We start from the raw sequence: 57,671 nt of genomic DNA on the forward strand, positions 1-57,671 counted from the left end.
ATGGCGCTTGTCGTTGTACTTACTGCCATTGGATTCCCACTCCTACATGGAAGCGGCGGTATAGGCTTAGTTCTCGGACCAACTGGCGGATTTATTATGATTTGGCCGTTTTCCGCTATGCTCATTGGTCTCATTTTACCTCGTATTCGTTTAAAAGGCATCATGGGCTATGTCGCGGCTTTCCTTGTTCTTGAAATTTTCGGCTCTCTGTTTCTATATCTGGCCGGCGTCCCTTGGTTAATGTATAAAGTTCCTTCTTACACGTTTGCCAAAGCAATGACGCTCGGCTGCTATCCGTTTCTTCCTGGGGATGCCATTAAGGCTGCCGTTGCTGCGCTTATCATTGCGCCAGTTCGTCAAGTCTTTCCTCCGCAACGTCTTACGGGCTCATCTTCACACAGTATCGTTCAAAATGAGAATAAACAGGATGCACTCGCCAACTAGTTGACATTGTGTCCTACATTAAAGAAGAGCTGTCCTCCTAGTAGCTTCGACTACTGGTGGAGGGCTCTTTTTTATATGTATTGGGCCAGATTCCTGCAAAAGTGCAGGCTTTTTCTCATCATAGTCCTGTTGAAACTGAATGCCTGCGAATATGTAGTTTTTTTGCCAACAAACAGGCTAATAAGGCTAAATTGCTGATAATTCCTGCATTTTTGCAGGTATTTCACTATAAACGTCTGAACATGCGTAAAAAGATGTAGATTCGCATTTATTTTAGATTGAACTAGTCAGAGGGCCATACTGGATTTTGCCTTCCCCACCCTCATCCATTTTTACGAAATTGTAATGTCTCCCCCCTCATTTTTATGCGATTGTTATGCGCGAAGGAGTAAGCTTAGTCCTGTAGACAACAGCGCAACAAACAAATCTAATCCACTTGAGGAGTGTTTCTCGATGAAAAATAATAAAAAAGTTCTAGCCGCTCTTACGATTTCAGCAACTGTCGGATTATCCGCTATCCTTCCTTATCATGCTCTAGCAGCCAATCCTTTCACAGATTCCACAAGTGTTACACAGATCCAGACTGCGATTGAGCAATTAGCTCAGCAGCAAGTACTTTCTGGTTATGAGAACAACACATTCAAACCTAATCAAGCCGTCACACGTAGTGAAATTGCCAAAATGGTAGCCCTCTCTTTCCACGTAAACACTGCTGTGGATGCAACGACCGTTAGTCCTTTTCAAGATGTGACTTCAAAAGATTGGTTCTATAACTACGCGGTTTCCCTACAATCATTAGGTGCTATGAATAGTGTCTCCGGCCAACAATTCGCTGGGGCACAAACCATCACTGCCGAGCAGTTGAGCAGCATCATCGCAACAGTGCTTAAAGTAGACGCTGCAACGATTCGCCAATTGCCAAGCTACGCTTCACTCAGCAGCCAAGTAACACGCGGCCAAGCTGCCTTGCTCTTGGTTGAAGCTCAACAAGTGGCTCCCGTTCGTGTGACGAAGCTGGAAGTGTTGAATGCCATTTCCCTACAGGTGACCTTCTCAGCACCGATCCCTACTGCGGAGTTAGAGTTGGATCCTGCGTCCAAAAACTTTGTTTTTGACAATGGCCTTGCCATCAACAACGTGCCGCGCCTCAAAACAGGCTCTGTGTCCACGTATATTGTTCCGGTTCCAACACAAAAAGCAGGCACAACCTACTCACTGAGGTATAAAGGTCAACCTGCCGTTACTTTCACAGCTAGCACAGTGCAAATCCGTTTGGATTCCACAGCTCAGGTTGCCAATGATCTATTTGAAGTTGAATCCCATCTAAAGGATGGCGTAGCGGATTATGGTTATGTTATCGCGGCTTACAGCAAGGGTCGTCCAGGTGCATTTATTGTTGACGATAAAAATAGCTACAACGGCATGACCTACCAAATCCTTTCTTCCATGCGGAATCGCCAAGTTCAAATCACCCCTGAGGATGGTGCAACGATGACAGCGAATTACTTGCCATTTACGCAAGCAACTGATGGTCGCCAAGCGCCGAAGTTCATTTTGCCAAACGGTGAGACCTTCCACCCTGGTGTGACATATACGGTTTCCGCTGACTGGGCGACTTTGAAGAACCCTACATTTACGGCAAAAGAAATCGCTCCGCTTCAGCTTCAATCCGCAGCAGCCGTAGATGCGAAGACGATTGCAGTTACACTAACACAAGATCCGAAGGATGAAATTTTCGTTTCACGCCGTGTAACCCTTACTCCTGCTGATGGCACAGTTCTGACGGCTGAATACAGCTTGACGACACGCAAAGGCGCCGTTGGTACATTCACGCTTCTCAATAACGCTCAGTTAGTTCCAGATAATACGTACACCGTTGCGCCAGTGGGTGCATGGGCTACGGCAACAGGCGTCACTTTAAACTTGAAAAAGTAAGCAGCGATTATAAAATCAAATAACAAAAAGATAAGGAAGACGACCTGGGATCAGGTTCTCTTCCTTACCTTTGTTTGCTAAACTTATCCACAGGTACTGTTTCCCTAACTTATTTCACTCTAAATCCAGAGGTGACCATCGATATGATATTCACAAATAAAACGCTATTCGCACGCTTAACACCGCTCACGCTATTTCTTGTCTTGGTTGGCTGTAGCAGCCCTCAGCCGAGTGCAGTGGGCAGCATCACTCCGACAAAAACATCAATGCCATCTCCAACTGCTGCTGCTGCCGCTGCCGCACAAACACCTGCGCCAAGTTCCTTGCCTGTGACACCAAACCCTTCGCCTTCGGCGACTACCGCTACAACCCTCATGGTGACACACTCGAAAAGTGACTACATGTCGTTCCTCGATCCCGCTTCTGGCAAGATGGAGAAGCTTGTCGTAGGTAAAGCCCCTTTTGCTATCGCAGAGGGGCGCAATCATCGCGCATATGTGTCGACAGCTGAAGGTGTAGCCGTTATCGATACGAAGCTTCGTACACGGCTTGCCCTTGTCCCTTATCAGGCTAATGTGGGAAAACCAAACTTTGGCGAATATCGCTCTGGCGGCATGGGCATTGCCGTATCGCCAGATGGTAAATTCGCTTATATCGGTGTCTATCTCAGTGGCGGCAAGAGTCAGCTTGAGATTTTGGATACCGAAAAGCTCACGATGACAGGCCGAGTGCCTGTTGGCGTTCGACCTTTTGATGTCGTAACCAGCCTCGACGGCCGCGAAGTATACAGTATCGACCATGACGGCTATACGGTGACGGCTGTCGATCCTTTTGCCCTCAAAGGCCGCACGCTAGAGGCTGCTCCTTTCGGTAAAGGCGGCTTCGAGAAGCCGCACTACGCCGCTGTCCGCTCAGATGGCCGCCTACTTCTCCCTTACCAAGGCCGCGGCCTAGTGGTGCTTGATCCGAAGAGCGGCAATTACACAACCGAACCCCTGACGGGGAACACACACCAAGAGGGTGTTACGCTTACCCCGGACGGCACACAGTTGCTGATCGTTGGCATCGGATCGGCTGGCAGCGCAACGGGTAAGCCTAATTTGACTGTGCTTGATGTGAACACCTATGCAGAAAAGATCCTTCCGTTAAGCCGCATGCATCAAATGGTCGCCAGCAGCGCTGATGGACGCTATGCCTACCTCACAGGGGGCGTCACTTATGCCGATACGGGCTGGAATGGGATGACAGTGGTAGACCTGTCAGCAGGCACGACGCGTGAGTTCGAGTTGCCTGATTACCCGCTGGATGTGCAGCTATTGACGAAATAACTAGTTTCAACTAGACGACGAGGTTGCAAAGTTTCTGACTTGGAGTCAACCTGTTATTTGAATTAACTGGAAAATATACAGTTATTTAGGCCAGGTTCACTAGAATAATTGATTTAACTGGAAAATATGTAGTTAAATCCACCTTTTTAGTAACAAATAGCTAAATCAGAGGAAATTAACTACATTTTTTCCATTTAATTTCCGGTTTTCCGTAAAATATTAATATTTAACTGTATAAAATCCATCTATTTGCCTGGAAGACAGTAATTTTCACGAATTATCGTCCGTATCACTAGAAAATCAATCCCCCTTCGCCATATAACCAACACCAGGGTAGGTCACAATCTGGTCCTGCCCTTCGGTGTGGCTCTTCAGCTTCTGCCGAATCCGCGCGATGGTAACGCGCAAATACTCGACCTCATCGCGGTACTCGCTTCCCCAAATTTCGCTCAACAACTGCTCATGTGTCATCACTTTTCCTACATGCTGCAACAACAGAACAAACAGATTGTACTCCGTCTCCGTAAACTTCACTTCGGTGTCTCCTGCCCAAATGCGTCGCTGAGCCAAATTGACATTCACAGGTCCAACGGTCAATTCGCTTACTGTAGAGGTGGCAGGCATGCGCCCATCCAAACGACGAAGCACCGCATTGACTCTGGCAAACAGCTCGTCCAACGAGAAGGGCTTGGTCAAATAATCATCCGCACCGAGATTCAAGCCCTGCACCTTATCCGCACCATTGCTCCTTGCGGTTAGCATAATGACCGGCACACTTGAATAGGTGCGCAGTCTGCTTAAAACCTCGAAGCCATCCATCCCTGGCATCATTAGATCGAGTAAAATCAGGTCCGGATCAGCTGCTTCTGCCTTTTCCAACGCTTCGCTCCCGCTCTGACAGGCGACTGTCTCGAATCCTAACGATTTCAGATTCGCCGAAATGAAACGGATGATTTTGGGCTCATCGTCAACGATCATGATTTTCTTTGCGCTCATGCTAGCTCATCTCCCCCATTAAATCGCGGTATCATCAATGTGAAACGACTCCCTTCACCCAGCTGGCTTTCAACCCCAATGGTTCCACCATGGGCATCCATAATCCCTTTGCAAATGGCCAGACCCAGACCTGTTCCCCCCGTTTGGCGGCTTGATGAGACATCTACGCGATAGAAGCGATCAAACAATTTGCTTTGATGCTCCTCTGCAATACCGATGCCATTATCTTGCACGTGAACGTAGACATACTGATCATCCGCATGGGAGGTTACGCTTATGATCGGTTGCCGCTCATTGTAACGAACCGCGTTGATAAACAAGTTCAAGAAAACTTGCTCCATACGGAGCTTATCTGCAAATACCAACGGTGTTTCTGCGGGCAACCCCACTTCGAATCGAGGCCTCGCTGCGCTGATTTCTTCAGGCATTCTGTTTCTAGCACTTTCGATCACAGCAGTTAATTTCAACGATTGTGGATGAATGCCCATCGCGCCCGATTCGATTTTGGAAATATCCAGCCACTCATCAATAAGATCTTGGATACGGCCTATGTCTTCATGGATACCCTCTAGAAGTTCCAGCTTAAAGTCCTCATCCCAGTGCGCGTCCCTGCGCAGCAATGTTTCCACACCACCGCGGATACTCGTAATCGGGGTCTTGAATTCATGCGATGCGAGTGAAATGAGATCGTTCTTCAGCGCGTCAATTTCATGCTCTTTCGTTCTGTCCCGCCATACATAACCACGGCCAAAAACCCGCCCCTCCCGCGCAACTTGAAATGCAGATACCATCATAAATCGAGGCTTGCCTTGCACGGTATTCACGGTTAAAGCGCTCTGAATCCTAGGCTCCGCCGTCAGTTTGCTCAGCTGAACTTTTTCCTGGTCGTCCGTCAAAAGCTCGGCGATCCGCTCGAATAAATCAGCCTCAGGCATATGGGCTAATTCGCCCATCGGAATTGCGAAGCTTTCTGCCATCTGATGATTGGCATACAGCACGTTATGCTGCACATCAATCAAGACGATCGCATCGGACATGCTTTCTAGGACAGCATTCAATGTCGCATGCTCGTCCTGTAATCGCTGTGTTCGCTCCTCTACGCGATGCTCAAGCTCGCTATTCAGCTGCAGCAAGGCGCGTTGGTTCTCCTTAATCTGTGCCGCCATGCGGAAGAAATGCTCCGCTAACTGATGCAGCTCCGATGGGGCTCCCCGCGGCACGACCTTCGTATCAGGCTGGGCGAACGATCCTCCAGCTAGTCGCTGTGTATAGCCGACTAAAGCATGGATCGTCCCGTTTAGCCTCTGGGCCAACAGACTGCCTAGCAGCACGGTTAAGATGAGTGTGAAAACTAGCAAAAGCAACGTGATCCGTAATGATTCGGTGAAAGCTGCGTTGACAGCTGCTGTTGATCGGCTTACCCAAACGATGAGATTCAAGTCTGGTATCAGCTTATAGGTAATGAGTTCTTTATGTGATGAAGTGCTTAGCGTGTAGGTGCCTTCTCCTTGTTTTAACGTTTTGGCATCTGCCACAACTGGCTCTTTCGATAAATCCGCCATGGACGCCGTTAACGCAGCATTCGGGTGATAAATAGGCTTGCCTGCATGATCCAGCACAACAGGATACGTCTCTGTCCCGTAATCGTATTTCGTTACAAGCGTCTTAATAGGAGCTAGCTCCAACACAGCCAGAACAAAACCATCCACTTGTTTATTCCCTTTGTAAATCGGTACGGAAATAGCTAAAGCTGGTTGATTCAAGCTCTCTGGACCTGTAAATAACGAAGAAATAATAGCTTTCTGTCCGGCCCTCACCCGACTGGTGTAGTCCCGATCATTAACATCTACACCAATTAAGTCCATGGACATTTGATGTGTCGCTTTGATGCTCCCCTTATCATCCACCACATAAATGCCTGTAAATCCCTCCAAGTTCTCTTGCAGCGATTGCAGCTTCAGCGTCAGGCTTTCTCGGGTCCTGAATGCAGCATCCGAGGCCGAAATCGTAGCAGCCAAAGTTTCAACCGCATTGCGATGATAAGACATGTACGCTTCGACCGCATCTCCGAGGCGATATGTCGTCTGACGCTGATTTTGATTCGTTTCCTGTGTAATATGTTTAATTTGAGAAACCTGGAAACCGCCTAGAATCAGGATCGGAATCAAAGCCATAAGGGCAAAAGTTATCGTTAAATGTGATCTCATCGAAAAATGCTTCACTTCAAATACCCCGCTCTCCAACCCAAGCTTATGCTTGGCTTTCCCACTTATTTTACCACTGTCAAAATTGTAATGAAAATGAAATCTAACTTTCATGTTGTTTTAATGTAACTTGCCTATAATAAAGACCAACCCCCCTTTAAAATATAAACTTAGACTCACAGCCCGTTGCTGTGGGTCATTTTTTTTGGCATACTGGTTTAAGACTATAATCATAAAGGGCGGCTTTGTATGACACCTATGACACCTGAACATGAATGGATGACGACCAAATTTCGCGAGATCAAGAATGTCATTTCCTCCTACTTAACGCAGGTGCTGCCTCAATTTCAAATATCACCGATCATGATGTACGTCCTAGAGTACCTGCGTAAGCACCCCGATTGCATCGCCGTCGATATTGCCAACGAATTTGGATTAACCCGAGGAGCGATTACACAGTTGTTGGATAAAATGGAGGAACAGGGCCTGCTCGCCCGCAAACCCCATCCGACAAGTCGCCGCAGTCACCTCCTGCAGATGACGGATAAAGGCAACGAGCTCATAGTTAACATACTCGCTGCGTATAATACCAAAATCGAACAACTCTTTACTTCCTATACAGAGGAAGAGCTCGCGACATTGCAACAGCTGCTAGCTAAAATGCCTGTCTAAAATCCCGACAATCGTTGGGGTTTTTCATTTTCCAGTTGACGAATTCGATAAGCAGTTGTATTGTTTAGTTTCTAAACAGTTAAATAAATAAACACGTAAGGAGTTCATCATATGCATAAAATTATGGCTATTACGGGGGCATCTTCAGGTATTGGACTTGCTACCGCCCTGAAGTTTGCCGAGCTTGGCTGGACGGTCTATGCAGGTACGCGCAATGTCACTCGGGACCAAGATCAGTATGCTGACGTCGCGAATCTTCATTTTATGGAAATGGAAGTAACGGATCCGGCTTCGATGGAAAAAGCCTTCGGCGTCATTGAGCAGAAGCATGGGCATCTGGATGTGCTCCTCTGTAATGCAGGCTTCGGTTTCCTGCGGGCGCTGGGTCAAGCTAGCTTCGAAGAGATTCAATCCGTATTTGATACGAATGTATACGGGGTCATGCATACGATTCGAGCTGGACTTCCCTTGCTTCGCAAATCGGATTCTGCTCATCTTATCGCGACAACGAGTATTGGCGGCTTGGTCGGTCAACCTTTCAATGAAATTTACTGCGCAGCGAAATTTGCTGTTGAAGGCTTGCTTGAAAGCTTAGCTACCTACTATAAGCCTGCTTTCGGTATCGACGTCACGCTGCTTGAGCCTGGTGCGATTGCGACGAATTTTAACGCTACGGTCATGGACCACGTTCAAAAAACCGGCGGCATCCTAGAAGACGACTACAAGCCGATTTTGACCCAATACATGGCCGCATTCGCCAGCCGCAATTCCATACCGCAAACCTCTGAGTCTGTCGCTGATGTTGTCGTCAAGCTCGTGACGGAGATGGAACCTAAACCGCTGCGTCTTCGCACCTCGGAGAAAGCTGAAGCTTTCGTTCAGTACAAAGTGAGCCAAGACCCTACGGGCCTTGAGGGGATGCTGAATACACGGAAGCTGCATTTGAATATGTAAAGGTTGCGTGAAAGCACCACCTCGAGGTCTTCTCTGGGGTGGTTTTTTGCGTAAACACATAATTTCCCACAATCTTACGATAGGATGTCCATAATCTTTCGGTACAGTAAGGGTGTAAGGGAAATCAACCATCCCTGCATGCTACATAAATCGAAAGGAGTTTTCACATTATGAAAACAACATGGAAAAAACGCGCCGTTCAAACGAGCCTTCTAGCTATTATGACTACCATCGCATTCGGTGCAGTAAGTGCATCTGCGGCGGATACAACAAGTGAAGTACATCCCACTGCCAAAGCCATTCAAATGGTAAAGTCTGTTGGAGCAGTGCCAGCCCTTCAATTCCGCTCTTCGAGTGTAGGCTTGCTTAACCAACCTGCTCATGAGCGCAACTATTTGAAAATGCTGGCTACAACGTACGCACCAGATACCCTTGCTGACTGGAAGAAAGCACTCGATGATCGGAAACAAGCAGAGGCGGATCTGCCTAAGCCTTCCTTCGCTCAAACACTAACGATCAGTAAAGATGCTTTGACGGATGGTACGTTACAAGCAATCCCTGCTGAAGGTGCTACTTTTGTTACTTCCTTCACAGACGGAAAAGCGATTGAAGCTTTGCCTCCATTAGCGACTCTCACAGCTACCGAGATCAAAGATCTGCCAGAGGGAGTAACTCATCCTACAAAAGGCTTCCTTACAAGCATAACGAAGTCGTCCGACGGAACAACTCCAGAGCAGATTACCCGTCTTCTTCCAGTTGAGGCTGGAGTCACGAGTGATATAATGATAGCTAAGCCAGTAGAGTCTGAGAGCATGAAGCTTCAACAAAAATTAACGGATGCGGTAGAAGCAGATGATGCAGAAGCTATCCGTGCGATCTTGCCAGATTTATTGAAAGACTTTGTTAAGGGAACAGAAGACTTGCGTGAAATGACCAAAAATATCAAAGCAAATCAACCTACTGAAACTGAAAACAAATAAATGATAAGCAAGGTGGATCCGGTCGCATATGGTGCGATTCGGCTCCACTTTTCCTCATGTTATAGAAGGCATGGAAGGCGTGATACATGATGTATAGGATCTATTTAGTAGAAGATGAAGAACATTTACGAGGCGTATTAGCGGCCTATTTGGAGAAAGAGGGGTGGCAGGTGCGTTCGTTCCCCGATGGAACCTCAGCTAGAGAAGCCATCTCGGAGCGGCCGGACTTGTGGGTCCTCGATATTATGCTGCCTGGCGTAGATGGATTCCAGCTCATGCGTGAAATTAAAGCTGATCAACCGACGCAGCCGGTCATTTTTATTTCCGCGCGCGATGCCGATATCGATCGCATTATTGGTCTTGAGCTTGGGAGCGATGACTATTTGGCCAAGCCATTCTTGCCTCGTGAGCTTGTGATTCGTTCACGCAAGCTACTCGAACGTGTCTATGCAGGTCATAGCCACCAAGGAAACGGGATTCTGACTGCTTCTTCCGAGCGACGTGTGAAGCCAGCTACAACATTCGCCACCTACACCATCGACGAACCCGGCCGATTAGTAACCGATCTGGCTGGCAACACGCTCGATCTGACTTCGAAAGAATTTGAACTGCTGCTCTATTTCGTCCAAAATCAAGGACAAGTCCTCGAACGCGAACAAGTTTTACGCTCGGTATGGGGCATCGACTACTTTGGCACCGATCGTGTTGTCGATGATTTAGTGCGTAGAATCCGCCGCAAGTTACCTGAACTTCGCTTAGAAACCGTATACGGATACGGGTATAGGATGGTGAAAGCATGAGTCTTCGACTAGGACAGTGGCCGCTTGCTCTGAAATTATGGAGTGCCTTCGCTGCATTAACCCTGCTGATTTTCACATTGCTCGCAATATTATTGCCTTGGACACTAAAAGGCTTTTTCACCGAGCAGCTTTATAGTATCCTGCTGGATACACAAAGCGGTCTCCAAGTGGAAGCAACCCTAGCAGAGCCACGCCCTGCTTTTGCAATTCCTATTGCACCTATTGCTCAAAAGCCTATAGATCTTACAAAGTCACAGGAACAACCAACACTCGGTAACCGTGTCATTGTTGTGCCTAGTGGCGAAGCCAGCGGCACGGTCAATATGGGGGCACAGCCGGGCATAAGCACTTCTGTCGGCACATTGACGGCAGTCTCTACGTTATCTGCTCAGATCACGGCTCCTCTGGAAAGTACATTGACTGGCCCTTCCATCCGTCATTTCACCATTAGCGGCACACAAGCAGCTGAGGCCATCGCAGCTACAACGGCTACTACGACAACACTCCATTCAGCAGAGCCATTCATGGCTGCTATGGAGAAAGATGCCTTAGCCCAACTGCTCCCCGTGGAGAAGTACTCACGCAATATTGACAACAAAAGCATCTTCTATGTGATTCGAAAAGAAGTCACCCAAGGAACGCCTAACTTTATCGTTTCCTACGCTTGGGGCAACTATCGCAACGATCTGATTATGTCGATGTTCGGCAGATTGATGCTGCTGATGGTAGGCCTAATCGTAGCCAGCTGGCTGCCCTGCTTATTGTTGGCCCGCTATTTCACACGCCCGCTCGTTCAGATGGAGCAACATGTGGGCCGAATGGCCAAGCGCGATTGGCACGAGCCGATCGATACAGGCCGCCGCAAAGATGAGATTGGCCGCCTTGGCAAAGCCATCGAAGGGATGCGCCAGCGGCTTGTGAAGCAAGATCATGCGCAGCAATTCTTCTTGCAGCACACCTCACATGAACTAAAAACACCGGTTATGGTGATCCGCAGTTATGCGCAGTCCATCCAAGACGGTGTTTTTCCGAAAGGTACGCTGAGCGCGAGTATTGGCGTCATTATGAAAGAAGGCGAACGCCTAGAGAAGCGCATTCGCGATCTGTTACTGTTGAACAAGTTGAATTATTTCACGGCCAAGGAGAAGCCCTTCCATCCGTTCGATATCAAAGCTGTCATCGAAGATGTCGTTGAACGTCTCCGCTATCGGCGTCCCGAGATGGACTGGGAGCTGCAGCTCGCTCCGCACACATTGATCGGTGATCAAGAGCAGTGGAAAATCGCGTTAGAAAACATGCTCGACAATCAACTCCGTTACGCCGAGACTTGCATTCGTATCTGCGTTAAGCCCGCTCCTCATTTTGAAATGAGGATGAGCAATGATGGACCGCTGCTGGATCAAGACATCGCAGATAACCTGTTCGAACCTTTCCGCACTGGCGGTAAAGGGCAATTCGGTCTCGGTCTGGCTATCGTGAAACAAATCATGGATCATCACGCGATGAGCGTTCGTGCTGCGAATGAAAACAATGCTGTCACGTTTACCATTTTACCTGCTGACAATACGGTTAGAGGCACCGAGACATAGCACAAAGTAGCAAAAATAAATAGCCGCGTAAATGCTCGTCGTAATTAGAATCGGGATGAGAAGATTTCCACCAATCAATTGAATCGTCGCTAGTGCCTTGAGAACCATGATGCTGTGCACAACACCTATCAGTAAAGGCAGCATGAACACGAATAGTGTCTGCTTGGCGATAGTCGTCCGGATTTCCTTGCGGCTAACACCGATTTTGCGCAAAATTGCATAGCGTTCTTTATCTTCATTGGCGTCCGTGAGCTGTTTGAAGTAAATCATACACCCTGTCGCGGCTAGAAAAACAAGTCCAAGGAAGCCTAACGTGAAGATATCCATCCCTGCGGATTCCATGTTTTGACGATACTGGAAATAGTACGAGGACATCCCGTTCTGGTCGCTTTTCAGCTTCATCAGGGTATCGCTGGTTACTTTCGTCGAGGATTGATCTTTCACCACATACCCTTTGTACACGACCTCATCCGAACCTGGCGCCAGCTGTGCATACAGGCTATCGCTCACAATGAAGCAAGCATCCGGGAAGCTCCACGGGAGTACTCTGCCTACGATGCGCTGTTTCACCGTCAGGGTCTGACTACCCGCCTGAGAATTGAACGAAATCGTATTTCCGACCACCTCATTATCGGTAAACGTGGCGTATCTCGGCTGAATGACGGCGATATCGTTGTCTTTCAGTTCAATCAGGCCTTGTCGGTTCAACACATCGGAAGTCTTATTGTATGTGGAGGCCGAAATCAACTTAATCGGAACAGCTTTCGCATCATAGCTCGATGGATGATAGTAGAAATTTGTTACGTCCGCCTTCACTCGGATGATGGGAACATCCAGCTTGACTGTAATTGGGTGCTCTTTATCCTGCTCCAAAATAGTGCTGACTTGCGTATCAAAGTTAGTTCCTTGCGAAATGTGCATGTAGCTGAAAGGCGCTTCATCTGCAGCGTCATTCGTAATTGTAAAAAACGCGCTTGAACCTACCGTAACCGCACAGAGTGTCAACGCACTGAGCAGTGCAATCATGGTGAACATCCGTGTATTCCCGCGAATGCGATAAATCAATTGGGCCGTAGAGATCATGTTCATGCCCTTATAGTAGCGAGATTTCGTCTTCTGGGCGATTTTCAAGATGTAAATAAGCGCATACCGAAACAGCAGGTAAGTACCCGCGATCAAGCTGCCGAAAATAAGGAGGAAATTCCGCCCCATCTGCGCAGAGGTCGTCATGGGTTGGAATACGGTCCAATAACCGAGAATTATGAGTCCGATGGCAAGAATGGCCGAGAAAATGGAAGGCTTCGGTACCTGCTCCCCTTCCTGCTCCGCTTTGAACAATTCCACGAGCTGAAAGCGATAGATTAAGCGATAGCTATGGATTGAAGTCACCACGATGATAATTGCAAACACGATAAGCGTGTTCACGATCGCCTCGGACGAAATGCTGAAGCTGACTTCAACCGTTGAATCCAATAGCTTGAGGAACATCATCGCGAACAGTTTGGACAGCAATGTACCAAGTACAATCCCCACGCCAACTGCGCCAATCCCCATCATCATATTTTCATAAAATAGCATCGTACCAATTTTACGCTTCCTAACACCAAGTAAGGCGTATAGGCCTACTTCTTTCTTTCGCTTTTTGGTGAAAAAAGAGTTGGAATACCAGATAAATACCGCTACAAACAAGATGAGAATAATGGAGGCTTGGGTAAAGACGGACTTCATGCCCTCCCATTTTTGCATATTCGCTGCAATCTCCTCGCTATACCGCAAGGATACAAACGTATAATAGATCACCACACTGAAAATCATTGAGATAAAATAAATCAAATAGTTCTTCAGATTACCGAGGACATTCCTTCTGGCCAGGCTAAATAAGGTCACTAGCCCCACCCCCTAGTACCGAGAGCACATCCATGACTTTATTGAAAAATTCCTTACGTGAAGACGTCCCTCTATTTAACTCTGTAAATAATTTACCATCTTTAATAAAAACAACACGTGTACAATAACTTGCTGCAAAAGCATCATGTGTCACGATGAGAATCGTTGACTGATCCTGCACGTTCAAGTTCTGCAAGCTTTCTAATAGTTCTGTCGCCGACTTGGAATCTAGTGCCCCTGTTGGCTCATCCGCAAGCACAAGGCTAGGGTTCGAGACGATGGCTCTGCATGCAGCTGTACGCTGCTTTTGCCCGCCGGAAATTTGGTACGGATACTTATCTAGCAGCGGATCGATTCCGAACTTCTTACTAATCACCTCTACGCGGCGTTCTAATTCAGCTACATTCATCTTCGCTAGAGCGAGGGGAAGCAAGATATTTTCTTTTACAGTCAAGGTATCCAGCAAATTGTAATCCTGAAAAATGAATCCCAACTTCTCGCGGCGAAACGTCGCCAGCTCAGCCTCACTCATCTTCATCAGACTTACTCCGTCCACCATAATTTCCCCCGAGGTAGGTTGATCGATCGTAGCTAGCATATTCAGCAGGGTCGTTTTGCCTGATCCGGATGGCCCCATAATACCTACAAATTCCCCTTGCGTAATCGTTAAATCAATATCCTGCAACGCGGTAAATACATTTCCTTTGGACCCATACACCTTCTTCAGTTGCTTTGCTTGGGCAATCGTTTTCATATCGGTTACTCCTCCAATACGCATGGTTTGAATCTTATAGCTCTATCTTACAGCCTTCTCATTGCCTCAACCATCGAAGTAACTTACAAGTCCTCGTGCAACCTTACAATTTTGTCATGATTGTGCTACCATTTCTGGTATCGCACTATTTGTCAGTACTTAGGAGGTTCCCTCTGTGAAAATCATGATTGTGGAAGATGATAAAACGATACGGGATACGGTAGCTGAAGCATTAGGCCGCTGGGGTTTTGAGACAGTGATCACGGATCAATTCGACACCGTACTCACGCTTTACGTCAACGAGAATCCACATCTCGTGTTGATGGACATCAATTTACCTGCGTTCGATGGTTTCTACTGGTGTCGCCAAATCAGAGAACTATCAAATGTCCCGATTATTTTCCTCTCTTCGCGCAACACACCTATGGATATGGTCATGTCGATGAATATGGGGGGCGATGACTTTATCCAGAAACCTTTCTTCACAGATGTCCTAGTGGCCAAAATCAATGCCCTCCTGCGGAGAACCTACTCGTATATGGAGACTTCAGCTAATGTAATGACGCATAATGGCATCGTTCTGAATTTGAAGGATGGCGATATTGCTTGTGGAGATCAGAAGACGGAGCTGACTCGAAATGAGTTCAAGATTCTCACCATTCTCATGCAGCATCAAGGCGCAATCGTTAGTCGTGAGCAGATGATGCGAGGGCTCTGGGAAGATGAAAGCTTTGTCGACGACAATACGTTAACCGTTAATATTACCCGCCTTCGCAAAAAGCTTGCAGAACTTGGACGTGATGATTTCATCGCAACCAAGAAAGGACAAGGGTACATCATTCCATGAACTTTCTTACTTATCTGAAGGATAAACGATACTTCATGGGCATGTATGCGTTGACGATGTTATTCGTTTCACTCATTATGCTTGTCAGTGTAAAAGGTCAAGCTGCCCTTAATAATATCACCTACACGAATGCAGGTTGTTTTTTATTTGCAGCCTTGTATATAACTATCGGTTACTTCTACCGAAAGTCTTTCTACAAAGAGCTTCAGGAGTTTCTGAGCAAAAGCGATCAACAAGATTGGGTCGCCGCGGCGATGCCTGAACCCCAAACCAACGAACAAGAGATCTATCTCCAGCTGCTGATTCAGCTTTCAAAGGATCAGAGAAACGAGACCAAACTCCTACACACGGAGATCCGAAATCATCAGGACTTCATCCTCTCATGGATTCATGAAGTGAAACTGCCCATCGCCGCAAGCCGCCTTATTATGGAGAACCGTGCAGGCAAAACAGCTGAATATCTCGTAGATAAGCTCGAAGATGAGCTGAGCAAGATCGATAGCTATGTTGAGCAAGCACTCTACTACTCACGTATTGACTCCTTTTCACGGGATTATTTCATCTCTGAATTGTCGCTTAACACACTTGTTAAAGAGAGTGTCAAGAAAGTCGCGAAGCTGTTTATTACCAAACGTATTCGTCCGGATATTGAAGAGCTTACTCACTACGTGAACAGTGACAGCAAGTGGCTTAGCTATATCTTAAATCAGATTGTGGCGAATGCCGTGACTTACACGGACAATGGCGGCATCATTCGCTTCCGTTCGGAGGAAACTGATTCCGAGAAGCGACTAATCATACAAGATACAGGGATAGGCATTGATGCTGCTGACCTGAGTCGGGTTTTTGATAAAGGTTTCACAGGGAAAAATGGCCGAACACACAGCCGCTCTACGGGGATGGGGCTTTACTTAGCGAAGCAAATGGCGATCAAGCTGGGTCATGATCTATCCATTCGTAGTACTGAAGGGGAAGGGACTGCGGTTACCATTCACTTTATGAAGATACAATCTTATAATGATTTGCGTTGATATCTCAAATAGACAAGCCTCCAAACCTGGATGTCAGGTTGGAGGCTTGTTTTACTACCCGTATTACATAGAAGGTGAAGTCTCAACCTTAGCTGCAGGTTGCTCGTGCTTTTTCAACAGAGATAAGAAAATAACCACAACGGCTACGACACTTATCGTGACTAATGTCCACATTGGACTGCTCAAATTCAAGTTTTGACGGAAGTAGAACAAATCACGAAGTCCTTCCGCAGAGAAGCGAAGCGGCAGCCATGAGTACAACCAATCATGACTAAATGATGGCAATAGCTCAGCCGGTAGAGAAAGCACCGGGGCGCCGAAGAAGAACACGAGTACGAATAACGGCACTCCTTTTAAACCAAGCCAGCTGACGACAGCTGTTTGCAACAAGAAGAAGGCAAAACCGACAAAGGTAAGGAATAAACCAATCTCCCAATAATTTGGAATGGATAAGCCCAGCCATTTCCCCGCAACAAGTAGAATACTGGCAGCAGAAGCCGCGGTGATTACGACACCACTAAGCAATTGGGAAGCTTGAATGCCAAAGCGATGCGAGCGTGAGCCTGTTTGTGTTGCTTTTCCAGCTGCCATGAACAGGAGTAAAGTTGTTACCATGGCTCCAAACCAAGCCAGTTGAGTCAATACAACAGGTGCATTACCATTCGCACTACTTGTGCCCACAGCATTCACATTCTTACTCGTAATAACGATTGGTGATGCGAGTGCTTTGGTTTGGTCAACCGTAAGCGTGCCGCCTCTTTGGCTGACTTGCGTTAACAGTTGCTCCCTCACTTGACCGTTAACGCCATTAAGAATCTGGCTCAGAACACCGTTCGCCATCGTAGCCGCTGTGTTATTCATCCCCTGATTCACATAAACAGTTAGGGATGACGCCTGCGGTTGTGGAGATAATAAGCTAGCTAGTTTCTTACTGAAATCAGCTGGAATGACAATCGCCGCATAGGCTTGCTCGCGGTCCATCGCATCGATGGCCTCTTGCTCACTGGCCAACGTTGTCCATTTAAGTGGAGACACGGTGTCAGCTTGAGCTGGAGCAGCGGTTATTTTCTCCTGAATCAGTTTACCAAAATTCATTTCTTGGCCTGTCGGAAGCTTCTCACCCGCATCCATTTGAACGAGAACGACAGGTAAGTTCTTAGGCACCGGGTTAACGGTTGAGCCGAGTTGAGCAATACCCAACAGAAGAATGACGAAGAACACGGCAATAATGGCGATATACGGGTGTTTTTGCTTAAAAAAATGATTCATTGTAATGCCTCCTTAGATTGGTATTTGGTAAAACTAATGCAATTCCTTATTTCATTCAACGTTGTGTGAACGAAATTACTAAAAAAGAAATCACTTTCTCCAAAGTGATACGGTGAAAGCGACCATTCTTTTTAAATAACTATCGATATCTGTCTCCAACACATTCACGGCTGTGAATTGCCCTAGAACAGCCATCATACCTACGGAAATCACTTGCTTAGCCGCAGCTCTGAAGTCCATTTCCCGAATTTCGCCGGCTTCCGCTCGTTTCGCTAGCGCATCCGTTAATGCCAAATGGCGCTGCATAATCAGCTGAGACATAAAATTCTTATCCTCGGAAACAATATTATCCGAATCGCGCAGCATAATCTTCATAAAATCCGGATCTCCGATCATAGTTTCCACCAATCTAGAGATGAACAGATACAGCGCTTCTTCTAACGGCTGACCGGGATGAATCCCTTTAATCAACTGATCCATGAGCTCCATACGCGTGTGTTGAGCCTCGCGGAAAATCGTGTCCAGTATCTCCTGTTTCCCCCCAGGAAAATAGTGATACAACAAGCCATCGGTAATCCCGATATGCTTATTCATAGCGCGAATCGACGTCCCGTGATACCCATGCTGGGCAAATAATTGCTTAGCGCCAAGTAGAATTTGCTCTCTGCGTTCAGCCGCTTGATGATCTCGGCTTGTTTTCGGAATTCTTTTCATAAGCTACAAATCTCGCTTTCGTCATTTCGTTCAACGACCGTGTAATGAATTATAGACCACTATTTTTGTAAAAGCAAGTGACAACCATTATTAATAAGTAGTACTACTACTACCACGAAAGCAGCAAAACGGTACTAAACACCGTGGAACATATCGTTGTGAAACATTTCAGGATCCCTTTTTTAAAAAGAGGGAGTAGTAGGCAATCCTCAACATCCCCAAACAAACTATGGGCATTTCTTCACCATACCTTCAATTGCGTACAGTTTCTAATGTCTAACTTTTCAGCTATTCTTATAATTGGCTGATCCCTTCATGTATTCCTGAACAGTAGCTAACTTCAATTCCTCCGTATATTGATTAAATGTTTGTCCATCTTTAGCCATAGAAAAATCCCCTTCAAGTTGTGCTCAGTTCTCCTTAAGATACCATAAGGTTTTTTCTGAGTGTCTACCAAAGGGGATATTACCAGCGCACCGGTTTTTCACCATTTACCAATACATGCACCAATCGTGCCGTAATCGAACTAATGCTTCAAAGTAGTAATAATCGCCCCATAGATTACACTCATCCACACCCATATTCTGCGGAACGCTATAAACGGCGTGAAGAAGTACTCCAGTGCAGGAAGGCTCTTGAGCGGCTGTGTAGCTGTCAGTTAATGATCGGACGATTGCAATCGCCGCTCCTTCGTAAGCTCGCTTATCGGGATCGCTAAGCGGGAGATGACGAGACATTTCTAAGATTCCGGTTGCGGCAATAGCCGCTGCTGAGCTATCACGGGGGACGCCGGCCCCGTTCAGACTAAGATCCCAATAAGGCACACGATCGACAGGGAGCCGGTTCAAGAAGTAGTTGGCCAGCTTTTTGCTTAAGTGAAGATATTGTTCGTCATGTTGGTAGCTGTAGGTTAACGGCAGCCCTGCAATGCCCCAAGCCTGACCTCGCGCCCAGCAGGACTCATCGGAGTACCCACCTGATGTACGCCCGAAGCGAGGCTGGCCTGTGGCTACATCAAAGTAGAACGTGTGATAGGTTGAAGCGTCTTCTCTTACGATATGTCGAGCTGTTTGCTCGACATGCTTGACAGCGGCCTCCGCATAACGAGGGTCTCCGGTTACTTCACTAGCCCAGTACAATAAGGGTAAATTGTTCGTACAATCAATAATGATCCGGCCCTGCTGCTTCGGGTCCTGCAAATTGCCCCATGCTTGAATAATACCTGCCTGTTCCCAATACCGGTCCATGAGTCTATCGGCTGCCTCCAGCGCCCCCTGCTTCGCTGCATCGCTGCCAGTAAGACGATAAGCGGCGACACATGAAAGCGTATATAGAAAGCCAAGATCGTGGGTCTCAATGTCGCTTCGTTGCTGTATACGCTCGATAAAGCTGTTGACATGGATTTCCGCACATGCTCGATATTTCGCATCTCCGGTCACTTCATAGGCGAGCCATAGCATGCCCGTCCAGAAGCTGGTCGTCCAACCGACATTAGGACCCGGCATATACACCAAATTCTCGGTGGTTGGGCCAGGAAATACTTCTGTAAATGCCTCAAGCTTCCTGTCAATTTGCTTGATGACATAAGCGATCGCCTGATCGATATAGCCCGTATCAATTTCGGACTGTGTGTACCTCGCCCGCTCTTTTATACCTTCATCATAAACCTGTTTCATCTGTGCTCCTTCCGGTACCTCGATGGAGGTTACCTCCCTAAACTTCATGCGCTATGAACGTTTCAAACCGCTTGGCAGTATGCCCCAATGCTTTAAAAATAATTTGGAAAAGAAACCCGTATTTGTATACCCTACTTGCCTTGCCGCTTCCTGGACCTGAGCGCCCTCATTAAGTAATTGTTTTGCCTTGGTCATCCTTCGTTCCAGTACATAGCTTGAAAATAGTTGCCCAGTCTCGTATTTAAATAATCGACTTAAATAAGAATGGTTAATAAACAGACGTTCCGCCACATTGTATAAACTAATATCATTATCCAGTTCGTTATCAATCATGTTCAGTACATCTTGAATGAGTTTATTGCCACTCAGATTGTTTGATTGACGACCGAATTTGGTGATGTTCCGTACAAGACGCTTAAAGAAATGATCGATCTGCTCTCGGCTTTGCAGCATTTGCACATTTTGAATTGTATTGTAATCGGTACCGGCAATCTCTTGGACTGACCAACCGCGACGCTTGATAATGCCTAGCAGCAAATGCACGAGCAACAGCACCTCTGTCTTCACCTCTTCGACGGTGCCCGATCGGTTAACCGCCGAGTGGGTCAAGCGAAGCACCGTTTCAACGGCCGTCGGTTCATCCCCTTTTTCAATACTGATTTCAAGCAAACGTTCATCGGAGGATACCGCTTCGCGAACGTGGATTTCATCCACGTTTTCTACGCTGACTAGACTGTTATTCTCGTGGAACGGATAGACGACCCCACCACCGTATAGGATTCGCTGACTAAGCGCTGCACAAGCCTGCCGATAGAGATCAGCCCCGCCAAACCGGCATCGCCCTGTGCCGCTGATACCGACACTAAGCGATGCTTTCAAGCAGTCACGAACGGTAGACTGAACCCGAGCTGCGTAGAAGCCGGCACGAAGTTGAAGATCTCCGTCAGATTCCTCCTCGTTTCCTGCCAGCAGCATAACCGTAGCGCCCCTATCATCCTGAAACACATAGGTATTGTCTCCATCAAACAATTCAAATGATATACTATGTAATGCAAAGTTAAGCAAATCCGTATCGTCGGCTCTATAACGATCCGTGCCTGCTTCCGGTGCATCCATCTCCATCACTAGAATAGTATAAGGATCTCCCTGCTCAGGAAGTAAAAGTTGAACTTCCTGACTATGCCGCTCAATCTCCCAATCCTTGTATGCACCGGCCATCCAACTGCTCAGAAACAAATCACGAAGTCGAGGCAAGTGGCTGCGCCATTTGGTCTCTAGCATCGACAAGCTGTGACGGCTTTCCCTTTCCTTGGAAAGCTTTCCAGCAGCCTCTAAGACCGCCTGCAAAACCTCTTCATTTTCCGCCGGCTTCAGCAAATAACGTTGCACGCCCGCTTCCATGGCACTTCGAGCGTATTCAAAGTGCTCATGGCCGCTTAGAACAATCAGCTTAATCTCGCTCCATTCAGAAGCAATCTGCCTAGCCAACGCCAAGCCGTCCATTTCCGGCATCTGAATGTCCAGCAGCACAATATCCGGCAGCTTACGCTTCATCAATTCAAGCGCCTGCACCCCGTTCTCTGCCTGACCGACAACCTGGATCCCGTGTTCCTCCCAAGGTATGGTTACAGCAATTCGCGTTCTAATCGCAATTTCATCTTCAACGAGAATTAAATTCATCATGCTGAATCTCCCCTATGCCTCTCGCGGAAAAATGAGCGTTACCTCGGTTCCCGACGTGTTGCTTTTGATATCCATATCGGCACCTTCACCGTAGTAAAGCAGCATGCGAGATTTCACATTGCTTAATCCAAAAATTTCGTCGGGCGTGTCCTGCTCTTTGGCCAACAAAAACATTTGGCCGACTGTTATTTGCGCTAGCTTATCCCTAATAAAAGTCAAGCGTTCGTCAGAAATACCCTGGCCATTATCGTTAATGCGGATAATCAGCTTACCTTCTTGCACGTTAGCCTCAATCCGCAACAGCTTGCTGCCTACCCTTTTCTCTAAACCGTGCAAAATCGCATTTTCGACCAACGGCTGCAGCAGCAGCCGCAAAATGGAACGTTTCGCCGCTTCTTCCGATACAAACGTTTCTACCGCTAATTGATCTCGAAAACGCAGTTTCTGCAAATTCAAATAATATTGTAAGTTGGACACCGATTCCCCAACCGTAATAATTTCTCTTCCCTTCCCCAAGCTAATCCTAAAAAACTTAGATAAGTTGACAACCATAGAGCCGATATCCTTCTCACCGCTCAACATGGCCGCCGAATAAATGGAATCGAGTGTGTTATATAGGAAATGCGGATTAATCTGAGCTTGTAAGCGCTTAAGTTCTGTCCTTGCTAATCGGAGTTGCAGCTCGTATCCTTCCTGAATCAACTGCTGCTGTTCCTCTGCCATTTGATTAAATGAATCCATCACAAAGCCAAACTCATCTTCTCGATGATGTGTAATCCGTGTTACGAGCTGTCCCTTTCGCATTTTCTGCATCGCATTGACAAGATGGCGCAATGGCTTGGAAATATAGATAAAGACGACCCACGCACTCCAAAAGGCAATACATAGACTGATAATAATAATGACAACCGTCCATCTCTGCAGCTGCTGTGTTTCATGAAATATTTCAGCAGCTGGCTGAACAAGCACAAGCGACAAACCTGACTTATCCGATACAGATTGTATAATCAACTGATCTCCCCACCGAAATGAACCGCTCTCCCTCGGCTCGATAATTTCCTTCGCAAGTTCCGATTCACCTGACATTTCAGCTCCTGTGGAAGCAACGAGTCTCTTATCTGCCGTGTATAAGTACACCGTCGCCTTTGAAGTCGGCAATAAATCACGGATTAAATTCGCAAAATAGCTTTTACGCAGGACAAGAAGAACCACATTGTGCGTTGCCGGCTGATGCTGGTCATAATTGTTCATGAGCCGCATCAGGACGATATTTTGGGTATTCAAAACAGGATCCGGTTGTCCGCTTGATTGTAAACGATTAGATGATGGGATAAAGATGGCGTCCGCAAATCCGCTTGCAGCAGCTTGTTTCACCCATTCCTCCTGGTTAGGCTGATCGATTCGCTGATAGCCAAGCGTCGTCAACAAGGTATGCGAATAGGAATGTAGAATGGCTGCATGAGCAAACATTGTATTTAACGTTACAATTTGAGATAGCTTACTCGTAATTAGGCGAAAATCAAACAAGGTCTCGCCCTCAAGCTCACTCCCAGCCTTTGATAGCATCATATTCAAGTCACTGTCATTGGCAAGCTGTAACGAAAGCTCCTCTGCACCTTGAAAACTCAGATCAATATAATTCATTACCGCTGTCAGTCCGTGTTGGGTTCGCTCCATCAGCCTATTCTGCAGAATATCCTTAGACTTTAGATTTGCATACAGTGCAGTTCCAACTAGCGGAATGAGGGTAAGGACGAAAATGATCGTCAACCGGACTTGCGTCGATTTCTTCGGCCAACGCAGCCATCTCCGTTCCATAGCTTTCATCCTCTCCATGATTGCGCAGAGACAGAAGGAACGAGCGTAAGGCGCAAATGCACCCGAAGTTCGTTCCATATCATTCATGCCATTACTTTTTCTGCTTATACCATTCGTTTACCTCATTATAGCTGACCTCCCCGCCCGAAGCTTTAAATTTTTGTCTTGTTGCTTCAAGCGTAGAGATGGTATCTCCACCTGCGATAAGTTTTACTGCGTAATCCGTTGTTAGCTGATTAAGCTGTAAATTGTTTTTGGAATACGCAGCTAAGTAAGGGGAAATCCCTAATGGATCAATTACACGGGAGCCTGACGGTTGCTTTAGATTTAGAATCTCCCACGCCTCAAATAATCTTGGATCTTTTCTAACGCGTGCTTGCCAGTAAGCTAGGTAATTCTTCTCATCAATTCCTGAAAGATAGTTATTAGCCGCATTGCGCTCATCTACGAAAATCGGCAGAATCGGACTGTACGCGCCGTCCTTAAACGAATAATGCTTGCCTTCTTCCCCAATCGCCATATTCTTGAACGTATCCGAATCCAACTTGGCGTTCAGCCACTTGACTGCATCTTCCGGATTTTTGGAAGATTTCGGTACGAATGTAATTGCCGAGAATCCGGCATTGCCCGGGAAGCCCATCTCACCATCCGGTCCTTTCAAGACGGAGAGGAATTGTGCTTTACCGCTTGGAATATTTTTTGTTAAAGCATCAATGAGTGTCGGTACATCGGAATATGCCGCTTGAATAATACCGACTTGTCCGCTTGAAAATTTCTGTTTCACGTTATCTGCTTTGTTCAGTACAAACTCATTATCAAGCAGCTTCTGCTTATATAAATTATTCATGAATGCAATATATTTCTCGAATGCAGGGTCAAGCAAACGCGGAGTCAGCTTACCACCGTCTTCGTTCCAGGCGTTCGCCATACCGAAAGCGCCTACGATATTATCCACAAAAGGTAAATCCCCACGGATAGACATAGGAAGCAATTTGGCGCCAATCCCACCTGGATCTTTCTCTTTAAAAGCTTTCAACACGGCAGTAAGCTCATCTAGTGTCGTCGGCATCTTCATATTCAGCTTCTCAAGCCAATCCGTACGAATTAAGATACCTCCTCCCGTATTCGGGTTGGCTTTTGTCGGGATCGCGTAAATTTTCCCGTCCACTTTAGCGGCATCCAACGTTTCTTGAGAAATCATCTTTTTAATATTCGGTCCATATTTCTCAATGAGAGGTGTCAAATCGACCAACGCACCTCGCTTGGCATAGTCAGCCCATTGCGCTTTGGAATCGCTCGTCCCACTGATCGTCACCGCATCGTAAGGTTCATTCGTAGACATTAGCAAATTCAGCTTATCTTCGGGTTTATCCTGAGGCAGCATGTCGTACTGTACTTTATAACCTGTCTTTTCTTCGAGCATCTTGGCCACTGGATACGTATTATAATCATCCTTCTGCCAAATCTGAAGTGCTTTAAGCGTAGGCTTTGGCCCAGCTGCTGCCTTAGTCGCTTGCCCCCCGGTTGCCGGAGCATTCGCAGCGCCACCTCCACAAGCTGTAGTAAGTAGGCTTAGAGAAATTAGTGAAGCCGTAATTGCCGTAATTTTGAAGCTATTCCTCATTGTAACTACCTCTCTCTATTTGTAATTTAGAATATTGGTCATCCTTTTACGGAGCCAATTAAGACACCTTTGATAAAATATTTCTGAAGGAACGGATAGACGAGTAGGATTGGAACCGTAGAGGCAATGACAGTCGCAGATCGAATCCCCTCAGGAGTAACATTCATGACATCGTCCAACTTTCGATCTTCCCGCAAATTCGACGCATCCATAACAATATCTCGCAGATATAGCTGCAGCGGCTTTAGCTTCGGATCGCTCACATACAACATGGCATTAAAGAAATCATTCCAGTACTGTACGGCGTAAAATAAGGCTATCGTTGCTAATACAGGCCCGCTGAGGGGAAGAATAATACGGAACAGGATGGTTCCGTACCGAGCGCCGTCCATCTTGGCCGACTCCTCTAGGCTTTCCGGCAAGCTTTCGTAGTAACTTTTTATAACCAATAGGTTAAACACGCTCAGCATGGAAGGCAGGATTAACGACCAGACATTGTTGATCAACCCCAACTGACGGATTAACAGGTAATTCGGAATAATACCGCCGTTAAATAACATGGTAAAGACGAATAGGACAAGCAGGATTTTCCCGCCTTTTAGCTGCTTTTTGGAAAGCGGATATGCTGTAAGCGCAGTAATAACTAATGACATTAAGGTCCCGACAACGGTAATAAAAACAGACACTTGAAAGGAACGCAAGAACGTTGCCGATGTAATGACAAAGGTCATCGTTTCCAGTTGAAAGCCTACTGGGAGCAGCCCGACTTGACCGGACACAACCGCCCATTCCTCACTGACGGCTTTATTAAAGATATTAATAAACGGGACGAGCGTAATAATGGAGAAGGAGATGAGAAGGAAGTATATACAGCCATCCATGATCCTATCTGCCTTGCTGAGCCTCTTCATTGTTTTCTCCTCCTACCATATACTGCGTCCGGCATACTTCCGGCTCAATGCATTTCCAAGAATTATAATCACGAAACCAACAACGGAATTAAATAAACCTACTGCAGTACTAAAGCTGTAATCCATTTGTCCGAGACCGATTCGATAGACAAAAGTGCCTATCACATCACCGGTTTCGTAGACGAGCGGATTATACATCGTTAAAATTTGCTCTGTACCGGCGTCCAACAAGTGTCCGATTCTCAATATAAACATCAGAATGATCACCGGAACAATACCAGGAAGCGTAATAAGCAGCATTTGCTTTATTCTACCCGCTCCATCGATAGACGCTGCCTCATACTGCTCTTGCTCAATTCCAGCAATCGCCGCAATGAATACGATTGCGTTCCAGCCCGTTTCTTTCCAACCGGCAGTAAAGACAAGAATACTTCGAAAGTAAGCGTTATCAATCAAGAAACTGATTGGAGTTCCGCCAAGAAGTTCGATGATTTGATTGACTAAGCCGTTTGATGTAGAGAGCAGGTTGACGAACAATCCGGCAATGATGACCCACGATAAAAAATGTGGCAAGTAGACAATCGTCTGCACAACGCGCTTAAATATCATTCTTCTTATTTCATTGAGCAGCAGTGCTACCACAATGGGGATGGGAAACAAAATGACGATTTTATAAAGACTGATTAACAGCGTATTGCGAAATACTTGGTAAAACTCATCCGAATGAAACAGTTTGCGGAATTGCTCAAGGCCAATCCATTCACTACCAGTAATACCGCCAAAAATATTGAAGTCCTGGAAAGCAATTAATATTCCGTACATTGGCGTATATTTAAATAATAGAAGAAACGCTACTCCGGGAATAAGCATTGCGTACAATTCCCAGTGCGAATAAAAATATCTTGCTTTGTGCATATCGGTTAGGAATCCCCCTCAGTCAGCATCTGATGCCTTACTTCTTCCTCTGTCATTGACCATACAGTCTGCCTAAAAGGCAACGGATTGCTGCTGATTGTTGGACGGATTCCGCTTGCTGTTGTTAGCTGACGCGCGACTAACGACTGACATGCAACGTAAGAATAAAGTTGATTCTCCATTTTCACTGAAACGCTGTCCCAGGGATCTGAAAATAAGTACATACCTTCGTAATGCTCAGGAACATGCGAATCATCGACAAAAAGATTGGTGATCTCTATATGCCGTGGCATATAACACACATATCCAAAATCATGATTGCCTCTATTTCTCATCAGAAATAGCTCCGGTAGGACGATGTCTCCATTGGAAGGAATCCACTTGCAGTTTCGAATATGGACGTCACCGTCCCATGTACTTCCGTAATCCTGACGAAATTCAATCAGAGCATTGGCGTAGCTCGTGACATTTTCCAGCGTAAGATGTCCTCGACCAATGGCTTTAACTCCCTGCCATCCGATTGTGCTATTCTTAATTGAATATTCGCCGGATACCCCCATATGTGCATCCAGTCTGGAGAATGTGCAGCCATCAACGTGAATGTTTTTGCAAAAATTCGTAGCGACTACACCCCAGCGTGTTCGTTCATGAATGTGATTCATGGTGCAATTAATGAGCGTTAGATCCACAACATGATTCGCATGCAAATCGTAAGAGCCCATTTTAACGGGCGCACCTGCCGCACCGACTGTTGTATAAATTTTGTGTCCACTTAAAAAGCAGTTCTGTATAGTTATATAAGCACAACGCATGGCACTTAGAAAACCTCGATACGGAGATCCATGCCCTATTTCGCCTGACAAGTAATGCGTAACACCGTCAACAACAGTGTTAGAACGCGTAATGTCAATGCCACGAGCATAGTAGTCATATTTTGACTCCCCACGATTAGCCAGTGTGGTAAAGATCCCTCCGCGAAGATAAAGAACTGTACGATCAATCAGCGATGCTTCAACTGCTGTGATCTGCTCATAGTTCCAATCAATAGGTGTGAGAATCGCTCCATCCTTTTGCACTATAAAACAATCCGTCTGATCTGTCCCCGCGTTCTGATTCAAACCATGGCGAATAAATCGTTTCACCTTGCTATTGGTCACCATGACATAGCAATCTTCTTCGAGTGAGATGTCCAGCTGCTTCTGATCCCGTACTAAGGATAGAATCTCCAACTCATAAGGGCGCTGTGCGGATTGCACAAGAAAGCAAGGGAGTTTATGATTCTCAACCTTCGTATCATCGATCGTAAAACAGGTTGTACTCCAGTTTACTTCTGTTTCAATGACTGCCGTCAGTGCCCGATTCCCAATATAATAGATGGCATTGGGCTTCGTTCGCACCGGCAGCCGATGCTGATTGGCATACGCATGTGCGGCACAGATGGCTTCCATATCATCGTACAGACCATCACCAACGGCGCCAAAATCTTCGTAATTGACTGTATCTTTCCTTACGTTCATCACTACCTTCCTCTCTGCTGAAAATATTACCTATATTCATCATAGAGGATTTTAGCTATCTGATGTAGAGCACGTTCTTGACATGATCTGTTCGATTCTTTACCTCATCTTCATGGGAGAATCAACTTCAACTCATCAATCTGACCGTTAAACCAGGATTCGGTTCCCGCACGTCCGCGTCCGATATACAGATCCTCGTTGTTCGTAAAGGTTGACTCTGTGTTAGACACGACGCCTCTGTTGGTTCCATCAAGCTGAAAATCAATAGCACTTCCGTTATGTGTAATCACTAGATGATACCACGTATTGTTACTCCAACTAATCGCATTGCTCTCCCTCCATGTCCCATTCCAGTACAGTCCGATCTTCCCTGCATTCGATATACGGACGGAGTAGGGCAGCGTAGCTCCCTGCTTTTCAATAATCTTCTGCGTTGTCGTCCCCGCTCCAGTTGAGAAGCGAATCCACGTGTCCAGTTTAAACTTATTCGTAAAATCCAACTCTGCTGCATCCGGTACGGATACGTAGCTGCTCGTGCCATTTAAAGAGAGCGCGCCACCTGCAAATCCACCGCTCGTAAATGAGGCATTATAGAGGGTTCCCGTATGCCCGTTGCCAGTACTGTCGGCAGCCGTCGAGCCGCTATTTTCATCGAACTTCCAGTACGCCCGATTCGCCAGCTTGATTCGCGCTTCAAAACCCTTCCCGTTCGCACCGGTTACATTCACACGCAATTTGATGCTTGGACTCAGCTGATCGACCACAATACCGCTGTCTTTCTCAAGTACAAGACTGCCGTTGCGATACAATTCCACTTCGATTTCACCGTTCAGCACTTGGGTAGGATCAGATATGGCGATAACAGCCTCGGTAGGTGTTTCCTTTACCATGACCGACGACTTCTTATTGCTCGTTAAATAGGGTTCGCCGTTTACAGCCACCGTCTCCACGGCATGCTCCCAGAAGTTCGCGCCGACAATGCCAATATTCTTTTCTCGTACAGCCTGTACGTTTGCATTATTAGATAACACCTGGATATCCGGATTGGATGCATAAGCACTAACCTGTGAACTCGTATAGCCAGGGAGAAGGACATATTGATAGCTTGCGTTCGAAGGGACTGTGCCGTGATCCAGCCACATGGTCAAATAGTTTTCCGTAATCGGCGTCGTCGAGCCTGTCTGACTTATGTCGCTGTAAGCCCCAGTTCTGGCTTCCCTCATGGTTCTTAACGTAGGCGAAGTCGGAAAATAGTACCCGATATCCGCACCGCTGCCTGTTCCAGCCAGATGCATCCAGCTCGTATTAGTATGTACTTGATAGCCTTGTGTTAATGAAGTAGATTGATTACTGCCATTAATCATAAATGCGTTGTTTCCACTGTCATTTAGCTTGCGATTTTCGACTATCGTCTCCACAACCGGACTATCGGAGGAGGAAATTCCTGCCCCTAGCGCCACAATTTCATTATCCAGCATGAACCAGGATTTCTTCGCTTCCAGCGTCTTATCCTGCGTTTTAATGCTCATCCCGCTGACACCATAGGTATCTCCCACTGCTACGCCGCCGACCCAACCTTTGGTGTTATACTGCTTGGCCGCTTGCGTTGTGTTCCTTTCTACCGTAGTACCGGGAAGCCTATATGCATCAACAGTCGGCCAATAATCAGCATACTGGCTCCAATCGCCGTTATAGAGATAAGTCATCCCTTCCGCAGTATGCCATCCGTGTAAATTTTCGTTATTCGTCTTCTCATAATTCATGACACGACTTGAATACATGCTTAATCCGAAGCCAAATCCCGGCCGAAGATGAACAGCCTTATCCATCCCCGGATACTGTTTATTTAAATACAGGTCACCTCGTGGACTTGCATTTTGCAGGATTTCTCGTGCCAACTTAATCATTTCAATGGAAGAAGCCAAATAATAATCGGATGACGTGTTCGTATCCATAACCGACTTGACGATACTTCGAATCTCATTGCGCTCTACAGTCGGGGCAAATTGCGAGATGCGAATAAGGGCACTAATAGTATTTCTGCCCGAGGCATTGACAGCGCGTGAAATCTCCCTGCCACGAACCATATCCATCATTTTTCCGTTATATAGCAGCGGTTCAAATGCAGAGAATACCCACTCATACATACGGCTTAGATTGGGGTCGATGACAGCCCAAGTACTGCCATTCAGCAGCTGAACAAGATCACCAATGCTCATCATGAGTGCAACACCATAGCCACCGTTATATGGCTGAGCCGTGTGTTGAATGAAGGATCCGTCTATATAAAACCCGTCCCCATCCGTTACATAAAGAAATAATGGGGACAACGCATTTCGGGCACCTACGAGCTTGGCACTGTCCTTAACAAGGATGCCTCGAAGGGCAACAATACGTGCCTTCCAAGCTAAATTCGCGCCTGTTGCCACCGCCGGCGTAGTCGCATTGTGCAGCTGCCCCGCCACAGGTGAGTAGTACTCGACTACGTTCATCCAGTTTGTAATTTGCACAGATGTAAGCTCATCATAAATCAGCGTTACGATATTCAAGAGGTGATTAGGTGCACCGATCTCCCAATCCCACCAGTTTCCGTACCCGCCCGACGTATTGTATCTATTGGTATACATCCAATCGAGCGCTGTTTTAATGGCGCTAAGTAATTGCGCATTACCTTCCAGCGTAGAGCCTTCCGTTCGGTAGGCAAGAGCCATTTGATAAATCAATCCGTACCCTTGAACAATAGCGGCGGAATTTGTAGCGCTGTTCCAAGGATCGCTACTGCCCATCGAGGGACTCATTGTGTTCCAAGCGCTTTGCGCACTCGTCGTAATCCGCTGAATCGCCGCATTGATAGCGCTGTCATTTTGATCGTAAGTACTCCCCCCTGTAAGCATGAATGTCCATTTACTTCGTAAATCATCATACGCATCACTTGCGTTCGCCTCTTCTCCCTTCCAACCTAATCCTGAGATCAGCAATGCGACAACCAAAATCATTCGCAACCATCGTTCCATTACAGCACACTCCTTCTCGACTGTTTGATCGCCTTGAAGCTGTCAGCTGACCAGTCAACTGGGCAACTCCAACTTCACTTAGCATAGGTAAGATAGATTGGAACTTCAACACGCGGATTTTGACATTTTCTAATCGCCTGTTGACTCTTTAGGATTCTTACCACCGGCAAAAACATCTAAAACTAATCTAGAACTAAATCTAGAACTAAATTTCCCTGTCCAACACATCATTATTTCCATTTAACAATACTCTACTGTAAAAATAATTGAGCACATTCATTTGATCATGTTGCTCTTATTTATCCCAATCATCCAGGTTGCTTATTATTATGTAGGGACTTCACTATACTGAAGTAGGCTGAATGCCTTCAAATGTTGTTGATCTATCCATAATTATCGGATCTTGGCGTATTCGGCCACTCCGTCCGACGAAGTTACTTCGGTGATGAAAAGGAAGCCAGGGATGTCCTTTAAGAGATTTTTTTGTATAATATAGGAAGCTGATCAATCAGAGGGGAGTCTTGCCTACCATGAAAACGATTGCAATATCCGAGAGATATTTCCTTGGAGCGATTTCTTTGGAAGAAAATCTCGAGGGGATTAAGCCTTGGCGCCTTCCTTTCGATCGATATGAATTATTCCCTCCCAATGGAATCGGAGGCAAAGCCGAGAATCCTGCAGGTGTAAGACTCGCTTTCGAAACCGATACGGAAAATCTAACTGTCAGTGTGGTTACATCTGAGGATGACAACCGTAAATTTGATTGTGTCCTGAACGGAGAGTTGTGGAAATCCGTTACCCTCGGGGCCGGTGAGTCGGAGGTTGTCATTGAAGGAATGCCGACGGGAAACAAGGAATTGGAGATTTATCTCACGCAAAGCCACCCGGTGACAGTGAAGTCGGTTCTTATCGACAATGAAGCTTCCATCGGTGTCCTGTCTCGACGGCGGTTCAAGTGGATCACTTACGGCAGCTCTATCACGCAATGCTCGGCTGCGGAAAGTCCGGCTCTGACGTGGCCTGCGATTGTGGCTCGGACACGGGGGTGGGACTTGACGTGTCTCGGGTTTGGCGGCCAATGCCATCTCGAGCCTATGGTTGCGAGGATGATCCGGGATCGGGAGGCCGATTTCATATCATTGTGTCTCGGTATTAACGTATATGGTCAGAGCAGCTTGGGATTACGTACGTTTCAGTCTGCGGTAATCGGCTTCATCTCCATCGTAAGAGAGAAACATCCTGGTATTCCGATTGCCGTCATTTCACCAATCTTTTCTCCCTCCCGCGAAACGACGGACAATATCGTCGGTTTGAGCTTGACCAAGATGAGGGAGGAAATTCGCTTAGCTATAGAACAACTACGCGCATATGGCGATTCCAAATTGACTTATGTTGACGGACTTGATCTATTCGACCAGTCTCTTGTCGAGTATCTGCCGGACCAGCTTCATCCTGACGCGGAAGGGTATAAACTGATGGCAGCAAACGTGCTTAAGAAGTTTAGCTCAATTGAGTCAAATTAAATATCGTCTCTCCCGCTATAAGTCCCAAATACATATGATTGTAACCAACAAGTGCGTACAACAGCAATAATGCTGTTGTACGCACTTGTTTTTGCACGCTCATCTCTGACTGTAAAAGCAGGCGGGGTACTATATCGTTGGATTGCCGTATTTTACTTCGGCTTGGATAGCTGACGGTACTGTTGAGGCGTCATCCCTTCGATACTTTTGAATTTACGGATAAAATTCGTCTCGTCCGTGTAGCCGCACTGCTCAATAATCCCTTTATAGGTCAGATCAGTGGACTTTAGCAGCTGCTTGGCTTTCTCCATACGGATATTATCGATATATTTCATGAGCGGATAGCCGGTCTGGTCTTTAAAATACCTAGTTAAATAGGAGGCGGACACCCCGAAGGTTCCTGCAATCATCTCCAAGCTTAGCGTATTATTATAGCAGTTGGCCTGCACGTAGCTGATGATCTTTTCCCTAAGTCCAAAATTTTTGCTTTCCTTCTGGTTTTCGATATGGATGCACACATTTTTACAAAACAGTGTCATACGCTCTCTCAGACCTTCGATAGTCTCGAACTTGTACCGGTACAGCTCCACCATCTGCGTGGCGACGGTTGATCCAGTGGAGATGTTCATGGCGTCCAACGTTTTGACAATGGTGCTGATGATGCCAAAGCAAATACTTTGAACCGCCTCCGGAGAGATCGGCTGCTCAATAATCGCATTCATAATTTCGCTGATGATCGGTTCGATGTCTTCGCCTCTGCCCTGCTTAATGGCGAACATCAGATTAGACTCCAGATGAAGTGGATAATTGTACTTATTGTTCTCCACTAGCGCATTAATTTTGTGGTAGAAAATCACTTGGTTGGTCCCTTTGACAAACCGGTATTCGGCCGCTCTGCTCGCTTCCAGGAAAGATTTATACACCATAAGCAACTCGTTGTACACGCCCCCGACTCCAACCGTTAGTGTTACTTCGAACGTGTCCTTGAAATGCTCCTTCGTCTTAGCAGCCAGCTGGTTCACGGTTGATTCCAAATCGCGGTTATAATCAATGCCTAAGATCAAGGCAACGCCATTGTTCTCCAACAGGTTGATGCCGAAGCCAACGCCGTATTCTGTCGACATTTCTTCAAGGATGTCCACAACACCGAACTTCAGCATCTCTTGTAGCGATTTGGCCGTACCCGACATAAATTCGTTGAAATCGTCAATTAGAAACTGAAGCACCGTGAATCGGTATTGCTCCAGCTTAATATCAGCGAAAGCTAAGTATTGGTTTAACTGCTCCAGAGTATCGTATTTTCCCTTAAGAAGATTGAGAAGTAAATGCTCCTTCAGCATGTAATTTTTATCCTTCAAGTTATTAAGCAAGTGCGTATTCTCCGCTGCTACCTGATCAAATGCCTTGGACACGTAAGCCAGCTCGTCGCCAAATTCAGGAAAACTTTTACTCGGCATTTGCAGCTGAAGGCTACTGACAAGCCGCTTAATTGGCTTGTAGTTGATGAATGCGAGCAAATAACCCACGGCCACGCCGAACAGCAAGACAAACAGTACCATAACTGCGAATACATACAAGCTTTTGTTGGCCGGCTGCATAAACAACGTTGTGGGCACGGCAGACACATAGGACAAGCGATTAACCTGCGACGGAACGGTAATGATGGAGTACTTCCCTTGGCTTGTTTTTAGGGTGCTGATCTGCTGCTTGCTCGGATTGTCTCCCATTTGCTTTATAATGCCAGCCTGCTCCTGGTCCGTCACTCCGCTTGAAGCCGCAATAATCGGCACATAATTCTCGTCCAGCACCGATACTAGGCCTCGACGGCCTTTCATCGCATTCTCGAAAATGTTATTGATGGATTTCTCATCAATGATAAACATAACAAACCCATATGGGGTTTGGGAATTGGACGGTATCGGATAAAGATGCAGCAGCGCTTTAGATTTTTGGGAAGAGCGCAGAGTTACGTTCTGCACAGGCTTCATCTGAGGTACTTTTAAAGAAGTAATTGTGGACAAGAAATCGGCTTTTGATAACGACTCGAAACGATACTCTTCTGAGAAGAAGTCATCAATATTGTAAATGCCGCTCGCCGCAAATATCCGGTCGCTATGCTTATCCTTATAGTATAGGGCCAAATCACGAATCAGCATGGACGACGAGTAGCGCTGCAGCTCGTTGACTACCTGTAGGGCCTCATATCCCGTTGTTTGCAGCAAAGATGATGCCAAGTGCGAATTGGATGTAATTTGGACGGAAACGCGCTCCATTTCCTGGAATCTGGCATCGATCACATCGCGGATTTGCAGCATGGAGGATATGTTAGAGGCTTCAATCTGCTTCTGTAACGACGCAAAAATGCTGACATAAACAATCGCAGATACGATGAATAGCAGCATGACTGTTAATATGACGTAAGAAATGAAGTACTTAGTAAACCTTACGGGGAGCTTGGAGCCAACCATCATATTCTTCCATACCTTCAAAATGAGCTCCCCCTCCGAAGTGTAATCCTGTTAACTGCCAGTATTCAGTATAGCAGAATGGCGGCTTGTGGGAAGATTTATCTTGTCCAATGTAAAAAAAAGCAGGGTCAGAAATTATTAGTAACCCACCTCCCCGCGCCGGTTGTAAATTATATACTAGTGCGAAAAAGCTGCCGATTGTTGAATTTACCACTCCCGGCTAGTATAAAGTTGCGAGGCAGCTAAAATAACCCCAAAGTGTTGCCATGACCTTAATACCTGCTCAGGTACTTTGCGGGGACCTCGGAACTTAAAGGAGGGTTATCACCTATTAAACCTAATATTTTGCTCATCATGACGGATCAGCAGCGCTTTGACTGTACGGGATTTAGCGGCAACACTAGCATTGAAACACCGAATCTAGACTTCCTCGCTTCAGAAGGAACGGTATTTTGCAATGCGTATACCCCCTCCCCATCCTGCATTCCGGCAAGGGCCTGCTTACTGACGGGGATGGATCCCTGGAATACCGGCATATTGGGCATGGGCCGTGGACAGGGTGAGATGGGTATCGGATTCGAGCATACTTTGCCTGGAGAGCTGGTCAAAGCTGGCTACCATACGCAGGGCGTTGGGAAGATGCATTTTTACCCGCAGCGCTCCTTGAACGGCTTTCATAATACGGTGCTGGATGAATCGGGAAGGGTCCACGACCTAGACTTCCTTTCAGATTACAGGGAGTGGTTCGGTAAAAATAAAACCGGCGACTACGCCTTCACCGATCACGGCATCGGCTGGAATTCGTGGATGGCCCGGCCGTATCATGCACCGGAATTTCTACATCCGACTAATTGGACTGTTAACGAGGGCATTCGATTTATCGACCAGCGTGACCCGAACAAGCCTTTCTTCCTGAAGCTTTCGTTTGCTAGGCCTCACTCTCCCTATGACGCTCCACCATGCTATTTCGATATGTACTTGAGAAAAAAGCTGCCGAAGGCAGTTGTAGGCAATTGGGCGGTCATGCACGATGTACCGAGCGATGCGGCCAGCCCGGATGCATGGAGAGGCGTGCGAAGCGACGAGGAAATTAATCGGGCACGGGTCGGCTATTACGGATCGATTACCCATATCGATCATCAAATCGGACGATTCCTATACCATTTGCGCAGTAAGAAGCAGTTCGACAATACTCTTATCATTTTCACATCGGATCACGGTGATATGCTCGGCGACCATAACCTCTGGCGGAAAACATACGCTTACGAAGGCTCCGCCCATATCCCGCTGCTGGTCGTGCTCCCTAAATCGATGAAAGCGCCGGTTCAAAAGAAGGTGCACAATCCGGTCACAATCCAAGATATTATGCCGACTATTCTTGAAGCTGCAGGTGTGGACATCCCAGAAACGGTTGATGGTTGCAGCATGTTAGGCCTGATGAGCGGAGAAAGGGCACATTGGCGTGAATACGTTCATGGTGAGCACAGTACGTGCTATTCCGAGGAGCAAGAGATGCAGTTCGTCACCGACGGTGTCTACAAATTCATATGGTTCCCGCGTCTTGGGACCGAGCAGTTCTTCAATCTGTCTGAGGATCCGATGGAGCTTAACGACTTATCCCACGATGCCGCATACGCGGATACGGTTCGAACTTGGAGACGGCGCCTCATCAAGACGCTGGAGCCCCGGGAGCTGGGGTTGACCAACGGGGATCAGTTGGTCAGCCAAGCTGGTAAGCCTTTTATGGTGTCTCCCAATTATAAGACGAGAAAAGATAAAGTCGGCGGGTGGTTGCCATGATAAGCAGCAGACAGCAAGCCGAAAATCCGGGCAGCGGCGTAAAGCCGGCAGCCCGGCCTGTGACCAAGTCGAAAGCTTCGAGAGCTTTTAAGAAAAATTGGGATTTGTACCTCATGCTCCTGCCCGTGGCGCTGTTCTTCCTTCTTTTCCACTACTGGCCAATGTATGGGGTGCAAATAGCGTTCAAACTCTACCTGCCAACAAAAGGAATTTGGGGCAGCTCGTGGCTTGGATTTGACCATTTCATGCGTTTCTTTAACTCGTTCTATTTCTGGCGGCTCATTAAGAATACGCTCGGCATCAGCTTCTACCAGCTGATTATTGGGTTTCCGATTCCAATCCTGCTGGCGCTGGCCATTAACGAGGTTAAGAACGCCGCATTCAAGAAAACGGTGCAGACCGTCACGTATGCTCCACATTTCTTGTCTATCGTCGTGCTAACCGGTACCGTTATCTCTTTCTTGTCACCTCAGAACGGGATTATTAACTCCGTTATCAAATTGTTCGGAAGAGAGCCGATCTACTTCATGCTGGAACCTGCATGGTTTAAATCCATCTACGTATGGTCGGGAATATGGCAGAACGCCGGCTGGGGGACAATTATTTATTTGGCGGCTCTAGCGGGTATCGACAACAGCTTATACGAGGCGGCAATGATTGACGGAGCAAGCAAGCTCAAGAGGATCATGTACATCACGATTCCGTCTCTAATGCCTACCGCCATCATCATTCTTATATTGGACTGCGGAACGATTATGAACATCGGCTTCGAGAAAATATTCTTGATGCAAAACAACCTGAACCTGCCGACATCCGACGTCATTCCGACCTATGTATACCGAAGCGGTATCCTTGGCGCGGAGTACAGCTTCTCCACAGCTATTGGATTGTTCAACTCGGTGATTAATCTAACACTGCTGCTGTTCGTAAACAAGCTGTCGCGCAAAGTGTCGGAAACCAGTCTCTGGTAACGGAAGGAGGAATACCCCCTTGATCTATAAACAAACCAAATCGGATACGCTTCTGGATTTTGCCATTTATATCGCTTTATCCTTTGTACTGCTCATTACGCTGTATCCACTCATTTTCATTTTAAGTGCTTCAATCAGCAATCCAGTCGACGTGCTTCAAGGAAAAGTTTGGCTTTGGCCAAAGGGACTTAACTTTGAAGCGTATACGAGGGTTTTTCAAAACAAAGATATCATTGTCGGCTTCCGGAACACTATTATTTTTACGGTTCTGGGAACGGCCTTCAACCTGCTGATGACGACTCTCGGTGCCTACCCACTGTCGAGGAAGGATCTTTTTGGGCGCAACAAAATATTATTGTTCTTCACCTTAACGATGTTTTTCAGCGGAGGATTAATTCCAACGTATCTTGTCATCAAGCAACTTGGTTTGTTCAACAGCCCGCTCGTGATGATTATCCCCGGAGCCGTTACCGTGTGGAACTTAATTATCATGAAGACGTACTTCCAGACTTCCATCCCGTACGAGCTACAGGAGGCCGCTTTTATTGATGGGTGCTCCAATACAAAAGTGTTAACCAAAGTTATCCTGCCTCTTTCATTGCCAATCGTCGCCGTCATGGTACTCTTCTATGGCGTCGGGCACTGGAATGCATTCTTTAATGCCCTGATTTATTTGAACGACCGCAGCATGTTCCCGCTTCAGCTTATTCTCCGTGAAATCCTCATCCAGAACCAGATGCAAGACATGCTCAATTCCGGCGTGGAGATATCCGAAAAACAGCTTATGATGGTAGAAAGCATCAAATACTCTGTCATCGTCGTTTCCAGTATTCCCGTGCTGCTGCTCTACCCGCTACTTCAAAGATATTTTGTAAAAGGGGTCATGATCGGTGCTATTAAGGGATAATCGTATTCGCAAGTCACAATCAGGTTTAACACGATATGATAATAGTACAAACAGGAGGGGTTATCGCATGGGAAAATTATTAAAATCTGTATGTATTCCATTGGCAGCCGCAACATTGTTGACGGGCGTAACGGCAGGGTGCGGTTCAGATCAGAACGCAGGAGAAGCAAGCAAGGCAAGCCCGCCACCATCCAATTTTAAAACGTCAGGAATGCCGATTGTATCGGAGCCGGTATCGCTCAAAATTTTTACCGCTAGACCTCCGGCATTGGTTGAATTCAATAAAATGCTGATGTGGCAGGAATATGAGAAAATGACTGGCATTAAGGTAAACTGGGTGGAAGCTCCGACTGCGAGTCTGGATGAAAAGCGAAATCTATTACTAGCCAGTGGAGATTTGCCCGATGTCTTTTTTAAATCCAACCTGCCCGTGTCCGACATTATCAACTATGGCTCGCAGGGCACGTTCATTAAGTTAAACGACCTGATCGATAAGTATGCACCCAACATTAAGAAAACGTTTGAGAAGATGCCGGATGTCAAAAAAGGCTTAACCATGCCAGACGGCGGTATCTATACACTTCCTTACATAGACGATAACCCGGGTACAAGAGTCGCCGCCAAAATTTATTTGAATCAGAAGTGGCTAACGGCACTTAATATGAAAATGCCGACGACAACGGACGAATTTTACCAGGTGCTAAAGGCATTCAAGGAGAAAGACCCTAATGGAAATGGCAAGGCAGATGAAGTTCCATATACGACACCATATGGGACGAAAGGCTTGTCTGTCATGTTTGCCGGCTCCTTTGGCTTGCTCAACCGTGGAAACGGCAATGCAGACCTCGATTTCGACGAGAAAGCTAACAAAGTCAGATTTATCCCTGCACAGCCGGAATATAAAGAACTGCTTATGTTCCTGAACAAGCTGTATAAGGAAGAACTAATCGATAAAGAGTTATTCACTGTCAAAGCACCACAAATTATTGCCAAAGTCGACCAAGGTATTGTTGGTGGAGGCAATGGTCCTTCGGAAACAATTTTTGGCACAAAAAACTTGGCCGACTTTGCCGGTCTCAAAACCGTGTTGAAAGGTCCTGCCGGTCAACAAGTACTCAGCGTCGCTGGGTCGTCCATTCGCAATATAGGATCGTTTGCCATCACCAAAGCCAATAAGAACCTGGAAGCAACGATCCGTTGGGTTGATCATTTCTACAGTGAAGAAGGCATCCGCTTGTTCTTCATGGGCCTTGAGGGCAAAACCTACAATGTTGAAAACGGCAATTACGAGTATATCAACGAAATTAAGAAGAACCCGAACGGCTTGACCCCTCAAGATGCAAGCAGCCAGTACATGGCTTGGAACGGCGGCGATAATCCGACCATTATCACGGAGAAATATTTCAAGTTCATCACGCCAATGTCAATGGAAGTGGCGCAGGCTGTCGACAAATTTAAGCCGAAGGAAGTATGGCCTCCTTTTGTGTACACTGCCGAGGAAAATGCCAAGGTTCAGGGTGTCCGCAACGACATTAATACGTACGTCGCCGAGATGAGAGACCAGTTCATATCCGGCAAGATTCCTTTTACCCAATGGGATGAGTACCTAGCGAAGTTGAAGCAAATCGGTCTCGATAAATTAATGGAAGTCAACCAAGCCTCTTACGAACGCTACAAAAAATAACTCATTCCCCCCCTTCTCACTCCACTATACCGTGTTCTTCCTTCCATCCTGGCCTTGCCGGGACGGAAGGGTCACACACTACACGGCATACTATTCCTAAGGCAGGTGCACACTCCCATCACAGACTAACTATACAATCAAAAATTGTTTCAGGAGGTTAAGTTATGAGACGGCTAGCTTTAAAAATGACAATAATGTCGATTTTATTATGTATGAGTTTAGGATTATTCGGCAGTGCGCGAACCAGCGCTTCGGTTACCGGGGACTTAAAGATACATTATATTGATGTGGACTGCTCGGCAGATGCGATATTCGTTGAGCTGCCGAACGGCAAGAAGATGCTCATAGATGGTGGACATACAGATGATGTCGTTCGGGTTAAGTCGTATTTAACAAGCATTGGCTTTTCGACCGGCTCAACGATTGACTACGTATTCGGCACCCACAGCCATGCCGATCATATAGGCGGTATGGAGGATATCATTAACTCTTATAATGTGGGGGTGTATTACCAACCGAAGGAACTCGTTGAAGCATCGACGACTACCGAGGTCAAGAACGCGCTGGCGGCCAAAGGAAAGTCGATTACCCATCCTGTATTAAATTCGAATATATTTAATGTGGATAACGAATTGATTCTGACAGTACTTGGACCAGCTAGAACGAACCCTGTCAGCAGTAATCCAGGCAGCTATTATAAAGATATTAACGACTTCTCTCTTGTAATGAAGCTTACGTATAAAAATAAATCAATCCTTTTTACCGGTGATCAAAGCTTGACGTCCGAAACCGAGATGACGAATGCTTACAGCGCTTCAGTGTTGAAATCGGATGTACTAAAGGTCGGCCACCATGGCTCCAATACATCGACCTCTGCGGCATTAGTAAGTGAAGTCGATCCCGAGTTCGCCGTATTTCCTTCCGATGTGGCACGTAATGACGGGAGTGCTAGAGCCCCTTCCAAAGCTGCATTAGACCTGCTGTACGGGAACGATACAAAAGTATTCCGGGTCGGGGAGCAGGGCACGATTGTAATGACGACCAACGGAACGACGCTGTCTTTCAATAAGTCCGATGTGCCGCTAAACAGCACGTACAGCTATGGCAGTCAGCTTGATGAGAACAAAGCTTTGGGCACAGAAGATTCAGTATTCCCTTCAACGGACTATACACGGATATTTAACGCCACGTTCGAAAGCGCCAATCCGTTATCAGCCTGGACGATCGAAGAAGGCATGTTTGAAGGTACAAAGCTAATCGACGGGTCCAAGGAAGGCGGCAGCGTGACGCTGTATACAAACAGTTCGACCTCCCATTATGCCAAGATAGACCGGAACGGAACCGAATATGTCGATGCATCAGGTGACAGCGCCAAAATTCAAATGAAGCTGAGTCACGATAAACCGTTTATAGGCAATGTACGAGTGGTAGCCAGTCTGAATATATCAGCTATGGCGGACAATCCCAACGCTCTTGCAGGTGAGATGGTCATTATGCAGAAGGACGGAACACGGCTCGTATATGCTTCCTTCGATTCCACTCACATGTATTTACGCAATCTTGGCAATTCGGATTATGAAGGCACTAAGGTCGTCGATTTCACCCCAGGCACCTGGTTCACGGTTAAGTTCGACGTCAACACGCGAAAAGGCACGTTTCGGACGTACTACAATAACACCTTGATTGACTTCGGAAACAGCGCCGAAAGTTTCGTCAATTACGACCTGAATGTGCTGGACGTCATGGATGACGCCAACTTCTATGGCATTGCTTTCTCTGCCACGGACGGCAAAATTCATATGTACGTAGACGATGTGCGGGTCTATCTGGAAAACTACCTATTTGAAGACGATTTCGATGATCAAAATTTCGCCGGCTGGACCAACAGTGGAGCTGACTTCGCCACGTTGTATACGTTCCTAGGCAGCGCTGCAGCCGCCAGGCTTACGGACAGCGACTCCATCACGAAGTCGCAAAGCACGGCCAACAAGACGAACACCATCGCAGTTGATTATGCCTGGAGAGCGAGCCCTAACATGGCGGCGGACGATCTGATTATCGCCGAATGGTATGACGGGTCGGCTTGGCACCAAATCTCGACGATCGATATGACGGTAGACGAATACAAGTTCGAAACGCACTACCTGCCTGCTGGAGCGAGCAACAACGCGAACTTTAAGCTAAGATTTAGAGCTAACGGAATTGGGACGTATGCCGGCTTTATCGATAATGTCGATATTCGGGACGTTGCGGATTAGTTTTTATCCGATGTGTGTAAGAGATTTAAAGCCAATTCGGGTGCATCGCTGCCTTGAATAATAAGACCAAAAAACAACAATCGGTTTCGGACTGCAACGATATCCCATATCGCCTGCTGTTCGAAACCGATTGCTGTTTATAGCTGTATGTATCACTGTGACATTCTACTGGTTTCTTTCCCCATCATATGAGGTGTATCCATGCTTAAAGCTTCCTTAATCCACGGCAATGTCATTTTATAATTATGAATTTCTCTGAACGTCAACTTCCATTGGGTCGGAACGAAATTCGGCCAATTGCGCTCCGCATACAGATCGGCCGGAATTTGCAGCGCCTTCATGATGTAGTTCATCCGGCGAATATGGAATGAATTGGACACCAGCACACAGGTGGTTATACCATGCTGCTGCATCATCAGCTTGCAGTTGACGAGATTATGCACCGTGTTGCGGGAGCGCGACTCCAAGATCATGCGATCTTCTGGCACCCCTTGGGAAAGCAGGTAATCGCACATAATTTCCGCTTCCGTCGTCGACGATTTAACCGCGCCACCGGACAGTATGATGTACCGGAACTTGTATGTCCTGAACAGCATAAGCGTCGTATCTAGTCTTTCCTTCAGCAGCGGGTGAATCTGATTGTCGTCGCACCTGTACCCAAGCACAATCAGCGCATCCGCATCGCGGCCTCTCAGCCTAGCGGTATGCATCCATACGAAATAAGCAAGCGGAGCGATTACCATAAGACCTATTACAGTAATCATCGCCGCAATGAGCCATTGAAGCACTGTGGTCAACCTCCTTAAGCAACATTTTTATTGGGATAACAAGAGGTGCCTCCTGCTTAACAACACCAGTTCACAAGCGGAGGCTTGGAGCTGCTGTATTCCCCCATAACCTAAACGAGTACGACGGAAACACCTTTCGCTTGGAGCGCGGCTACATCATCTTCAGGGGAGGATGCTCCTGTAATAATGTAGTCAAATTGCTCCACCGGACAAACGAAAGCCGAATACGTCTTGCCGAATTTCGTATGGTCCGTGACCAGGACGGATTTGGCGGAGCTTTGCATCATTAATCTTTTCAGCTGTGCGGTGAACAGATAGGGCGTTGTTATTCCATTCTTCGTATGGATACCGAGCGTGCTCAAGAAACACATATTAGCGCGAAAATGTGCGATAACCTTCTCGGCAAGCGGAGCAATCGTGCTCTCAGCAGCCTCGATTTCCCTCATATGCCCCCCGCAAACGATAACCGATATTTCCGGATTGGCGCTAAGAATGTACGCCGCTTGTATACTCGTCGTGATGACGGACACGTGGGAAAGCTCCGCTATTTTACGGGCGATTTCCAGATTCGTCGTGCCTCCGTCAATAAACACCGTATCCCCCGGTTCGATTAAGGCAACAGCCGCCTGCGCGATTCGCCGCTTTTCCTCGATCAGTATATCAGATTCTTGTTCGGTAGGAACGCCGTGGGAATCGGATACGGAGGTTGCGGCGCTAACAGGCTCGATGCGGACCGCTCCTCCGCTCACCCGCATAATCATGCCAGTTTCCTGCAAATGGGCTAGATCCCTCCGCACAGTTGCTGGAGACACTCCCAGTTCTGTACAGAAATGCTCGATCGTCACCTGATCGCTATTTTGATTAATTAAATCCAATATTTGCGCAAAACGCTTATCTCTCTTATCCATCTCGTCTAATTTCCGTCCTCTTTATTAAACTTATGATATATTCTCCTGAATAGTATACCGTGAATGATTGATAATTGGAACAAAAATGATTATTGATCATTTTATTTTTGTGTTTCATCATTTATTAATGTAATTAATCAGTATATTTATTGTCTAATGATTATTTTTTGATCATTTTATACAAATTGATTGAAACAACAAAGTATTTTGCTATAATTAGTCATAATAACGATCAAAAAATAATGGAGTGATGGAGTATGGTTGGCTACAAACTGATCGCATTGGACTTGGATGGAACTACGTTGAATGAAGAGGGGGTACTATCGGATGAGAACATCCATTGGATTCAAAAAGCCGATGAGGCCGGTGTCATCGTCATAATCGCCACAGGTCGGGGCAGACAAACAGCGCAGCCCCATCTGGATCGACTGAAGCTGCAGCACCCGTTCATTGTGATGAATGGGAGCGAAGTTTGGCGGCAGCCCGGCGAGCTGCTCGACCGGCAGTTCGTACCGCGAACCTGTATGAATCAGTGCATAGATTTAGCCAGGCAGTATGGTGTCATGTATTTTGGCTATGAGCTGTCACGCGGACTGTGCTGTAATTTCGAACCTTCCAGTGAAGAAGACAACGAGATGTGGATGAAGTTTTTATTCCACAGCGACGAGCTCGCGAAGCTGGATGAAATTCGCGGTATCATGACTGACTGGTCAGAGGTGGAGGTCAGCAGCTCCTCGGTAAAAAATATTGAAATCACCCCGAAAGGAATCAGCAAAGCATTGCGCCTTAAAGAAGTATGCGCTCTGCTGCAAATAAGCATGGATGAAGTCATCGCGGTCGGCGACGGCCCGAACGATATTTATATGCTCCAAGCCGCGGGGCTAGGGATCGCTGTCGGCAATGCAATGGAAGAGGTCAAGTTGGCTGCCGATATTACCCTTCCTTACACGAATGGAGATCATGCCGTAGCGAAGGTGATCCAACAGTACGTATTCCAGAAGTAGAACTCGACCGAGTGGCAAAATTGGCGTAAACCAATGCTCGCCTCAAGGTTCCATTTAGTTTCAAAATTTAGCTGTACGACTCACTGGGCATAATCTTAAACTATCCTGGCCACTTAATAAAAAGAGCGCTCCCGCGCCTTCGCTTGGGCTTCATTCTCCTCCGCGGGTAGTACCTAATTGTTCACATTCAGGGGACTTTCTTGTCGCTCTTATGTTATTGAGGTCTTATTCATCTGAATAACATATTTTATTTTACACAAACTTAAAGACGTTTAGGAGGTAAAAAAAATGTCTAATCAAAACAACAAACGAAATTCCAAAAATGTCTCAGAGAACATTAAGGATACTGCAGGGGCTGTATTTCATTCTGTTCATGAAGGGTTAGAAGCAACTGAAAATGCTGCAATGAATGCTGTTGATGCAACAGCTAATGCAATTAACAATTTAACAAATAATAATAAGCATTAATAGGGGTACCGCCAGCAACTTTGGCACACGTCAGGAACAGAAAAGATCACTTTCCATAAAAACTGAGGAGCTAGGCGGTCTTTCTCGCTTAGCTCCTACTTCTCGTGGGAGACGCGCAGCAGAACCTTTTAACACTAAGGTATTCTTCCTTGCTGCCACTACATGTTTAGATGTATAAACTACAGCTAATTTATCCGATTCTGACCTATTTTCAGGATTACATGGAGAAACTACAGCTAATTTGCATGAAGTTTGAAGATATGAGCAAATGGCAGGGAATTAACTACAAAAATACAGTTAACCTTTCGAATTCTAGAAATTCTATTCAAATAGATGGAGAATATCCAGTTAAATTATTGGATTCGAGAAATTGAAAACTCATCACATTAATCATAGTCCAGTTCCATCAGCAATCACACGATAACCTAACCAACTTCTCTTCACCCAAATAAATGATTTGGTTATTTCGTTAACATTGCATTCTGAAGATAGACCTCATATAATTGTCTACCGTAATCGATGAATTCCCGGCTCGGCTGTCGTCTATATAAATGAAGGCATAAATGAACACATACCAATTTAACGAAGAGGTGTTTTGAAAATGGCATTAACGTCCGCATTCACGAGCTTCAACCTGCCTGTAAAAAACGTAGAACAATCGAAAGCGTTCTTCACCGGACTTGGATTTCAGCTCAACCCGCATTTCCCCGATAATGAGAATTCGGCAGCCATCGTAATCGGCGACAACCTGCAGGTCATGCTGATCAATCAAGCATTCTTTACTACGCTCACGGAGAAGGAACTCGTCGATACGAGCAAGTATGCGCAGATGACGATTGCATTGGCCTTCGAGAGCCGGGAAAAGGTCGATGAAATCGTGAATAAAGCGGTCTCCTTTGGCGGGAAATTGCACGCTGAACCTGAAGATCATGGGTCCATGTATCATTGGGGCTTCGTGGACTTGGACGGCCATCTGTGGGCCATTAACTACATGAACATGGATGCGGCACAAGGTTAAGGCTAACGGAGTGCACGCTCGTACTAGGTTTCAAAAAGAAAGACGCCGGGTATCTTCCCCAGCGTCTTCTTCGCGATGATTAGTTTTGTTCGGTATAGGTTTTGAAATTGTTCATAATCCCTTGCCAGCCTGCTTGCTGGAACTCAACGGGATTGCTGCTTTCCGCGTCGAACGTTTCAATAACTTTCGTCTCATTCCCTTGATCGACGAAAGTAATATCCACTCTTCTTCCGTCTTCCATGGTGTAGCCGATCGCCTCATGGTGATTCACGACGTCGTAGACGCCGCCAAAATCAAAGCCCATGCTGCCATCCTTCGCTTCCATCCGTGTCAGAAACTTGCCGTCGACTCGCAGATCGTTTTCAGCTCTAGGCGCATGCCAGTCCTCGGACGCTTGATTCCACTTCGTGATGTGACCCGGCTCGGTCCAATAGCGCCATACCTTCTCGACAGGGGCCCCAATGACGGCTTGCACGGTTACTTTCGTTGGTTGATTCGTTTCCATTTTAAACATACACCTCTTTCTTGATATTGTAGTTTAGTTATTCTCAATAATATAGACGTAAGCTAATGACGAAATTCATCGGTCAATTCGCTCAGGCAGCCCAAATCGCGAAAATAATGGCGTATGAATGAAGTTTTGAACGTGCAGGATTTGATTTTCTTTGGTTTCAATGACGTGGATGCCCCAGGGGACCAGGCCAGATCCCTCTTTGTCCGGCATATACTGGGCCAACGCCGGATACCCGCCATTCACCGTAGTGGGCACAAATCGCGAACCTTCGCAATGCCAGCGAGTAAGCGAATAGAAGGCTGACAAGTCTTCCTTGCCGCGGATCCACATCTCGAATGGTGGCATCGACATGCAACCTTCCTCGTGGAACAACGCGACGAGCGCAGCAACATCAAATTGCTCGAAGGCCTCCACATACCGGGACAGCAGCTGCTGGTCCGGTTGAACGTTCATGCTGCTGAGCTCGTCCGAGCGAAGCTGCGCCCGGTCCATCGTCTCTCGGGCTCTTTGCAAGGCGCTGTTCGCCGCTGCCGGCGACATCGCCAATGTCTCTGCAATCTGCTTGGAGGACAATTCAAATACATCCTTCAAAATGAGTACCGCGCGCTGCCGCGGAGGCAAGATCTGCAAGAGAGCGATGAAGCACAGTTGAAGGGTTTCTCTGCGGACGAGCCGCTCCTCCGGATTGCCTCCAAAGTCGGGAGACGGCCAGATCCAAGCAGAGTCCGGCAGCGTGTCGCGCGGCTCAACGATGGCGACGGCCGAATCGAACAGGTCAACAGGAAGCGCGCGGCGTTTGGACTGTCTCAACTTGTCCAAGCAAAGGTTGGAGGCAATCCGATAGACCCAAGTTTTGAACGAGGAATCCTGTCTGAACGTGCTCCAGCTCTGCCATACCCGAATACTCGTCTCCTGAACAGCATCGTCCGCATCGTCCATGGAACCTAGCATTCGGTAACAGAACGAAGTTAAGCCCGGCTTCAAGCTTGCAAATAATGGTTCGTCAAATACGGTCTCGTTCATCGTGGCCTCCCTTAACGATCTCCCCGAAGGGTTGTACCTTCATTATATGCAATGAAGCGGACAGCCTCAATCCTAATAGATAGGCCGGATTCAGTAAAAGAAAAAACATGCCTCCAAAGTTGGGAAGCATGCTCTTTCAGCTATATTAAGCTTGAACCTTTGCTTTAATAACTTCCAAAGGCTTGTGGTTACCGTATTTCGGATACTCGCGCGTAGATGGCGCTGCCCACTGAACCGCATTGGAGATCACGCGGCGAATTTGCTCATTGTAGTACGTACGGTACGTTTCATGCCCTGGACGGAAATAGAAAATCTTCCCGTTTCCACGGTGGAACGTGCATCCGCTGCGGAAAACTTCGCCGCCTTCGAACCAAGAAACCATGATAAGCTCATCCGGTTGTGGGATATCAAAATGCTCACCATACATTTCCTCAGCTTCAAGATCAATGTACTCGCCAATACCTTCCACGATAGGATGGCCTGGAGCAACGACCCAAAGGCGTTCTTTCTCGTCCGCTTCGCGCCATTTCAGATCACAAGAAGTGCCCATTAACGTTTTGAACACTTTGGAGAAGTGACCGGAGTGCAGCACGATAAGACCCATGCCTGCCCATACTCGCTTTTGAACACGAGCTACGATTTCGTCTTGAACTTCACCGTGTGCTTTGTGCCCCCACCAGATCAGGACGTCCGTATTATTTAAAACTTCTTCCGACAAACCATGCTCAGGATCATCTAGTGTTGCATAGGTAACTTGGACGGAACCGCTCAAGCCCTCACCAATGGCTGTGTGGATACCTTGCGGGTAGGCTGCGCGAACTTTTTCATTTTCTTTTTCATGACGGAATTCGTTCCAGACCGTTACATTTAATGGTTTGCTCATTATTTTATGCCTCCAAGATAACGTATTCATTCTTACTTCTGAGTATAGGTTTTCCCTGGGCTCAAGGAAAGGCAGAATTGTGCCAAGTTCTTATTCAATAGTGTCATCTGCTATCCGGCAATGTTATACTTAATGGGACTAAATCTTAGTATCATTTACAATTCGTTTATTCAAAAATGTCCAGCCTTAGTGAGGTATTCCATGCCTATGAACCCTGCTCTTAGTCCAACGAACCTGAACCTAACCGAAGAAATCAGAAACGAAAAGGTTGTGTACCAGAACCCGCTTCTTTTCTTAAAAATATGGGAAATTAAACATGACGTCCCTCATTTCGGCACTCCTGACCCTTGGTCTTGGCATTGGCATAAGCAAGTCGAATTTCTAGTGGTAACCCAGGGGCAGCTCGCCATCCAAACCAAGGATGCCTATACGATCCTGGAGGCAGGAGATGTGATGTTGCTCGGCTCCTCACAGCCGCATCGCACGCATAAATACGCCGAAGAGCCCTTGCATCAGATCGTCTTTCAAATTGATCTTACGCAGCATTTTGACCTGAGCTCGCTCGCTTACTTGCATTTATTTTCAGAGCTGACGCACTCGCTTGAACCGTTTAATGCTCTTTTACGTTCAAATGATACGGTACGAACAGGCGCTTACCAGCTCATCCGGCAAATTTATGAGGAATCACAATCTCGCCAAATCGGCTACGAACTAGCCATTGTTGCTGCTATTAAGCACCTCCTGCTGCTACTGCTTCGTAATGATACACGTGATCTTGCTGGGCTAACCGAGGACTCTGGCATCTCACGCCTGCGGCCCGCTCTGGATTATATCGACGAGCATTTGACCGAACGAATTACGGTTGAAGATGTGTGCCGTATTTTGAATCTGAGCTATCATTACTTTATTAAGTATTTTAAAAAAGTGATGGGACTATCCTTTATTGATTATGTGAATTATAAACGGATCAAAAAAGCCGAGCGCCTCCTGCTCACAGGGGATCTCAGCATTATGGAAATTAGTTATGAAGCCGGTATTCAGAACATGGCTCAGTTCTACAAGCTGTTCAAGCGTTACAATCAGTGCTCACCAAAGGAATTCAAACAGCGATTGCGTGATCAGACGGAGATTCAGGATGAGCAGCTCATGACGCAAGAAGTCGAGTAAACAGATACGCCTCAGTCTCAGGGGAGGAATCCCGCCTGACTGATGAAAACACGCTCCTGCGGAAAATGCCGCAGGAGCCTTTCGTGCACGCGCTTATACGCATCCCGACTGTACCAGTCGGTCAGCCCCAGCGCGTCATAGATCGCACGCACGCCGATGCGCCCCGTGCGCCCTCCCCCACTGCCATCGCCCATGAAGTAATCGTCGATGCACACCCGATCCACGATGCCCGCCAGCCGCTCGGCGAAGCCGTCCGAGCTAGGGAGCGCTGGCGCTATCGTGGCCTGCACCGAGATCCCGCGCGCGGCGAGCTCGCGGAGTGCCTCTAGCCGCGCCGCAATCGGTGGCGCGGACGGGGTGAACGCGCGGCGGATATCCTCGCGGTCCGTCTCCACCGTCATGCTGACTCGGACGCGGTCGCCGAGCAGCTGAAGCAGGTCCGCATCCCGCGTCACAAGCGGGCTGCGGGTTTGCACGAACAAGAAGTCCGGCTGCGCCACGGATATCACTTCGAGGAGCGCGCGGGTGAGCCGCTCCTTGTATTCGATCGGCTGATACGGGTCCGTCGCCGAGGAGAAGAAGATCGTGACGGGCCCTTTGCTCTTGGCCCTCGCCAGCTCTTTGGCGAGGAGCGCGGGCGCGTTCTCTTTTACGTCAACCCAGCTGCCCCAAGATTCGCTGCGGAACAATGCCACTGGCATCTGCCGAACGTAGCAATAGGAGCAGGCGAAGGCACAGCCCGTGTACGGATTCAACGTATGCGAGTACCCTTCCAGGAAGCCGCTCGCTTTGGTTAGAAGGGACTTGGATTGCTTCCTCTGCACATGAGTCATGGCTTCACCTCCGTTTTATTTCCAGAACCATTTCTCATACACCATATAACCGAAATACGAAAGGAGACCTAAGGAAATATTGACCCATCCTGCAAGTAAAGCTCCTTTTTTCTCTTTTGGCCAGTTATCCTTCGCATACATTTTCACATCAAAAACTAAGAGGAGCAACCCAGAGATCAGCAGCAGCAAAACGGTGTAATTGTTAAAGGTAATCATTGGCCGAATCCTTCCCTACTCGGTTTTCGTCCCAATCCGTCTAATCTTAACACGCATCGAGACTTCCACGGACATCTCTTTATATTTTTGTTCCCATGCTTCTTTGGTTTTAATTTCCTTGTTCCAATAGGCTGGTTGGGTCGCGCGTACGTATTCCCCGAAGCCGAAAATATCACTGCCCTCTTTCTGCGTCTGTTGGATAAATTTTTCAAATCCGACTTCAGCGTCCTTTTGAATTTTCTCCTCTAACATCTTCAAACTTTCCCTTGTGATGAACGCTTTTTCATTGGATTTCTCCGTTAAATCCCCTTCGACTTGGCATTTTATGATGGTATGTACGTTCCCATTTCGAATAGTTGTCGTTATTCTCGACTTCCGGTGCATGGTTTTAAACATAGCCGTCGTTTTCTCCCCTGGGATTTCCTGAAGAACACTATACCCCCCTGGATTAATTTCTTTCATCGCCATATAATGGCCGATTTGCAAAGCGGTTGAAGTACCAACCATTTTATCGTTTTTAAAATAGGCCATACCCGCAAGTTCAATATTCGATTCCTTCTTCAAATCCAAATAGGGAAGAATCCCTTCCTGCCCTTTGGCAGAACTGGCACTGAAAAAGACGCCTAAGAAAATATTAGGCAGCTTGCCCATTTCTCTGGCATGTTCCAAGGTAGCGAGCAAATATAACGTAGGAACACGCTCCAATTGGGGCGTAGCCTTCATGATATCAGCCGCACTTCCTTTAGATACGACCATCCAAACGGTTCTTCTCACTTGAGGTTGACGCCGGAAAAAGTCATTCTCATTCTCGATGCCGTTTTTCGCTACGGCTTCCGAAAGCACAATGACCCGCAAATGGCCGAAAAACAACCGGTCTGCGAGCTGCTGTTGAAGATTCATTAAGGCATCCTCAAGGGTATAGCCAACGCTGCTCAGCACCCAGACCGGTTTCCCTCCTGCAGTGCTTTCAGATCCACCTCCACCTGTGCCTAACGGAATACGGCCGGGAATAGCAATCTGGACAGTGATGCGAATGAGTCCCTTATTGGTCTCTGTATCCTGTTTGAGTATATGCGTAGCATTGCTGTTCTCTTTCTCATCACCGGGCTTCGCTTTATCAATCCCAATAGCCAGGATGACGGCTCGATCTTCAATTTCTAGGCGATCCCAGCAGCCCGTAAGCAAAGGGGCAACCAACACGACAACAAGAATCTGTTTAATCAGATTTTGCCACAAGGTGATCACCCCGGCTTTTTTTCTTACGAATCATAGCCACCACCAATAAGACAAAGGGATACGCAACTGTGAATACGAGTCCCATTTGGCCAACAAGTTGAATGATCTCATACATCTGCATCAGATTTTGCGAGAACATGGCGAGAACATAGATGAATGGAACAAGAAAGAAGGCGAACATTTTATGATCTCGAAGATGCAACAGCTGGCTTGAAAAGTAAATAGCTAAATAATAGCTAGACAACAATGTCGTAAACACGGCAGTGACCCATACCGCAAGAAATGCACCATCTAAACGCTCCAGAACGTTAGCAGGCAGTGAAGTCGTCTTGGCTAGTTCCAGCGTTGGCCAAACTAATTTTTTAATTTCCTCTGCTCCGAATACCCCGACTGTCGCAATTACGATAAGAATATATAACGCCCCGGATGTTATCATGCCAACATACCCGGCAACCATGGCTTTCTCTGGCCTGCGCATCGCAGGGATGACGATTGTCATGACAAAAGAGCCTTGAAATAAGGACGCCATCGTCAGAATCCCCTTTGACATCCCGCTCGGTTCATTTCCCCATATGGGCAGAAGGTTGATTAGTTGAGCATTTTTTAGGGAAAGCACGACAATCAATAGCCCCGGAAATACGATAATCGGGAAATAAAATTGGTGGAAATAGGTAAAGGTTGTTATATCTGCACGAGAGGATACAGCCGCTAGCAGCAACATAACGATCACCGTCACCTCTAGCGGCGTTTTGGTTAAGACGGAAGTAACAACAACCTCCCCGAATTCACGTGAGGCCAATCCCGTAATCAAGCAAAAAAAAACGATAATCAGAACGCTGCATCCGCGCGCGGCCCATTTACCTATCAAATCTTCACTATACTCAATAATAGATTGCTTTGGAAAACGCATACCGAGCTTGGTTAAAAGCCAAAGTCCGAATAAACCAATCAAAAAACCTAGCATTGTTACAAGCGGCGCCCCGGAATCAGCAGCTCTGACAGCAAATAGTGAGAGGGCTAATACACCCACCCCAATAATCGTGCTAATCAATATGATCGCTGCTTGAATGACTGTGATCTGGCGGGGATGCTCCATCGATTACGTTCCTCCTTGTATGTCTGACTTCTTAGCGTTTAATGTATTGTTCGGCGCTTCTTCACTCATTTCTTGCGTTATTTTCCCAACACGGGTGTCATTCGGTGTATATAAAAGTGCCGGCCTCTTGGGCATGCTCCACAGTGGCAGCCGGGCTAGAATATCTTTCATCCCCTGAAAATTACCTGGGACTAGCGGGCTCAAGTAAGGAACTCCAAACGATCTCAAAGACAACATGTGGTTGGCAATTAATATCAACCCGATCATTACCCCGTATAAACCGAATATGCCTGATAAAATCACTAGTGGAAAGCGCAGTAATCTCAGGGCCAAGGCTGCATTGTAAGCCGGTGTGGCAAAGGAGCCGATCGTCGTTAAAGCGATAATTACAACCGTGATTGGGGAAATAAATCCTGCCGCAACCGCTGCCTGCCCAACCACAAGCACACCTACAATGGAGAGCGCTCCTCCAACCTGCTGCGGCAGCCGAAGTGTGGCTTCCCTTAATACTTCCATGGATATCTCCATAATCAATACTTCAATGACAGAAGGGAACGGCACTCCCGCCCTTCCCCCCGCTACCGCTACAGCAAACTCCGTCGGAATCAGCTCTGGATTGAACGAAATTAAAGCCACATATAACGATGGGAAAATCAGTGAGAATATCAAGGCTACCAAGCGTGACAGCCGTATGAAACTGACGAGGAGATATCGTTCTGAGTAGTCTTCTACCGTTTGATAAAATTGACTAAATACGGTAGGCAAAATGAGGGCAAACGGCGATCCATCCACAAGCAAGATGACTCTCCCCTCCAAGAGATTGGCGACCGCTTTATCTGGCCGTTCCGTATTTTGAATTTGCGGAAACGGGGATACATGATTATCTTCAATAAATTGTTCCAAATACCCCGCATCCAAGATGCCATCCGTATCAATCAACGATAACCGCCTGAACACCTCTTCAACAAGTGCAGGATTGACAATGCCATCGATGAAGCAAATCGCCACTTTGGATTTGGTGATACGCCCGATTCGCATCGTTTTTATTCGTAAATCCGGCGTTGGGAGGCGGTATCGAAGCAGAGCCAGATTCGTACCCAATATTTCAATAAACCCTTCCCTCGCGCCACGGATCACCTGTTCAGTCTCTGGTTGAGTAATCGATCGCTTGTCCACATGACGTGTACTGAAGATAAACGCATCCGTCACGCCATCAACTAAAAGGATGGTTTTCCCTTCTACGATGGCTTGGATAATTTCATTCAGTCCCGTTTCCGTTCTGCCTTCACACGCATAAAGCGTATCGTTCAGAAGAAACTCTGTCATGGAGCGGTTTACTGCTTTCGCATAATCTTGTGCGGTCGTTAACATCAGAGGCCTTAAAATGTGATCGTTCAAATACTGTTTATCAATCAGATCAGGAAAAAACATCGTGACAGCTGGTAGATCATCAAATATGCAAAACCGGCGTATGATGAAATCATCATTATCACCGAGTAACTTCTGAACGAAGGTAATCGTCTCTTCGAGTTGCGTGCCGACACTTGCCTCTTTATTCGCTTCCATAACCTGATGAGCAGGCGAATTCTTCAACGGTATCATCCGAGGCTGTTGACTTTGGGACTTGTGTTTAGTCCGTAGCTTCTTCCAACTCCAAATGGTCACGCAATTCGCCTCCGTAAAAACACTCATGATGATGCTAGTTTCTTATCCCATTCATTTCCTTCTCCGTATTTTTATCCATATTTAGGATTTTATGCATGGGAGCAGAAATGGGCATGAATTTCCCTGCCCGCTCCAGTAGCAACAGCTTCTCCTTATTCTCAAGCCCGCCACGGTAACCCGTCAGCGCACCATTCTTCCCTACCACGCGATGGCATGGTACAACAATAAGCACAGGATTTGCGCCGATGGCGGTGCCGACCGCTCTCACAGCACTAGATTTGTCTAACGTCTGGGCTACCTGTGAATAACTTACCGTTTCACCATGCCCAATCTCATGCAGCGCTCTCCACACCGACTGTTGAAATGCCGTCCCTCGTAAATCTAATGGCAGTTCAAAATTTGTCCGAACTCCACTCAAATACTCATCCAACTGCTGCATATATGGCTTTAACCTATCCTCTTGCTGAATCCATCCACTCGGGTGTCCAATCTTTCTGGCCCATTGGGTGAATGCTTGCCACGCTTCAACGTCAACGCCATCTCTCGCGTCACCTTTCTGAAACTGCAAGTATCCCAACCCGCTATCGGTTACCGCCATTACAAAATTAATATCTTGCAACCTTATCGGCCCCCAGTATATCGTTTGGTTTACCGCACTTTCCATCACTTCTCTCACCATGTTGCATCCAACCTCCCAACTCGGTTATCGTTAATGAACGGGCTGTTGCCGGAACTCCGTCGGCGTAAGCCCCGTTTTCTTCTGAAACAACGTCGCAAAATGGGCAGCATTGGCTATCCCCACCTGCGCCCCAATCACTTGCACAGCCAAATCAGTGGTGATTAGAAGCTTTTTAGCAGCCTCCAATCGGATCTGTTGAATAAACATAAGCGGTGTCACACCTGCTATACGTTTGAACGTCCTTTGCAGATGATACGTACTCGCATAAAATTGCTCCGAAAGTGTCGCTAACGACAGCGGTTCAGCGAAGTGCTCTTCGATATGCGCCTTTATTTCCGCAACCCATGCCTCGTCGGGGAGTCTGATGCCGTCAGGCCGACACCTTTTACAAGGACGGTAACTTGCTGCCATTGCCGCTTGTCGACCATGAAAAATACGCACATGCTCCCGCTTCGGAAGCCTTGATTTGCAGGAAGGCCGGCAGAAAATACCTGTCGTCGCCACCGCATAATAAAACGTCCCGTCATACGCCGCATCATTCGCAACGATGGCTTGCCAAAACCGCTCCTGCATACCGGATTCCCCTCTCCTTGCGTTCCTTTGATAAGCTCAGTATACCCAAACAGGCCAATGGTTGTAAGGGATCCGAGATGAGAAAGCAAGATTACAAAAGCCACTCTCGGCGATAATGCATGTAACAACTTCCTACCGATAAGGAGAATAACGATGCCACACCTGCAAGCCTTTGACCCCTCTCGTCTAAAATGGTACGAACACACAAGCACGCTCACGCTTGCTCTTCCTGAACTTTTTCGATATGAGCCTAATATCGGCTATTTAAGCCGCTCCACCAATGAGTGCCTATTCGTTGTGGATAACTCCAGCATTTATAAGTTGCTGCCGATTGGGGATAACCTCGCGTTGATCGCTGTCCACAGTGAGGATGACAAGGTGCTTAACGTCCGAATTGTCAACTATAGTGGTACTATGACCTCTGCGG

49 protein-coding genes (2 of these 49 running past the window's edge) are annotated in these 57,671 nt (G+C 46.9%); 21 read left to right on the plus strand and 28 right to left on the minus strand.

Annotated elements, in window-relative coordinates; all coding sequences use genetic code 11:
- On the plus strand, positions 1-444 hold the 3' portion of the coding sequence (locus J2736_RS22730) for a biotin transporter BioY (protein WP_310500881.1). It extends 171 nt beyond the left edge of the window; 444 of the gene's 615 nt are visible here — the last part of the coding sequence; its start codon lies beyond the left edge, outside the window; its stop codon occupies positions 442-444.
- Between the two features lie 453 nt (positions 445-897).
- On the plus strand, positions 898-2,379 hold the full coding sequence (locus J2736_RS22735; protein ID WP_310500882.1) for an S-layer homology domain-containing protein: 1,482 nt from the start codon (positions 898-900) through the stop codon (positions 2,377-2,379).
- A gap of 223 nt (positions 2,380-2,602) precedes the next feature.
- On the opposite strand, the gene J2736_RS22740 is transcribed toward J2736_RS22735, so the two are convergent.
- On the minus strand, positions 2,603-2,755 hold the full coding sequence (locus tag J2736_RS22740; RefSeq protein ID WP_310500883.1) for a hypothetical protein: 153 nt from the start codon (positions 2,753-2,755) through the stop codon (positions 2,603-2,605).
- Positions 2,756-2,780: 25 nt separating this feature from the next.
- Here J2736_RS22740 and J2736_RS22745 point away from each other — a divergent pair, with 25 nt between their 5' ends.
- Positions 2,781-3,707, plus strand: a complete 927-nt coding sequence (locus J2736_RS22745; RefSeq protein WP_310500884.1) for a YncE family protein — start codon at positions 2,781-2,783, stop codon at positions 3,705-3,707.
- 300 nt (positions 3,708-4,007) lie between these two features.
- Here the strand turns inward: J2736_RS22745 and J2736_RS22750 are convergent, their stop codons facing one another.
- Positions 4,008-4,703, minus strand: coding sequence for a response regulator transcription factor (locus tag J2736_RS22750; protein ID WP_310500885.1), 696 nt, complete (start codon positions 4,701-4,703; stop codon positions 4,008-4,010).
- A complete protein-coding gene (locus tag J2736_RS22755; protein WP_310500886.1) occupies positions 4,700-7,021 on the minus strand; it encodes a sensor histidine kinase in 2,322 nt (773 codons plus the stop codon). Before J2736_RS22755 ends, J2736_RS22750 begins: the two co-directional genes overlap by 4 nt.
- A 135-nt stretch (positions 7,022-7,156) precedes the next feature.
- Between J2736_RS22755 and J2736_RS22760 the strand changes: the two genes are divergently transcribed.
- The 5 genes from J2736_RS22760 to J2736_RS22780 all read left to right on the plus strand — a co-directional run bounded on the left by J2736_RS22760 (position 7,157) and on the right by J2736_RS22780 (position 11,902).
- Positions 7,157-7,579, plus strand: coding sequence for a MarR family winged helix-turn-helix transcriptional regulator (locus J2736_RS22760; protein WP_310500887.1), 423 nt, complete (start codon positions 7,157-7,159; stop codon positions 7,577-7,579).
- 111 nt (positions 7,580-7,690) lie between these two features.
- Complete coding sequence (locus J2736_RS22765) at positions 7,691-8,533, plus strand: SDR family oxidoreductase (RefSeq protein ID WP_310500888.1); 843 nt, start codon at positions 7,691-7,693, stop codon at positions 8,531-8,533.
- Between the two features lie 170 nt (positions 8,534-8,703).
- Positions 8,704-9,513, plus strand: a complete 810-nt coding sequence (locus J2736_RS22770; protein ID WP_310500889.1) for a hypothetical protein — start codon at positions 8,704-8,706, stop codon at positions 9,511-9,513.
- A gap of 86 nt (positions 9,514-9,599) precedes the next feature.
- Entirely contained in the window at positions 9,600-10,313 is a 714-nt protein-coding gene (locus J2736_RS22775; RefSeq protein ID WP_310500890.1) for a response regulator transcription factor, read from the plus strand.
- Positions 10,310-11,902, plus strand: coding sequence for a HAMP domain-containing sensor histidine kinase (locus J2736_RS22780; RefSeq protein ID WP_310500891.1), 1,593 nt, complete (start codon positions 10,310-10,312; stop codon positions 11,900-11,902). The genes J2736_RS22775 and J2736_RS22780 overlap by 4 nt, the downstream gene beginning before the upstream one ends.
- Here J2736_RS22780 and J2736_RS22785 read toward each other — a convergent pair.
- Entirely contained in the window at positions 11,864-13,789 is a 1,926-nt protein-coding gene (locus tag J2736_RS22785) for an ABC transporter permease (protein ID WP_310500892.1), read from the minus strand. The genes J2736_RS22780 and J2736_RS22785 overlap by 39 nt on opposite strands.
- Positions 13,776-14,543, minus strand: coding sequence for an ABC transporter ATP-binding protein (locus J2736_RS22790; protein ID WP_310500893.1), 768 nt, complete (start codon positions 14,541-14,543; stop codon positions 13,776-13,778). The genes J2736_RS22785 and J2736_RS22790 overlap by 14 nt, the downstream gene beginning before the upstream one ends.
- Before the next feature lie 175 nt (positions 14,544-14,718).
- On the opposite strand from J2736_RS22790, the gene J2736_RS22795 reads away from it, so the two are divergent.
- Positions 14,719-15,390 carry a response regulator transcription factor gene (locus J2736_RS22795; protein WP_310500894.1) on the plus strand — a complete coding sequence of 224 codons (672 nt, stop codon included), beginning with the start codon at positions 14,719-14,721 and terminating at the stop codon, positions 15,388-15,390.
- Positions 15,387-16,421 carry a sensor histidine kinase gene (locus tag J2736_RS22800; protein ID WP_310500895.1) on the plus strand — a complete coding sequence of 345 codons (1,035 nt, stop codon included), beginning with the start codon at positions 15,387-15,389 and terminating at the stop codon, positions 16,419-16,421. Before J2736_RS22795 ends, J2736_RS22800 begins: the two co-directional genes overlap by 4 nt.
- A gap of 63 nt (positions 16,422-16,484) precedes the next feature.
- Here the strand turns inward: J2736_RS22800 and J2736_RS22805 are convergent, their stop codons facing one another.
- From J2736_RS22805 to J2736_RS22850, 10 genes are all read right to left on the minus strand, one after another.
- Entirely contained in the window at positions 16,485-17,690 is a 1,206-nt protein-coding gene (locus tag J2736_RS22805; protein WP_310500896.1) for a YhgE/Pip domain-containing protein, read from the minus strand.
- Between the two features lie 90 nt (positions 17,691-17,780).
- Positions 17,781-18,404: a TetR/AcrR family transcriptional regulator gene (locus J2736_RS22810; RefSeq protein WP_310500897.1), complete on the minus strand. Its 624-nt coding sequence runs from the start codon at positions 18,402-18,404 to the stop codon at positions 17,781-17,783.
- 491 nt (positions 18,405-18,895) lie between these two features.
- Entirely contained in the window at positions 18,896-20,080 is a 1,185-nt protein-coding gene (locus tag J2736_RS22815) for a glycoside hydrolase family 88 protein (RefSeq protein ID WP_310500898.1), read from the minus strand.
- A gap of 51 nt (positions 20,081-20,131) precedes the next feature.
- The gene (locus J2736_RS22820) at positions 20,132-21,763 is read right to left on the minus strand and encodes a response regulator transcription factor (RefSeq protein ID WP_310500899.1); all 1,632 of its coding nucleotides are present in this window, start codon (positions 21,761-21,763) and stop codon (positions 20,132-20,134) included.
- A gap of 12 nt (positions 21,764-21,775) precedes the next feature.
- Positions 21,776-23,581, minus strand: a complete 1,806-nt coding sequence (locus tag J2736_RS22825) for a sensor histidine kinase (protein WP_310500900.1) — start codon at positions 23,579-23,581, stop codon at positions 21,776-21,778.
- Positions 23,582-23,672: 91 nt separating this feature from the next.
- Positions 23,673-25,205 carry an extracellular solute-binding protein gene (locus J2736_RS22830; RefSeq protein ID WP_310500901.1) on the minus strand — a complete coding sequence of 511 codons (1,533 nt, stop codon included), beginning with the start codon at positions 25,203-25,205 and terminating at the stop codon, positions 23,673-23,675.
- 38 nt (positions 25,206-25,243) lie between these two features.
- Positions 25,244-26,116: a carbohydrate ABC transporter permease gene (locus J2736_RS22835; protein ID WP_310500902.1), complete on the minus strand. Its 873-nt coding sequence runs from the start codon at positions 26,114-26,116 to the stop codon at positions 25,244-25,246.
- Positions 26,117-26,128: 12 nt separating this feature from the next.
- Positions 26,129-27,031, minus strand: a complete 903-nt coding sequence (locus J2736_RS22840) for an ABC transporter permease (RefSeq protein WP_310500903.1) — start codon at positions 27,029-27,031, stop codon at positions 26,129-26,131.
- A gap of 5 nt (positions 27,032-27,036) precedes the next feature.
- Positions 27,037-28,548 carry a hypothetical protein gene (locus J2736_RS22845; RefSeq protein ID WP_310500904.1) on the minus strand — a complete coding sequence of 504 codons (1,512 nt, stop codon included), beginning with the start codon at positions 28,546-28,548 and terminating at the stop codon, positions 27,037-27,039.
- A 110-nt stretch (positions 28,549-28,658) separates the two neighbouring features.
- Positions 28,659-31,562: a polysaccharide lyase family 8 super-sandwich domain-containing protein gene (locus tag J2736_RS22850; RefSeq protein WP_310500905.1), complete on the minus strand. Its 2,904-nt coding sequence runs from the start codon at positions 31,560-31,562 to the stop codon at positions 28,659-28,661.
- Positions 31,563-32,092: 530 nt separating this feature from the next.
- Between J2736_RS22850 and J2736_RS22855 the strand changes: the two genes are divergently transcribed.
- The gene (locus J2736_RS22855) at positions 32,093-33,085 is read left to right on the plus strand and encodes an SGNH/GDSL hydrolase family protein (RefSeq protein WP_310500906.1); all 993 of its coding nucleotides are present in this window, start codon (positions 32,093-32,095) and stop codon (positions 33,083-33,085) included.
- 152 nt (positions 33,086-33,237) lie between these two features.
- Here the strand turns inward: J2736_RS22855 and J2736_RS22860 are convergent, their stop codons facing one another.
- A complete protein-coding gene (locus J2736_RS22860; RefSeq protein ID WP_310500907.1) occupies positions 33,238-35,574 on the minus strand; it encodes a helix-turn-helix domain-containing protein in 2,337 nt (778 codons plus the stop codon).
- 321 nt (positions 35,575-35,895) lie between these two features.
- On the opposite strand from J2736_RS22860, the gene J2736_RS22865 reads away from it, so the two are divergent.
- From J2736_RS22865 to J2736_RS22885, 5 genes are all read left to right on the plus strand, one after another.
- A complete protein-coding gene (locus tag J2736_RS22865; protein ID WP_310500978.1) occupies positions 35,896-37,353 on the plus strand; it encodes an arylsulfatase in 1,458 nt (485 codons plus the stop codon).
- Positions 37,350-38,324: an ABC transporter permease gene (locus J2736_RS22870; protein ID WP_310500908.1), complete on the plus strand. Its 975-nt coding sequence runs from the start codon at positions 37,350-37,352 to the stop codon at positions 38,322-38,324. Before J2736_RS22865 ends, J2736_RS22870 begins: the two co-directional genes overlap by 4 nt.
- A 22-nt stretch (positions 38,325-38,346) precedes the next feature.
- Positions 38,347-39,231, plus strand: a complete 885-nt coding sequence (locus tag J2736_RS22875; protein ID WP_397341405.1) for a carbohydrate ABC transporter permease — start codon at positions 38,347-38,349, stop codon at positions 39,229-39,231.
- Between the two features lie 67 nt (positions 39,232-39,298).
- Entirely contained in the window at positions 39,299-40,915 is a 1,617-nt protein-coding gene (locus J2736_RS22880; protein WP_310500909.1) for an extracellular solute-binding protein, read from the plus strand.
- A 164-nt stretch (positions 40,916-41,079) separates the two neighbouring features.
- Entirely contained in the window at positions 41,080-43,173 is a 2,094-nt protein-coding gene (locus J2736_RS22885) for a ComEC/Rec2 family competence protein (RefSeq protein WP_310500910.1), read from the plus strand.
- Positions 43,174-43,325: 152 nt separating this feature from the next.
- Here the strand turns inward: J2736_RS22885 and J2736_RS22890 are convergent, their stop codons facing one another.
- Together J2736_RS22890 and J2736_RS22895 are read right to left on the minus strand one after the other, a co-directional pair.
- The gene (locus tag J2736_RS22890; protein WP_310500911.1) at positions 43,326-43,961 is read right to left on the minus strand and encodes a YdcF family protein; all 636 of its coding nucleotides are present in this window, start codon (positions 43,959-43,961) and stop codon (positions 43,326-43,328) included.
- A 110-nt stretch (positions 43,962-44,071) separates the two neighbouring features.
- Complete coding sequence (locus tag J2736_RS22895) at positions 44,072-44,869, minus strand: DeoR/GlpR family DNA-binding transcription regulator (protein WP_310500912.1); 798 nt, start codon at positions 44,867-44,869, stop codon at positions 44,072-44,074.
- Positions 44,870-45,126: 257 nt separating this feature from the next.
- On the opposite strand from J2736_RS22895, the gene J2736_RS22900 reads away from it, so the two are divergent.
- From J2736_RS22900 to J2736_RS22910, 3 genes are all read left to right on the plus strand, one after another.
- Positions 45,127-45,873 carry an HAD family hydrolase gene (locus J2736_RS22900; protein ID WP_310500913.1) on the plus strand — a complete coding sequence of 249 codons (747 nt, stop codon included), beginning with the start codon at positions 45,127-45,129 and terminating at the stop codon, positions 45,871-45,873.
- A gap of 288 nt (positions 45,874-46,161) precedes the next feature.
- Complete coding sequence (locus J2736_RS22905) at positions 46,162-46,341, plus strand: hypothetical protein (protein ID WP_310500914.1); 180 nt, start codon at positions 46,162-46,164, stop codon at positions 46,339-46,341.
- 601 nt (positions 46,342-46,942) lie between these two features.
- A complete protein-coding gene (locus J2736_RS22910) occupies positions 46,943-47,359 on the plus strand; it encodes a VOC family protein (RefSeq protein ID WP_310500915.1) in 417 nt (138 codons plus the stop codon).
- A gap of 79 nt (positions 47,360-47,438) precedes the next feature.
- Here the strand turns inward: J2736_RS22910 and J2736_RS22915 are convergent, their stop codons facing one another.
- From J2736_RS22915 to J2736_RS22925, 3 genes are all read right to left on the minus strand, one after another.
- Positions 47,439-47,864: an SRPBCC family protein gene (locus J2736_RS22915; RefSeq protein WP_310500916.1), complete on the minus strand. Its 426-nt coding sequence runs from the start codon at positions 47,862-47,864 to the stop codon at positions 47,439-47,441.
- A gap of 75 nt (positions 47,865-47,939) precedes the next feature.
- Positions 47,940-48,896 carry a sigma-70 family RNA polymerase sigma factor gene (locus tag J2736_RS22920; protein ID WP_310500917.1) on the minus strand — a complete coding sequence of 319 codons (957 nt, stop codon included), beginning with the start codon at positions 48,894-48,896 and terminating at the stop codon, positions 47,940-47,942.
- 145 nt (positions 48,897-49,041) lie between these two features.
- On the minus strand, positions 49,042-49,779 hold the full coding sequence (locus J2736_RS22925; RefSeq protein WP_310500918.1) for a ThuA domain-containing protein: 738 nt from the start codon (positions 49,777-49,779) through the stop codon (positions 49,042-49,044).
- 207 nt (positions 49,780-49,986) lie between these two features.
- Here J2736_RS22925 and J2736_RS22930 point away from each other — a divergent pair, with 207 nt between their 5' ends.
- The gene (locus J2736_RS22930) at positions 49,987-50,946 is read left to right on the plus strand and encodes an AraC family transcriptional regulator (protein ID WP_310500980.1); all 960 of its coding nucleotides are present in this window, start codon (positions 49,987-49,989) and stop codon (positions 50,944-50,946) included.
- A gap of 17 nt (positions 50,947-50,963) precedes the next feature.
- Here the strand turns inward: J2736_RS22930 and J2736_RS22935 are convergent, their stop codons facing one another.
- The 7 genes from J2736_RS22935 to J2736_RS22965 form a co-directional block, all read right to left on the minus strand.
- Positions 50,964-51,779: an SPL family radical SAM protein gene (locus J2736_RS22935; protein WP_310500919.1), complete on the minus strand. Its 816-nt coding sequence runs from the start codon at positions 51,777-51,779 to the stop codon at positions 50,964-50,966.
- Between the two features lie 15 nt (positions 51,780-51,794).
- A complete protein-coding gene (locus J2736_RS22940; protein ID WP_310500920.1) occupies positions 51,795-51,995 on the minus strand; it encodes a CLC_0170 family protein in 201 nt (66 codons plus the stop codon).
- Positions 51,996-52,010: 15 nt separating this feature from the next.
- Positions 52,011-53,231: a Ger(x)C family spore germination protein gene (locus tag J2736_RS22945; RefSeq protein ID WP_310500921.1), complete on the minus strand. Its 1,221-nt coding sequence runs from the start codon at positions 53,229-53,231 to the stop codon at positions 52,011-52,013.
- Positions 53,212-54,327: a GerAB/ArcD/ProY family transporter gene (locus J2736_RS22950; protein ID WP_310500922.1), complete on the minus strand. Its 1,116-nt coding sequence runs from the start codon at positions 54,325-54,327 to the stop codon at positions 53,212-53,214. Before J2736_RS22950 ends, J2736_RS22945 begins: the two co-directional genes overlap by 20 nt.
- A gap of 3 nt (positions 54,328-54,330) precedes the next feature.
- A complete protein-coding gene (locus J2736_RS22955; protein WP_397341407.1) occupies positions 54,331-55,929 on the minus strand; it encodes a spore germination protein in 1,599 nt (532 codons plus the stop codon).
- Between the two features lie 97 nt (positions 55,930-56,026).
- The gene (locus tag J2736_RS22960) at positions 56,027-56,671 is read right to left on the minus strand and encodes a methylated-DNA--[protein]-cysteine S-methyltransferase (protein ID WP_310500923.1); all 645 of its coding nucleotides are present in this window, start codon (positions 56,669-56,671) and stop codon (positions 56,027-56,029) included.
- Positions 56,672-56,701: 30 nt separating this feature from the next.
- A complete protein-coding gene (locus J2736_RS22965; RefSeq protein ID WP_310500924.1) occupies positions 56,702-57,244 on the minus strand; it encodes a bifunctional transcriptional activator/DNA repair enzyme AdaA in 543 nt (180 codons plus the stop codon).
- Positions 57,245-57,397: 153 nt separating this feature from the next.
- On the opposite strand from J2736_RS22965, the gene J2736_RS22970 reads away from it, so the two are divergent.
- Positions 57,398-57,671 carry the beginning of a DNA-3-methyladenine glycosylase family protein gene (locus J2736_RS22970; RefSeq protein WP_310500925.1) on the plus strand. It continues 668 nt past the right edge of the window, so the window shows 274 of its 942 coding nt (coding positions 1-274); the start codon lies at positions 57,398-57,400; its stop codon lies off the right edge, out of view.

Source organism: Paenibacillus qinlingensis (genome assembly GCF_031455095.1).
Classification (GTDB): Bacteria; Bacillota; Bacilli; order Paenibacillales; family NBRC-103111; genus Paenibacillus_E; species Paenibacillus_E qinlingensis_A.

Bases quoted from the DNA above. Each gene is read 5' to 3' on its own strand.
- J2736_RS22965 (WP_310500924.1), bottom strand. From the start codon at position 57,244: ATGCAGGAGCGGTTTTGGCAAGCCATCGTTGCGAATGATGCGGCGTAT.
- J2736_RS22905 (WP_310500914.1), top strand. From the start codon at position 46,162: ATGTCTAATCAAAACAACAAACGAAATTCCAAAAATGTCTCAGAGAAC.
- J2736_RS22940 (WP_310500920.1), bottom strand. From the start codon at position 51,995: ATGATTACCTTTAACAATTACACCGTTTTGCTGCTGCTGATCTCTGGG.
- J2736_RS22760 (WP_310500887.1), top strand. From the start codon at position 7,157: ATGACACCTATGACACCTGAACATGAATGGATGACGACCAAATTTCGC.
- J2736_RS22820 (WP_310500899.1), bottom strand. From the start codon at position 21,763: ATGATGAATTTAATTCTCGTTGAAGATGAAATTGCGATTAGAACGCGA.
- J2736_RS22745 (WP_310500884.1), top strand. From the start codon at position 2,781: ATGTCGTTCCTCGATCCCGCTTCTGGCAAGATGGAGAAGCTTGTCGTA.
- J2736_RS22750 (WP_310500885.1), bottom strand. From the start codon at position 4,703: ATGAGCGCAAAGAAAATCATGATCGTTGACGATGAGCCCAAAATCATC.
- J2736_RS22740 (WP_310500883.1), bottom strand. From the start codon at position 2,755: ATGAGGGTTGTAGCGGTAGTCGCCGAAGGCGAAGGGTTTGGTGTCACA.
- J2736_RS22815 (WP_310500898.1), bottom strand. From the start codon at position 20,080: ATGAAACAGGTTTATGATGAAGGTATAAAAGAGCGGGCGAGGTACACA.
- J2736_RS22770 (WP_310500889.1), top strand. From the start codon at position 8,704: ATGAAAACAACATGGAAAAAACGCGCCGTTCAAACGAGCCTTCTAGCT.
- J2736_RS22910 (WP_310500915.1), top strand. From the start codon at position 46,943: ATGGCATTAACGTCCGCATTCACGAGCTTCAACCTGCCTGTAAAAAAC.
- J2736_RS22850 (WP_310500905.1), bottom strand. From the start codon at position 31,562: ATGGAACGATGGTTGCGAATGATTTTGGTTGTCGCATTGCTGATCTCA.
- J2736_RS22915 (WP_310500916.1), bottom strand. From the start codon at position 47,864: ATGGAAACGAATCAACCAACGAAAGTAACCGTGCAAGCCGTCATTGGG.
- J2736_RS22895 (WP_310500912.1), bottom strand. From the start codon at position 44,869: ATGGATAAGAGAGATAAGCGTTTTGCGCAAATATTGGATTTAATTAAT.
- J2736_RS22765 (WP_310500888.1), top strand. From the start codon at position 7,691: ATGCATAAAATTATGGCTATTACGGGGGCATCTTCAGGTATTGGACTT.
- J2736_RS22885 (WP_310500910.1), top strand. From the start codon at position 41,080: ATGAGACGGCTAGCTTTAAAAATGACAATAATGTCGATTTTATTATGT.
- J2736_RS22825 (WP_310500900.1), bottom strand. From the start codon at position 23,581: ATGGAACGGAGATGGCTGCGTTGGCCGAAGAAATCGACGCAAGTCCGG.
- J2736_RS22950 (WP_310500922.1), bottom strand. From the start codon at position 54,327: ATGGAGCATCCCCGCCAGATCACAGTCATTCAAGCAGCGATCATATTG.
- J2736_RS22870 (WP_310500908.1), top strand. From the start codon at position 37,350: ATGATAAGCAGCAGACAGCAAGCCGAAAATCCGGGCAGCGGCGTAAAG.
- J2736_RS22925 (WP_310500918.1), bottom strand. From the start codon at position 49,779: ATGAGCAAACCATTAAATGTAACGGTCTGGAACGAATTCCGTCATGAA.
- J2736_RS22900 (WP_310500913.1), top strand. From the start codon at position 45,127: ATGGTTGGCTACAAACTGATCGCATTGGACTTGGATGGAACTACGTTG.
- J2736_RS22935 (WP_310500919.1), bottom strand. From the start codon at position 51,779: ATGACTCATGTGCAGAGGAAGCAATCCAAGTCCCTTCTAACCAAAGCG.
- J2736_RS22810 (WP_310500897.1), bottom strand. From the start codon at position 18,404: ATGAAAAGAATTCCGAAAACAAGCCGAGATCATCAAGCGGCTGAACGC.
- J2736_RS22840 (WP_310500903.1), bottom strand. From the start codon at position 27,031: ATGCACAAAGCAAGATATTTTTATTCGCACTGGGAATTGTACGCAATG.
- J2736_RS22920 (WP_310500917.1), bottom strand. From the start codon at position 48,896: ATGAACGAGACCGTATTTGACGAACCATTATTTGCAAGCTTGAAGCCG.
- J2736_RS22735 (WP_310500882.1), top strand. From the start codon at position 898: ATGAAAAATAATAAAAAAGTTCTAGCCGCTCTTACGATTTCAGCAACT.
- J2736_RS22845 (WP_310500904.1), bottom strand. From the start codon at position 28,548: ATGAACGTAAGGAAAGATACAGTCAATTACGAAGATTTTGGCGCCGTT.
- J2736_RS22960 (WP_310500923.1), bottom strand. From the start codon at position 56,671: ATGGTGAGAGAAGTGATGGAAAGTGCGGTAAACCAAACGATATACTGG.
- J2736_RS22800 (WP_310500895.1), top strand. From the start codon at position 15,387: ATGAACTTTCTTACTTATCTGAAGGATAAACGATACTTCATGGGCATG.
- J2736_RS22805 (WP_310500896.1), bottom strand. From the start codon at position 17,690: ATGAATCATTTTTTTAAGCAAAAACACCCGTATATCGCCATTATTGCC.
- J2736_RS22755 (WP_310500886.1), bottom strand. From the start codon at position 7,021: ATGAAAGTTAGATTTCATTTTCATTACAATTTTGACAGTGGTAAAATA.
- J2736_RS22955 (WP_397341407.1), bottom strand. From the start codon at position 55,929: ATGATACCGTTGAAGAATTCGCCTGCTCATCAGGTTATGGAAGCGAAT.
- J2736_RS22930 (WP_310500980.1), top strand. From the start codon at position 49,987: ATGAACCCTGCTCTTAGTCCAACGAACCTGAACCTAACCGAAGAAATC.
- J2736_RS22775 (WP_310500890.1), top strand. From the start codon at position 9,600: ATGATGTATAGGATCTATTTAGTAGAAGATGAAGAACATTTACGAGGC.
- J2736_RS22855 (WP_310500906.1), top strand. From the start codon at position 32,093: ATGAAAACGATTGCAATATCCGAGAGATATTTCCTTGGAGCGATTTCT.
- J2736_RS22780 (WP_310500891.1), top strand. From the start codon at position 10,310: ATGAGTCTTCGACTAGGACAGTGGCCGCTTGCTCTGAAATTATGGAGT.
- J2736_RS22830 (WP_310500901.1), bottom strand. From the start codon at position 25,205: ATGAGGAATAGCTTCAAAATTACGGCAATTACGGCTTCACTAATTTCT.
- J2736_RS22880 (WP_310500909.1), top strand. From the start codon at position 39,299: ATGGGAAAATTATTAAAATCTGTATGTATTCCATTGGCAGCCGCAACA.
- J2736_RS22835 (WP_310500902.1), bottom strand. From the start codon at position 26,116: ATGAAGAGGCTCAGCAAGGCAGATAGGATCATGGATGGCTGTATATAC.
- J2736_RS22790 (WP_310500893.1), bottom strand. From the start codon at position 14,543: ATGAAAACGATTGCCCAAGCAAAGCAACTGAAGAAGGTGTATGGGTCC.